Origin of the sequence: Streptomyces sp. NPDC049597 (assembly GCF_040675505.1) — a bacterium.
Lineage (GTDB): Bacteria > Actinomycetota > Actinomycetes > Streptomycetales > Streptomycetaceae > Streptomyces.
Window position 1 is genome coordinate 1 of the sequence record NZ_JBFAOY010000022.1, and the last position, 57,671, is coordinate 57,671.

At 68.6% G+C, this 57,671-nt stretch carries 53 protein-coding genes and 2 pseudogenes (1 of these 55 running past the window's edge); 37 read left to right on the forward strand and 18 right to left on the reverse strand.

Annotated elements, in window-relative coordinates:
• A partial coding sequence (locus tag AB0K02_RS23350; protein ID WP_365994443.1) for an L-serine ammonia-lyase, iron-sulfur-dependent, subunit alpha occupies positions 1-180 on the forward strand: 180 nt, incomplete at its 5' end.
• A gap of 574 nt (positions 181-754) precedes the next feature.
• Here AB0K02_RS23350 and AB0K02_RS23355 read toward each other — a convergent pair.
• The 3 genes from AB0K02_RS23355 to AB0K02_RS23365 form a co-directional block, all read right to left on the reverse strand.
• Positions 755-985 (reverse strand): hypothetical protein, encoded by a 231-nt coding sequence (locus AB0K02_RS23355; protein WP_365994444.1) that lies wholly within the window; start codon positions 983-985, stop codon positions 755-757.
• A gap of 84 nt (positions 986-1,069) precedes the next feature.
• Positions 1,070-3,718 carry a SpoIIE family protein phosphatase gene (locus AB0K02_RS23360; RefSeq protein ID WP_365994558.1) on the reverse strand — a complete coding sequence of 883 codons (2,649 nt, stop codon included), beginning with the start codon at positions 3,716-3,718 and terminating at the stop codon, positions 1,070-1,072.
• A gap of 3,127 nt (positions 3,719-6,845) precedes the next feature.
• Positions 6,846-8,837, reverse strand: coding sequence for a hypothetical protein (locus tag AB0K02_RS23365; protein WP_365994445.1), 1,992 nt, complete (start codon positions 8,835-8,837; stop codon positions 6,846-6,848).
• A 1,201-nt stretch (positions 8,838-10,038) separates the two neighbouring features.
• Here AB0K02_RS23365 and AB0K02_RS23370 point away from each other — a divergent pair.
• The 4 genes from AB0K02_RS23370 (at position 10,039) to AB0K02_RS23385 (ending at position 13,544) form a co-directional block, all read left to right on the forward strand.
• Positions 10,039-11,160, forward strand: a complete 1,122-nt coding sequence (locus tag AB0K02_RS23370) for a hypothetical protein (protein ID WP_365994446.1) — start codon at positions 10,039-10,041, stop codon at positions 11,158-11,160.
• A 339-nt stretch (positions 11,161-11,499) separates the two neighbouring features.
• Positions 11,500-11,781, forward strand: coding sequence for an SH3 domain-containing protein (locus AB0K02_RS23375; protein WP_365994447.1), 282 nt, complete (start codon positions 11,500-11,502; stop codon positions 11,779-11,781).
• Positions 11,782-11,945: 164 nt separating this feature from the next.
• The gene (locus AB0K02_RS23380) at positions 11,946-12,314 is read left to right on the forward strand and encodes a hypothetical protein (RefSeq protein WP_365994448.1); all 369 of its coding nucleotides are present in this window, start codon (positions 11,946-11,948) and stop codon (positions 12,312-12,314) included.
• A gap of 9 nt (positions 12,315-12,323) precedes the next feature.
• Positions 12,324-13,544, forward strand: a complete 1,221-nt coding sequence (locus tag AB0K02_RS23385) for a hypothetical protein (RefSeq protein ID WP_365994449.1) — start codon at positions 12,324-12,326, stop codon at positions 13,542-13,544.
• Between the two features lie 99 nt (positions 13,545-13,643).
• Here AB0K02_RS23385 and AB0K02_RS23390 read toward each other — a convergent pair.
• Positions 13,644-13,823 (reverse strand): annotated as a pseudogene (locus tag AB0K02_RS23390) (DUF6009 family protein); the annotation flags it as partial.
• 228 nt (positions 13,824-14,051) lie between these two features.
• Between AB0K02_RS23390 and AB0K02_RS23395 the strand changes: the two are divergent.
• From AB0K02_RS23395 to AB0K02_RS23425, 7 genes and pseudogenes are all read left to right on the forward strand, one after another.
• Positions 14,052-14,885: a hypothetical protein gene (locus AB0K02_RS23395; RefSeq protein WP_365994450.1), complete on the forward strand. Its 834-nt coding sequence runs from the start codon at positions 14,052-14,054 to the stop codon at positions 14,883-14,885.
• Between the two features lie 40 nt (positions 14,886-14,925).
• A complete protein-coding gene (locus AB0K02_RS23400; protein WP_365994451.1) occupies positions 14,926-15,081 on the forward strand; it encodes a hypothetical protein in 156 nt (51 codons plus the stop codon).
• 240 nt (positions 15,082-15,321) lie between these two features.
• Positions 15,322-15,579: pseudogene (locus AB0K02_RS23405) on the forward strand (site-specific integrase); the annotation flags it as partial.
• Positions 15,580-15,837: 258 nt separating this feature from the next.
• A complete protein-coding gene (locus tag AB0K02_RS23410) occupies positions 15,838-16,236 on the forward strand; it encodes a hypothetical protein (RefSeq protein WP_365994559.1) in 399 nt (132 codons plus the stop codon).
• Between the two features lie 303 nt (positions 16,237-16,539).
• A complete protein-coding gene (locus tag AB0K02_RS23415) occupies positions 16,540-17,979 on the forward strand; it encodes a hypothetical protein (protein WP_365994452.1) in 1,440 nt (479 codons plus the stop codon).
• Complete coding sequence (locus tag AB0K02_RS23420) at positions 17,976-23,462, forward strand: hypothetical protein (RefSeq protein ID WP_365994453.1); 5,487 nt, start codon at positions 17,976-17,978, stop codon at positions 23,460-23,462. The genes AB0K02_RS23415 and AB0K02_RS23420 overlap by 4 nt, the downstream gene beginning before the upstream one ends.
• A 593-nt stretch (positions 23,463-24,055) precedes the next feature.
• Positions 24,056-24,418: a hypothetical protein gene (locus tag AB0K02_RS23425; RefSeq protein ID WP_365994454.1), complete on the forward strand. Its 363-nt coding sequence runs from the start codon at positions 24,056-24,058 to the stop codon at positions 24,416-24,418.
• 204 nt (positions 24,419-24,622) lie between these two features.
• Here AB0K02_RS23425 and AB0K02_RS23430 read toward each other — a convergent pair whose 3' ends face one another.
• The 7 genes from AB0K02_RS23430 to AB0K02_RS23460 form a co-directional block, all read right to left on the reverse strand.
• Positions 24,623-24,826 (reverse strand): cold-shock protein, encoded by a 204-nt coding sequence (locus AB0K02_RS23430; protein ID WP_365994455.1) that lies wholly within the window; start codon positions 24,824-24,826, stop codon positions 24,623-24,625.
• A 214-nt stretch (positions 24,827-25,040) separates the two neighbouring features.
• Positions 25,041-26,162 carry an ATP-grasp peptide maturase system methyltransferase gene (gene tgmC, locus AB0K02_RS23435; RefSeq protein ID WP_365994456.1) on the reverse strand — a complete coding sequence of 374 codons (1,122 nt, stop codon included), beginning with the start codon at positions 26,160-26,162 and terminating at the stop codon, positions 25,041-25,043.
• On the reverse strand, positions 26,159-27,106 hold the full coding sequence (tgmB, locus tag AB0K02_RS23440) for an ATP-grasp ribosomal peptide maturase (RefSeq protein WP_365994457.1): 948 nt from the start codon (positions 27,104-27,106) through the stop codon (positions 26,159-26,161). Before tgmB ends, tgmC begins: the two co-directional genes overlap by 4 nt.
• The gene (gene tgmA, locus AB0K02_RS23445) at positions 27,103-27,414 is read right to left on the reverse strand and encodes a putative ATP-grasp-modified RiPP (RefSeq protein WP_365994458.1); all 312 of its coding nucleotides are present in this window, start codon (positions 27,412-27,414) and stop codon (positions 27,103-27,105) included. The genes tgmB and tgmA overlap by 4 nt, the downstream gene beginning before the upstream one ends.
• Positions 27,415-27,596: 182 nt before the next feature.
• Positions 27,597-28,187: a methyltransferase domain-containing protein gene (locus AB0K02_RS23450; protein ID WP_365994459.1), complete on the reverse strand. Its 591-nt coding sequence runs from the start codon at positions 28,185-28,187 to the stop codon at positions 27,597-27,599.
• Entirely contained in the window at positions 28,184-28,516 is a 333-nt protein-coding gene (locus AB0K02_RS23455) for a hypothetical protein (RefSeq protein WP_365994460.1), read from the reverse strand. Before AB0K02_RS23455 ends, AB0K02_RS23450 begins: the two co-directional genes overlap by 4 nt.
• Positions 28,517-28,741: 225 nt before the next feature.
• Complete coding sequence (locus AB0K02_RS23460; RefSeq protein ID WP_365994461.1) at positions 28,742-29,965, reverse strand: helix-turn-helix transcriptional regulator; 1,224 nt, start codon at positions 29,963-29,965, stop codon at positions 28,742-28,744.
• Positions 29,966-30,473: 508 nt separating this feature from the next.
• Here AB0K02_RS23460 and AB0K02_RS23465 point away from each other — a divergent pair.
• The 5 genes from AB0K02_RS23465 (at position 30,474) to AB0K02_RS23485 (ending at position 34,707) form a co-directional block, all read left to right on the forward strand.
• Positions 30,474-30,656 (forward strand): hypothetical protein, encoded by a 183-nt coding sequence (locus tag AB0K02_RS23465; RefSeq protein WP_365994462.1) that lies wholly within the window; start codon positions 30,474-30,476, stop codon positions 30,654-30,656.
• A 1,396-nt stretch (positions 30,657-32,052) separates the two neighbouring features.
• On the forward strand, positions 32,053-32,622 hold the full coding sequence (locus AB0K02_RS23470) for a hypothetical protein (RefSeq protein ID WP_365994463.1): 570 nt from the start codon (positions 32,053-32,055) through the stop codon (positions 32,620-32,622).
• A gap of 205 nt (positions 32,623-32,827) precedes the next feature.
• Positions 32,828-33,127, forward strand: a complete 300-nt coding sequence (locus AB0K02_RS23475) for a hypothetical protein (protein WP_365994464.1) — start codon at positions 32,828-32,830, stop codon at positions 33,125-33,127.
• A gap of 46 nt (positions 33,128-33,173) precedes the next feature.
• A complete protein-coding gene (locus AB0K02_RS23480) occupies positions 33,174-33,782 on the forward strand; it encodes a DnaB-like helicase C-terminal domain-containing protein (protein ID WP_365994465.1) in 609 nt (202 codons plus the stop codon).
• Between the two features lie 178 nt (positions 33,783-33,960).
• Positions 33,961-34,707, forward strand: coding sequence for a hypothetical protein (locus AB0K02_RS23485; RefSeq protein WP_365994466.1), 747 nt, complete (start codon positions 33,961-33,963; stop codon positions 34,705-34,707).
• Between the two features lie 371 nt (positions 34,708-35,078).
• Here AB0K02_RS23485 and AB0K02_RS23490 read toward each other — a convergent pair whose 3' ends face one another.
• The 5 genes from AB0K02_RS23490 to AB0K02_RS23510 form a co-directional block, all read right to left on the reverse strand.
• Positions 35,079-35,945, reverse strand: coding sequence for a hypothetical protein (locus AB0K02_RS23490; RefSeq protein WP_365994467.1), 867 nt, complete (start codon positions 35,943-35,945; stop codon positions 35,079-35,081).
• A 1,789-nt stretch (positions 35,946-37,734) separates the two neighbouring features.
• Positions 37,735-38,643, reverse strand: coding sequence for an FAD-dependent oxidoreductase (locus AB0K02_RS23495; RefSeq protein WP_365994468.1), 909 nt, complete (start codon positions 38,641-38,643; stop codon positions 37,735-37,737).
• Positions 38,636-39,202: an isochorismatase family cysteine hydrolase gene (locus AB0K02_RS23500; RefSeq protein ID WP_365994469.1), complete on the reverse strand. Its 567-nt coding sequence runs from the start codon at positions 39,200-39,202 to the stop codon at positions 38,636-38,638. Before AB0K02_RS23500 ends, AB0K02_RS23495 begins: the two co-directional genes overlap by 8 nt.
• A 15-nt stretch (positions 39,203-39,217) precedes the next feature.
• Complete coding sequence (locus AB0K02_RS23505) at positions 39,218-40,384, reverse strand: XRE family transcriptional regulator (RefSeq protein WP_365994470.1); 1,167 nt, start codon at positions 40,382-40,384, stop codon at positions 39,218-39,220.
• 218 nt (positions 40,385-40,602) lie between these two features.
• Positions 40,603-40,950 carry a winged helix-turn-helix domain-containing protein gene (locus AB0K02_RS23510; RefSeq protein WP_365994471.1) on the reverse strand — a complete coding sequence of 116 codons (348 nt, stop codon included), beginning with the start codon at positions 40,948-40,950 and terminating at the stop codon, positions 40,603-40,605.
• A gap of 353 nt (positions 40,951-41,303) precedes the next feature.
• Here AB0K02_RS23510 and AB0K02_RS23515 point away from each other — a divergent pair, with 353 nt between their 5' ends.
• From AB0K02_RS23515 to AB0K02_RS23575, 13 genes are all read left to right on the forward strand, one after another.
• Entirely contained in the window at positions 41,304-42,038 is a 735-nt protein-coding gene (locus AB0K02_RS23515) for a hypothetical protein (RefSeq protein ID WP_365994472.1), read from the forward strand.
• Between the two features lie 171 nt (positions 42,039-42,209).
• On the forward strand, positions 42,210-42,629 hold the full coding sequence (locus tag AB0K02_RS23520; RefSeq protein WP_365994473.1) for a hypothetical protein: 420 nt from the start codon (positions 42,210-42,212) through the stop codon (positions 42,627-42,629).
• Positions 42,626-43,114 carry an ATP-binding protein gene (locus AB0K02_RS23525; protein WP_365994474.1) on the forward strand — a complete coding sequence of 163 codons (489 nt, stop codon included), beginning with the start codon at positions 42,626-42,628 and terminating at the stop codon, positions 43,112-43,114. Before AB0K02_RS23520 ends, AB0K02_RS23525 begins: the two co-directional genes overlap by 4 nt.
• A 119-nt stretch (positions 43,115-43,233) precedes the next feature.
• Positions 43,234-43,410, forward strand: coding sequence for a hypothetical protein (locus AB0K02_RS23530; RefSeq protein WP_365994475.1), 177 nt, complete (start codon positions 43,234-43,236; stop codon positions 43,408-43,410).
• 33 nt (positions 43,411-43,443) lie between these two features.
• Entirely contained in the window at positions 43,444-43,749 is a 306-nt protein-coding gene (locus tag AB0K02_RS23535) for a WhiB family transcriptional regulator (RefSeq protein WP_365994476.1), read from the forward strand.
• 518 nt (positions 43,750-44,267) lie between these two features.
• The gene (locus tag AB0K02_RS23540; RefSeq protein ID WP_365994477.1) at positions 44,268-44,699 is read left to right on the forward strand and encodes a hypothetical protein; all 432 of its coding nucleotides are present in this window, start codon (positions 44,268-44,270) and stop codon (positions 44,697-44,699) included.
• Positions 44,700-45,390: 691 nt separating this feature from the next.
• Entirely contained in the window at positions 45,391-46,860 is a 1,470-nt protein-coding gene (locus tag AB0K02_RS23545; RefSeq protein WP_365994478.1) for a DUF2637 domain-containing protein, read from the forward strand.
• A 214-nt stretch (positions 46,861-47,074) separates the two neighbouring features.
• Positions 47,075-47,281: a hypothetical protein gene (locus tag AB0K02_RS23550; RefSeq protein WP_365994479.1), complete on the forward strand. Its 207-nt coding sequence runs from the start codon at positions 47,075-47,077 to the stop codon at positions 47,279-47,281.
• 512 nt (positions 47,282-47,793) lie between these two features.
• Positions 47,794-48,372, forward strand: coding sequence for a hypothetical protein (locus AB0K02_RS23555; RefSeq protein ID WP_365994480.1), 579 nt, complete (start codon positions 47,794-47,796; stop codon positions 48,370-48,372).
• An 82-nt stretch (positions 48,373-48,454) separates the two neighbouring features.
• Positions 48,455-48,838 (forward strand): hypothetical protein, encoded by a 384-nt coding sequence (locus AB0K02_RS23560; protein WP_365994481.1) that lies wholly within the window; start codon positions 48,455-48,457, stop codon positions 48,836-48,838.
• Positions 48,835-49,833 carry a hypothetical protein gene (locus AB0K02_RS23565; RefSeq protein WP_365994482.1) on the forward strand — a complete coding sequence of 333 codons (999 nt, stop codon included), beginning with the start codon at positions 48,835-48,837 and terminating at the stop codon, positions 49,831-49,833. Before AB0K02_RS23560 ends, AB0K02_RS23565 begins: the two co-directional genes overlap by 4 nt.
• Before the next feature lie 203 nt (positions 49,834-50,036).
• Entirely contained in the window at positions 50,037-50,264 is a 228-nt protein-coding gene (locus tag AB0K02_RS23570) for a hypothetical protein (RefSeq protein WP_365994483.1), read from the forward strand.
• A 185-nt stretch (positions 50,265-50,449) separates the two neighbouring features.
• On the forward strand, positions 50,450-50,617 hold the full coding sequence (locus tag AB0K02_RS23575) for a hypothetical protein (protein ID WP_365994484.1): 168 nt from the start codon (positions 50,450-50,452) through the stop codon (positions 50,615-50,617).
• A 189-nt stretch (positions 50,618-50,806) separates the two neighbouring features.
• Here AB0K02_RS23575 and AB0K02_RS23580 read toward each other — a convergent pair whose 3' ends face one another.
• A complete protein-coding gene (locus AB0K02_RS23580; RefSeq protein ID WP_365994485.1) occupies positions 50,807-50,968 on the reverse strand; it encodes a hypothetical protein in 162 nt (53 codons plus the stop codon).
• 496 nt (positions 50,969-51,464) lie between these two features.
• On the opposite strand from AB0K02_RS23580, the gene AB0K02_RS23585 reads away from it, so the two are divergent.
• The gene (locus AB0K02_RS23585) at positions 51,465-51,695 is read left to right on the forward strand and encodes a hypothetical protein (RefSeq protein ID WP_365994486.1); all 231 of its coding nucleotides are present in this window, start codon (positions 51,465-51,467) and stop codon (positions 51,693-51,695) included.
• Between the two features lie 287 nt (positions 51,696-51,982).
• Here AB0K02_RS23585 and AB0K02_RS23590 read toward each other — a convergent pair whose 3' ends face one another.
• Positions 51,983-53,194, reverse strand: coding sequence for an XRE family transcriptional regulator (locus AB0K02_RS23590; RefSeq protein ID WP_365994487.1), 1,212 nt, complete (start codon positions 53,192-53,194; stop codon positions 51,983-51,985).
• A gap of 325 nt (positions 53,195-53,519) precedes the next feature.
• On the opposite strand from AB0K02_RS23590, the gene AB0K02_RS23595 reads away from it, so the two are divergent.
• The 6 genes in view from AB0K02_RS23595 to AB0K02_RS23620 are tightly spaced (at most 46 nt apart) and all read left to right on the forward strand, a layout consistent with a single transcriptional unit that may run on beyond the window.
• On the forward strand, positions 53,520-53,933 hold the full coding sequence (locus AB0K02_RS23595; protein WP_365994488.1) for a 6-carboxytetrahydropterin synthase: 414 nt from the start codon (positions 53,520-53,522) through the stop codon (positions 53,931-53,933).
• The gene (locus tag AB0K02_RS23600; RefSeq protein WP_365994489.1) at positions 53,930-54,679 is read left to right on the forward strand and encodes a 7-carboxy-7-deazaguanine synthase QueE; all 750 of its coding nucleotides are present in this window, start codon (positions 53,930-53,932) and stop codon (positions 54,677-54,679) included. The genes AB0K02_RS23595 and AB0K02_RS23600 overlap by 4 nt, the downstream gene beginning before the upstream one ends.
• Before the next feature lie 46 nt (positions 54,680-54,725).
• Positions 54,726-55,370 (forward strand): GTP cyclohydrolase I, encoded by a 645-nt coding sequence (folE, locus tag AB0K02_RS23605; protein ID WP_365994490.1) that lies wholly within the window; start codon positions 54,726-54,728, stop codon positions 55,368-55,370.
• Positions 55,370-56,188 carry a hypothetical protein gene (locus AB0K02_RS23610; RefSeq protein ID WP_365994491.1) on the forward strand — a complete coding sequence of 273 codons (819 nt, stop codon included), beginning with the start codon at positions 55,370-55,372 and terminating at the stop codon, positions 56,186-56,188. The genes folE and AB0K02_RS23610 overlap by 1 nt, the downstream gene beginning before the upstream one ends.
• Positions 56,185-57,252 (forward strand): hypothetical protein, encoded by a 1,068-nt coding sequence (locus tag AB0K02_RS23615; RefSeq protein WP_365994492.1) that lies wholly within the window; start codon positions 56,185-56,187, stop codon positions 57,250-57,252. The genes AB0K02_RS23610 and AB0K02_RS23615 overlap by 4 nt, the downstream gene beginning before the upstream one ends.
• A gap of 23 nt (positions 57,253-57,275) precedes the next feature.
• Positions 57,276-57,671, forward strand: partial view of an AAA family ATPase gene (locus AB0K02_RS23620; protein WP_365994493.1) — the 5' portion only. It continues 300 nt past the right edge of the window; only the first 396 of its 696 coding nucleotides appear in the window; the start codon lies at positions 57,276-57,278; its stop codon lies off the right edge, out of view.

The window sequence follows — 57,671 nt, forward strand, 5'->3', positions numbered from 1 at the left end:
AACGGCATGGCGGCGGTCAAGGCCGTCACCGCCGCGCGCATGGCCATGCGCGGCGACGGGACCCACAAGGTGTCCCTGGACAAGGTCATCAAGACCATGAAGGACACCGGTGCCGACATGAAGGTGAAGTACAAGGAGACCGCCCGCGGTGGCCTCGCCGTCAACATCATCGAGTGCTGAGGGAAACCAGACCATTGGACGGGTCACCAAGCGACGGCGCGTGCTGCGCATCCGGGACAGTGCGATGAGCAGTTGTCCGAACTGGTCGCGGAGGAAGCGATGGAGATCCGCTGGGCAGCGGGCCCCGGCGATTCTCATGCACGCCGGGTGCCGACTTCGCGTTGGCCGCCGGGTTGCTGGTGAGCGAGGGCGCCAAACAGGTGGGGCACCTCCCCCTCGAGCAGAGTCGAGGATGGGGAGACTTGGAACACGTACAACGTCGTCGACGTGCAACTCGCCCGGGGGTGTACCGGGATTCGACGTCGCGGTGGTGATTCTTTTCAGTCCTTTCGAGGACCTCGGCGGCCGCATCGTGTCTACGCGCAAGCCCTTCCCGAGCTGTCCGCAATCGTGAACTCCGCTCGGTTCAAGCGCCGTTGCCCGAGCGGTTCCGGCCCCGGCTGCCCACACCCCAGGGCGGCCGGGGCCCCTCACAGCTTTCCGCCGTCTTCGCTTCTTCTCGTTCTCAGGTGACCGCGTCGCGCAGTGACTGGATGCATGGCCGCCGTCCTGGCCCAGCTGCCCGGAAACTGAGTCACGACGTGACGTGCTTGCCGACGGTGCCGCTCTCCGCCGCCCGGTGGGCGTCGGCGGTACGGTCGAGCGGAAAGCGGACCAGCGGAAGGCTGTGCTCCTCGCCGGCCGGCAGCGCGCCGTCGCGGACTGCCGTGGCAATGTCCTGGACGGGTGCGGCTCGCGCTCGCGCTCGCGGACCGGCGGTGTAGAGCGCCAGGAAGGTCGAGATCGTGCCGCGCGTCCGCAGCAAGGCCAAGTCCCCTCAACTCTTCAGGACCTGCAGCTGGCGGGCGTACTGAGTACGGATGTGCTTCCAGTGGAGCCAGACGTACGGTCATTCATCCCACTGCTCAAGGAGGGCGTCGAGGTCGGTGTCTGGTTCTGTGGCTCCGTTGTGGAGTGCTTGTTCGGTCCAGATGATTTTGCCGCGGGCGGTGTAGCGGGTGCCCCAGCGTTCGGCGTACTGGGCGACGAGGAACAGGCCGCGTCCGCCCTCGTCGGTGGTGGCGGCCCGGCGCAGGTGTGGGGAGGTGCTGGAGCCGTCGGAGATCTCGCAGATCAGTGTGAGGTCGTGCAGCATCCGGACCGTGATGGGCTGGGTGCCGTAGCGGATGGCGTTGGTGATGAGTTCGCTGAGGATCAGCTCGGTGCTGAAGGCGATCTCCTCAAGTCCCCAGGCCTCCAGCTGGCGGGCGCACTGGATACGGATGGGGGCGACGGCTGCGGGGTCGGACGGGACGTCCCACTGGGCCACGTGCGCGGGGTCCAGCAGACGGGTGCGGGCCACCAGCAGTGCGATGTCGTCGCTGGGGCGTTCGGGGAGCGTGCCGTCGAGAATGTCCTGGCAGGTTTCCTCTGGGGTGAGGTGCGGTCGGCCGGTCAGGGCGGTGCGCAGTAGGCCGAGGCCGGTGTCGAGGTCGTGGTGGCGGTTCTCGATGAGGCCATCGGTGTAGAGGATGATGCGGGAGCCTTCGGGCAGGTGGAGTTCGGCGGTCTCGAACGGGAGGCCGCTGCCCACGCCCAGGGGAGGGCTGACGGGCACGTCGGGGAAATCCACCGTGCCGTCGGGGAGCACGACGGCGGGCGGGGGGTGTCCGGCGCGGGCCAGGGTGCAGTGCCCGTTGACCGGGTCGTAGATCGCGTACAGGCAGGTGGCGCCGGCCACGTCGTGGCTGTTTTCCTCGGTTGTTTGGTCCTGGTCGATTCGGTCGACCAGCTCGTCGAGGTGTCCGAGGAGTTCGTCCGGGGGCAGGTCCAGCGCGGAGAAGTTGTGCACGGCGGTGCGCAGGCGGCCCATGGTGGCGGCGGCGTGCAGTCCGTGGCCGACGACGTCGCCGACGACGAGGGCGACGCGCGCGCCGGGCAGGGGGATGATGTCGAACCAGTCGCCACCGACCCCGGCGTGGGCGGGCAGGTAGCGGTGGGCCACCTCCAGTGCGGACTGCTCGGGCAGGCCGCGTGGCAGCAGGCTGCGCTGCAGGGTGACGGCCATGGTGTGCTCGCGGGTGTAGCGGCGGGCGTTGTCGATGCACACCGCGGCGCGGGCGGCCACCTCCTCGGCGAGGGCCAGATCGTCTCCTTCGAAGGGCTCGGGTGTTTCCGAGCGCCAGAAGCTGGCCACCCCCAGGACGATCCCCCGGGCGGCCAGCGGGACGGTGATCAGAGAGTGGAGCCCGGAGTCGATGATCCGCTGTGCGCGTCCGGGGTCCTGTGCTCGCCATCCAGTTGCGGTGCGCAGGTCTGCCTCGAGAACGGCCCGCCCGATGGACAGGCCTCTGACCTGCGGGGTTGAGGAGACGAAGGTGATCAGTTCGCCCGTGGGATAGAGCGGATGGTCCTCCCGGACGCCGGTGGTGGCGACGCGGCGCAGCTGGTGCTCCGTACCGGCTGGCTCCTCGCCGCGCAGTACCGGCTCCGCCAGATCGACGGTGACGAAGTCGGCGAAGTGCGGTACCGCCGCCTCGGTCAGCTCCTCAGCGGTCCGGGTCACCTCGAGGGTGGTGCCGATGCGCACGCTGGCGTCGTAGAGGACTTTGAGGCGTTGCCGCGCAGCTTTCACTTTCCCGGACAGTGCCTGCAGCTCTGTTGAGTCCCGGAGCGTCACGACACTGCCTGGGGGGCCTCCGTATCGGTCGGTGGGTCGTTGGTTGACCACCAGCAGTCGGCCCCCCGCCCGGTGCACCTCGTCAGTGGCTTCACTGCCTGAGGCCAGGAGCTCGGCAGTGCGGGGCGGGAGGTCGAGCTCGCCGACATGCCGGCTCTCCGCCTCCGAGGGGAGATCGAGCAGCCGCTGGGCTTCATCATTGGCGAGCAGCAGCCGGCTGTCCTCATCGACGATGAGGATCCCTTCCTTCACGGAGTGCAGCACCGCGTCATGGTGCTCGTACATCCGCGTGATCTCGGCGGGGCCAAGGCCGTGGGTCTGGCGCAGCAGCCGACGGCTGAGCAGCATGGTTCCCCCCATGGTGACGGCCACCGCGCCGGCGGTAGCGGCCAGCACGGGCGGCAGCTGCTCTTCGACCCTGTCGCTGACATGCTCAAGCGTGATCCCGGCGCCGACTGCGCCGATCACTGAGCCATCGGCTTCCTTGACGGGGATATAGGCCCGGGTCTGAGGGCCGATGATGCCTACAACCTCCTCCCTCACGCTCCGCCCGGCCAGCAAGGGGGCCATGTCCGTATTGGTGTGCCCGCCGATGGGCAGCACCCCGGTGGTGGCTTGGACGTTTCCGCCCCGGTTGAGAACAACCACGAAATCCACACCGGAGCCTTTGGTGGCCTCCTCGACCCTCGGCTGCAGGATGGCGGTGGCATCCGGGGACTTCATGGCCTCCACAAGCCCCGGGGAACTGACAAAGCCCTGCGAGACAGCGAATGAACGGTTGCTGGCCTCTCGGGTGCTCTCCCGCTGGGCTGCCAGCACAAGCATGATGACTGCACCGATGGCAAGCAGCACCACGACTGCTACCTGCAGCACGAACATCTGGCCGACGACACTGCGGACACTCAGCACCGAGCGCAGGCCCTTTCCCGAACTGCGAGCGGAACCGACTGGGCGCCGGGCAACCAAGAAAGACCTGAATCGACCAATAAGTCCCGACATGCGGATATTTTAGATTGGCTACTGGTCCTGTGCTCGAACCACACCCTTGGCAGGAGACTTGGCGGTTCGGATTTCGGTGGACCGCACGCTCCACCTATGCGATCTCGGCATGTCCGTAGGCGGCGCAGTTGCCGGATGCAGTCAGGCCGCTGAGCGGTGTCCCGGGAACTGCTGGTCGGGGTGATCCTGCCGTGGTTGGGGGATCAGCGACTTCCAGGGCAAGCCCCATCACGCCGTTTTTGCCCGCAACGCTCCGCGTCTCGCGGCTGCACTGCGGGGTCTGGACGCCCTGCTGGGCGTGGCGACTGAGCCTGGTGAGGCGACCTATTTCGGGGCTGCTGAAGAGTACGCGATCAAGGCACCGGACATCGTCGACGGCCTTGGGCCGAATCTCACCGACTTGCTGTGACGTGATGCCGTCAGTGCGCACGAGTGTTCCTCGCTACGAATTCCCTGTTGGGGTCACTCAGGAGGACATGGCAGCTCTCCGCCCTCCGAGTTGGCGCGCTCGGCCAGCAACGTGGTACGCCCGGCCCAGCATCGAACCGAGCCGGCGACAGGTCGGCCGCCTTGCGATCAAGATGACGGATTGTCCAGCGGCGAGAACGTGACGGATCGTTGATCTGCGGATCCTTCCGCCTCTCCGATCTAATGGCAGCAACGACGACTCGCCACTGGTCGTTGCTCGCGTCGGCCGAACCGGGAGCAGCTCAGTCCCCCCACACACAGCTTCGGCGCATGAGCGACGAGGCGGTCGGCGGCGGCAGAGACTCTGGGCGTCATCACGTCTGGGCTCGGGGCAGGCAGTCGACAACCCTGTGCCTCACCTCACGCCGCGGACGACGCCGGCACAAGCCAGCAAGCTGTCCTGATAGCGGCGGGTGCGCTCCAGAACATCGTCGAAGGAGGCGAAGATCCTCCGGCCGTGATGGGGATCGAGTAGTGGTCTCCGTAGATGCCTGCGAGGTGGTCTGCGAGGGCGCGCGCCTCCTTGGGCCAGTCGTCGCGAGGGTCGTGCCGGTCGGTCGACAGCTCCGCCGCCTGGCGCGGAACCGGATAAGAGCCCATCAGGTCGCCAGAGAGGAAACAGCTGGGACGAAGTCGTGCCGCAGCTCCGGCCCTTCGTGGCAGCGGCGACAGTGGCCCGGCTTGTACCAGTCACGGTGAACGTCTCCGATGTGACCGCACACTGCGCAGGGGTGCATGCAGGTGTACGCCGTGCATCCATCGCTGACGCTCTGGGCGACAGTGCCCCCACAGACTTTGCAGAGATCGGTTCGGGTTTCCATGGCCCCTCCCGTGTTATTGGATAACTGTGCTTCCAGGGCGGTGCGCCGGCCATCGGGCCTGGTTCAAGCACATCGGCACGCCACTTTTGGTGGTGGGCGGTGGCCTCCAAAGCCGCATCGTAACCGGCAGCACGCACGGCTGTGGCCAGGGCCCGCTTCAGACTGCGGTGCTGCTCCGTTTCCCCCTGGCGGTGCAGTGCGGTGAGCAGCGGTCGTGCGCGAAGTACCGCCCACCGCGGCCGGACATCTTGGCGTGCATGTCCAGCAATCCGGCGTCGGCTGTGGCACCTTGACGGTCCACCAGGTCTCGCGGAGCCAGAGTACGGACCAGGTTCGCAGGACCCGTGTGGTTGCTCCTCCGTCCCGGGCCTCCACGACGGCGCCATGGTTGCACCGCGGCGGCCTGGCACAGGTGCTGTTCCGTCGTCCAGGGTCCAACCGCCTGCGCTGTTGGACCGGGGCGGCGGCAAACCTGCACCGAGGCGCGACGGGGCAGCGGTCATCGGTGAAGGAGCCCCCATGGTGATGGCTGCGGCGAGACGGGTGGCGTTCACCGCCAGGCAGCCGGTGAACAGGAAGCGCCCCATGGAGCAAGTGAATCCCAGCCTCGCCGGTAACCAGGCAGGCGCACCAGTGGTCCGTCGGCGGGCGGGTCACCACGAAGGGCGTAGCGACAGAGCAAGGACGACGAGGCCGCTCACCGAGCCGATCTTTGTCCTGGTACCGAAGCCGCGGGGTTGGCGGTCAAGCCTGGAGCGGGTTCTACGATGGGCCGGTGACCGAGAGACTGCCCCCGTGGGCATTGACTGGACAGGGCGTACAGGCGGTCGGTGTCGGGCACGCGCAATCTCTCCCTCGTCCCGTTGGCGGTGTGCCGCCCGGGTGGCCGGTCGGTCCAGGCTGCCGGGTGCTGCGGGCCGGCGGCGGCCTGGACGGGAGGTGGTCCCGTGGTGTGGGAGCGCTGGGGCGGAAATGGTCGCGGGTGCACCGGGGGACTGACTGCGGGCACGCAGGTAGCACAGCGCCCGCTGATCTCGGCTGGACTGACTGGAACCGGTAGGCCCTTCAGGCCGCAACCAGTCGCAGCGCCGCCGTTCCGGCCTCAGAGCCGTGACACATGAGTCGCGCACCGAGGGCACCCGGCGAATCACCGCACGAATCAGCGGGTCTCGGCACGGGGGGCTCGGCGGTGTTTCAGGTGTGGGAAGGGACGGGGTCAGTGCGTATTCGGCGTCGAGCTGACCGGCCCGCCCTCTCGTGGCCTGGGGAGCTGGTCGTCTGGTGTTGCGTCCGGTGCCGTGGCCGTTCGTGGGGAGACTTGGACGCTGTGCCTCTCTCGTATCGATGCGAGCCTGGCTGCGGCGATGTCGGTCCGGCGTGTCACCCTGTAAGGGCCCGGCGACGCCCCGTCCTCGAAGCCGATGCCGCCGCCGGGCACACTGCTATGCGGTTCCGCCCCCGGAGGTCCGGCTGTCACCGGCGAGTGAGCGAGTAGCAGGACGGCGGAGCGGAAATTCCGCTTCGGGATGGCCGCCAGCGCTTCGTCCGACGATTCACTGCTGGGCCTGTTCTGGTGGTCCCTCCAGGGCAGTCATGAGATCGCCGCCTGCTTGTACGCCAAGGCCCAAACTGAGGCGGGCTGGTAGCGGCCCGGCCCGAGCGACCATCTGCACAGTCTCCCCTCGGGTGGCATGACCCCCGTCAGCGTGTGTGATGGGTCAGTGCTGCGGGCCCTGACGGCGGTGAGTGTGAAGCGGGGTCGGTTCCGTCTGCTGGCGGGTGGCATGCGATTCAGGCTGGGCCGGGGAGCGAATGAGGGCAGCTTCGGCGTAGATCCGATCGTAGGTGGAGGTCGGGGTCGATGCTGGGGCGAGCTGTTCGAGCTGACGGGCTACCTCGATAAGTGCCCGAATTTCAGCTGCCCGTTCGTGCTGTGCGGCAGAGGCGAGCCGGGCGTCGCTGCTGTCCGGGTTGCTCGCGCGTTGCAGGTTCTCCTGGGTTGCCCAGAGTTGCTCGTCCAGACTGATGATCATGCCGTGGAGGCAGAGGTGCGCGTCGTGGGTCGTGGGGAAGGCGGCCAGGACTGCCGCCCGGTCCGCCGACCGCTGCAGTTCCTCACCCCTGGTGGTCACGTGCCGGGCGGCCGGGGGGTCGGGTGGGAGGTCGGGACGGTGTGCGTGGAGGCGCCCCAGCATGACGTGCAGGGCCTGACGGCGTGCGGTGCGCAGCTGGTGAAGGGTCGCCGCGGCTTCGGCCCGGGCCGGGTGGGTGTCGGGGCGTGCCGCTTCCAGTGCGCTGGTGGTGTATGCCCGTGCGGCTCGGGGATGGGTTTGGCGCCAGGCCGCGCCGTAGGGGTCGTGGCGCAGTGCGTTCAGATCCGGCGGCGGGGCGAGGGCGATGTCGTGTGCTTCGGCGTCTGGGGAGGCGGGGTTCGATGGGTGGTACTGGGCGGCGGTGAGGGCACGGGCTTCGGCTTCTGCGGCGCGGATCATCCGCTCACGGTCCGGATCGAGTTTCACAGGCGCGGTGTGGGGATTGGCCGTCGCTTCCGCCTCGCCGAGCGCGAGGTCGTCCGTGAGAGGTGCCTTCAATGCCCACAGCCGGTTGGCATCCTGACTTCGTAGGGTCAGCTCGTTCAAAAGCGCTTCTGTGGCCTGCCGGGCCTCGTTCAGCGGGGTGGATTGTGCCAGCGGCTGCAGCAGGCGGTAAGCGTCGGCGAGTTCGGTGGTGTCCCGGGTGTCGGCGGCGGCCGCGGAGTTCAGAGCCTGACGTGTGCGCGCCGCCCAGTACTCAGTGAGCTGGAGTGCGTCCATCGGGGCGGGCCCGGCGAAAGGTCCGACGGCGGGCAGCTCGTCGGCTCGCGCCGGACGGCTCCTGGACAGGACTGGTGCGGTCATGCCTGCGCGCTGGTACTCGTCGTGCTCCACTGCCGTGTCGATGATGGTCTGGGTGAGGGGGCTGCCGAACGTCAGGTACCAGTCCGCTGCGGCCATGCTCCACCGCTGACGGGCCGGGTCGTCGTCAGCATCCGCCGTGAAGAGCCCGGGGGCGTCCTGTGTGAGGCGAGAACGCAGCCAAAGTGCCTGGTAAGCGAGCAGAAGGTCACTGGACATGGCGCTGTGGGCCTGGGCGAGCAGGTTGTGCACCGGCATCAATTGGGCCGGCCTGCCGTCCGGATAGAGGTGTAGCCGCATGCGGTGGCCAGGGCGGTCGGCGTGCAGGAAGTCCTGCATTGCCTCGGCAGCGTGGTCGTAGACGAGGTCACGTCTGCCGTTACTGCCGTCCACCCGTCCGACCGAGTAGAGGGGGCGGTCGGCCTGATGATGCGCCCAGAGGGCATTCTCTTGCTGGTACTGCTCCTCGACCGCCTGTAGCAGTCGAACAGGGTCGGGAACCGCCTGCGGGAACCGCGCGTGCAGCAAGCCCAGTGCTGGTCCCTTCAGGAGGATGTCGCCGTCTCGGGGCACGTGGTCCTGGCGGTGCCGCACGCTGGCCAGCAGGTCCAGCAGCAAGGGCAGCAGGGTCCGGTGCCGGCCTTCCCAGTCGGCGAAGCTCCGGTCCCACAGCTCTCGGGAATGGCCCCGTTCGGCGGCGTAGGCGCGGAGCACGTCGTCCAGGTGCCGCAAATCGAATCGCGGCCGCGGGTGGGGAGCGGCGTGGAGGGCCGCTCGTACGGCGAGCATTTTCTCCAGAGCTGCAGGGTGAGTCACCAGATGCTCCTGTTCTCATGTCCGAGAGGCATCTGAGGGATGCAGACGCCTGGAACCAGGGCCGATCCGCACCATGGTCGCTGCGAGCCACGACGATCTCCCAGTTGTTCGCAGGAAGCAGCAGCCGTTGCTGTCTCGTTCCAGGGCTCGGTACGTCAAGTTGCCTTGGCGGTTCAAGGGTTGGGATGATCGAGCGGCTGCCGCGCGTGGTGACGGCCACTCAGCCTGCCCACACAGCGGAGAGGCCGAAGGTCAGCGACCTGTCCGACGGCTCCGTTCCGGTCCGCAGCCGCCGTAGGCCCTGGCGACCGTCCGTCGATGGGGAGGATATGTGCATGTGTGAGCGCGGACCGCAGTGAAGGGCGGATCCGGCTTGCGTCGTCCGAGAGGTGCGGAACTCGCGCCCTCCACGCCGGGGCTGGACGGTTCCCTTCTCTCGGCACTCGCTCCACCGGCAAGGCGGTACGTCGCGCAGGTTCCCGCCGCGGCGTCCGCGACAGGCATCACTCCTCGCCGGTTCCGCATACACTCCGCAGCCGCTTCCGGCCGAACGGGAGCGGAACCGGTTCTCGGGAAGGACGGATTGACCGTGTGGCATGAAGCGCCGATGTACGACCGGCTCGTTGCGGAGCTTGGCGACATTCCGGCGCAGGTGCGCAGCGAGGCCGATCGCACCGTTCGTCAGCTGGCCCGAGTGATCCGCCCGAGCACGTCGGCGGTCGGCGGCCTGCCTCAACCGGGGAGGCCGTTCGCGACTGGACAGCAGTAGCCATCGGTCGTTGCTGTGCTGGCTCTCGTCATGGCCTGGGGCATCCGCAAGCGTGTGCGCCGATGACTGGCTCGTCGGTCACCCGGCCTTCGGGCCGGCGCAGGTTCCTCGTGCGCACGGCTCGCCTCAGCGCTCTGCTGCGGCCAAGCGGTCTGCTTGTCCTCGCAGCGTGACGGTGGGCCCGCGGTGACCGGAGGTACCCGGCTTTCCGGTTCCGCCGTGCGGGGCTCGCAGTTCAGCGGGCGCGGTGATGGTCGTGGTCCTCACCGTCAGCGGTGTCGTAGGTGGTGCTGCCGGGTCGCCGCCGTTGCGGCGCATTCCGGGTTCGAGGACACACCGGACCAGTCTCCCGTCGGAGGCGGCTACTCGAGAGCATTTCCGGTATTACGGTGGGTAGTTGCACCGTGTCATCGCTCAGGGGCGGGGGTCGTCGTGGAAGATCGTGTCCGGCTGCGGGAGGTACACCAGCTGTCGGCGGAAGAGCTGGTGCCTTTGTTCGAGCGGGACTTCCGCAATCTCGTCACTGTCGCGATTGCGGATGCCACACGCCGCCTGTCGCATCCGGTGAGGCGGCTGCTGCGCAGCCTGGAATGGCATCAGGACTGGACGGACGCTCTGCTGTGGGCTGAGGGGGAACTGCAGGTCTCTGCCGAGCGCATGGCGCTGGTCGGCGACGACCGCAGGGAGGGTGTGGAGGGGCAATTGCGGCGGGTGCGGGCGTGTCTGCATGAGTCGCGTCGTCTCGCCGCGGACTTCCGCCGCCAGCAGTACGAGCGATCGGACGATCGGCAGAAGCTGCTCAGTGCGCAGCGCACGGCGCTGACGTGGCTGTCGAAGGCCTTCCCCGAGGACTATGCGGGGCTGGTGGCCCAGGTCTGTGCCGAGCGGGGTCTTGCGGAGGATTGGGAGCGGCCCGCCGCGCGGGATGTCTTCGAATCGATCGAGCGTGCGTGCCATGAGGGCGATGTGACCGTGACGATGACGCCGCCGGTGGCAGCTCTGCTGGAGCGCGGGCCGCAGTCTTTCCGCGGTGTGGTGGCCAAAGATGCCCGGGAACAGAACGAGCGCAACGTCCTTCTGCGGCATCCTCTCGTCCTGCGCCGCTGGAGCAGTGCGCTGGAGGAGCTGGTGGAGATGACGCTCGAGCCGGCGCGTGCGTCCTCCCACACGGCGCTGGGCACACTCGCGGAGGATCTGCGCCTGCTGGGGCACGACAGGGCCATGCGGGTGATCAATAGTCGGCGGTTCTACTGCGCCGTCCAGCAGCGGCAGCACGAATGCGATCGGATCGTACGCCGCCTCATGGAAGCCATCACGGAGCGCGCGGCCGCCGCTCCCGAGAAGGTCGCGCGGCGAGAGGCCGTTGAGCACGCCGACCGGCTCCTGTCCGCCCGCCACCCGCAGGCGTATGCCCGCATCCGTGAGGCGCTGTGCCCGTACGAGGCCTCTCCCGGCGTTCTGGATCCTGTTCGGCTGACGTCGGCGGAGCGCAACAGGCTCAAGTCCCGGCTCCTCCAGGAGGTCACCGGCAAGCCCCGCCGGCTGACCGTTTGATGCCGGCGTAGCTCTTGCCGCAGGCAGGGTCTTGAAGGACGGGACGGGACGGAGAGCCGTCATGTCCGAGTCGACACGCTGTCTGATGGTTGGCGCGCGGCGTTGATTCAGCGCTCGTACCGTGGTGGGAAGGCCGCTTTCGACAGGACGGGCGGCTGGCGGCCTCCGCGTTTGTTCGCACGTTGCGCGGGGGCCGCCCTCGGCTTTGCACGTTCCGCGCGCTGGAACGACGTCGCAGACTGCGGTGTCAGGCGGTGGGACGTCGGGCCGCTGTGCCTGCTGTGGGCGTTCGCGGGCCCGCAGGTTCCTTGCACTGTTGTTGAGTGCAAGGGGGTCCTCATGCGCTTCAGGTCGCGCGTCGTAGCCGTCGTCAGTTCCGTGGTTCTCGCGATGGGGGGAGCATCTCTCGCCGTCGCGCCCGCCGCCTCCGCGGTGTCCATCCCGTCGCAGTGCCAGTTCCAGTGGAACGAGCCGCGGACGGCGACGACGATCAGCGCCGTTCACCTGCGGACCGGTCCCGGCACGTTCTACACCTCCCTCGGCATCCTGGCGAGGGGAACCGGTTTCACCCACTACTCCTGGCCTACCCCAACGGCAGCAGCCGGGCGTGGGGGAAGGTGACGTCGGGCCCCGATACGGGCCGGTGGGGCTACGTGTACTGCAGCTACCTGAATGGCTGAGTCCGCGTGCCGCCTGCGACACTGGCCCGCTGTCGCGTACGCAGGGGTGGCCTTCGCAGTCCACTCCGGCGCCTTGAGCCAGCGCCTGTTTTCCAGGGAGTAGCAGTGCCGAATCCGCAGAATCCGATGTTCACGCAGGTGCAGTTGGTCGGGCCGGCTGAGGCGGTCGACCGGCTGATGGGGGCGCTGAGCGGAGTCAGCGAGGTGATCTTCGACGCCCGGTCGGAGCCCGATGCGCGCGGCGATGTCACTGGTGTGGCGCGTGTGGTCACTCACGCCGGAGTTCAGGACCTGGCGGGAGCGGGCACGGTGGCGGTCACGGTGCAGTCCGTCCTGGAGGTCGAGGGTGGCGCCGCGGCCCGCAGGCGGCAGGTGGAGGAGAGCGTCCGCGCAGCTCTCGGGAGTCTTCCCGGGGTCCGGCAGGCGAGCAGCCGCGTGGTGGCGGCTGTGCCTCTGCCCTCGCCTCGCGAGTAGGCGGCGGTCATGGCGGGAGCGCAGGCACGGCTATCGGGCGAAGGGGTGTCGCTGTGGCTGACCGACTGGAAGACCGAGGTCGGCGGAGCGTGGTCGGCTCGGCGCCTGATGGCGCTGGTCGGCGGCGCGCCAGCGGGGCACCTGGATTTTCTGCTCCACCCTGACGGGCGCGCCCTGTCGGTTCTGATGCTGCTGGTGAATCCTCAGTTCCAGCGCCGGAACCTGGCGTCGGTCATGATGGACGCACTGTACGCGGCGCATCCCACCGCGTGGATCGACCACGGGGGCCGCACCGGGGAGGGAGCCCGGTGGTGGGACCGGTACAGCGAGCCCGCGCCGGAACGCAACATCCATAACCGGCCGCCGTCGGAGTGGGCCACGTATTTCGATGCCGTGCAAGTGGCGGCCGACAAGGCCCAGAACGTCTACACGAACCGGTTTTGCGGCCTGGACGGGCATCGCGAGGCGGAGTACCGCTACGACGAGGATCTGGAGGCGGAGGCCCAGACTTTCGCGGCCTCCTATCGTGCGGCTCGCGTGCAGGGCCCTGACCCGGCCGTGGACGACCTGTACGGCGGGCTGCAGGTGGCCCTGCCGCCCGGGCTGCACCGTCTGGTGCACGACAGCGGCCGCGACGCCGGCCAGCGGGCCCAGAAGCTGCTGGAGCACCTGGGCCACGGGAATCTACCGGCGGACGCCGCCTGGAACAGCACCGAGCGCGCGACTTTCGACGACCTCGCCCACGACGACCTGTTGGAGGGCCCCTCGGCCACGCCGGGGACCCATCTCGCCTTTCATGTGCTGCCGCTGTCCGGAGAGATGCCGGAGCACCATGTCGAAGCAACCTGGGTCAGGTTCTACAATTCGCCCGGGGTGCCGGTGCGGCTGGCAGCGATGTCGTGGCGGGAGGCGCAGCGGCCGTGGGTGACGCACCGAGCCGATTTCACCATCCCGTGGGAGGCGGCGATCGCGCCCACGCGCTGGCAGGAGGCCTGCGCCGAGTACCGGGCCCGGTACAACGAGCTCGGCAAGCTGCGCCCGGACGCAGCAGCTGAGGAGCCGCATCCGTACGCAGGGCGGGAGGCCGAGATCCGCGCCGCTGCCGACAAACTCATGCGGGGGCGCGAGGATCAGGCTGCGCCCCCGCCTGCAAGAAGCGCGCCCGCTGCCTCGCAGGAGCAAACGACGGTGCACCAGTCCCCCGCGCCGCTCTCGCCGCGCCTGCGGTAGCCGGCCATGCAGGGCTGAGCGAGCTCCAGGCAGGCATCGGATGAGCGGTACGGGGGCTTCGTCCGGCCGCGTGGCCGGGAGTTCGGGTCCTCCGGGCGGTCAGTTCGGAGCTGATATCGCTGTGCCGGCCGTGCCGCGCGGGGACCGGTGGCTCCTCTCGCCGACCTTCTTGGGTTCCACGGTTCTCGGGTCGACCACTTCGCCGGGGGCGCCGTGGCGGTGGATGCCGGTGGGGTCGCTGGCGCGATCGTGGGGGTAGAGGAAGAACGCTGGCTCACGGCGGCAGGCCGACGGTACGGCACCACGTCGCCGCCCCTACCACTGCACGCCGCCGCGCGAGGGTCGGACACCGGCGAGCGGCGCTGAGGAGCAGGGCTCGCAGGCAGCCTCGCCGCCCGGAAGTCCCCCCGCCTGGCAGTTCCACATCGGGCACCGGCGCCAAGACGAGGTGCCTAGCGTGCCGGTGGGGTGGAGAGGTGCCACTGCCGGTGAAGTAGCGTCATGGTCATGTCGACACCGCAGAACCCGTACGGGCAGCAGCCGAATCCGTACAGCCAGCCGCAGTACCAGCAGTATCCGCAGTACCCGCAGCCGGGGCATCCGCAGCCCGGCTACGGGCAGCCGCCTCACCCGGCGGCGGGCGGCTGGGGCGGCCCCCCGCCCTACGGCCCGCCACCGGCGCCGCCGAGGAAGAACCGGACCGGCCTGACGCTCACCCTGGCGCTCGGTGCGATCCCGCTGATCCTCCTCCTCGTCTGGTTCGGCAACAGCGGCAACGAGCGCTCGGACGATGCGGGCGGCGGCAGCGAATTCCCGGCGACAGAGTACGAACTGACGGCACCGAAGACGCTCCTCGACGGGAAGTACGAGCTCGCCGACGACCAGTCCGCCCAGCGGCAGCAGCAGCTCGAGTCGTCCGCCGTCGACGAGTCCAACATCCGTGACCCGCAGGCCACCGTGGCCCAGTACACCTCGAAGTCCGAGGGCGGTGTACTGGTGCTCTCCGGCATGCACGGCAGCATCAAGGACCCGGACGCAGCCCGCAGGCAGATCCTCGACGGCGCCGCTACGGCGGACGGCGCCACGCTCTCCGTACCGGCGAAGGACTTCACCCCGGCCGGCTCGGAGGTCACCATCACCTGCCAGGTCGTCACCATGGCACAGACCGGCGGCGGCAGCAGTCCGCTTCCCATTTGCGCGTGGGCCGACGAGAACACCAACGCGTCGGTGTCGGTGATCACGGCCGCCGGGGCGACGCAGTCCCCGGAGGAGGTCGACCTCGCCGCTGCGGCGGAGGCGACGGCTCAGGTCCGCGAGGAGATCCGCCGGCCGATCGGCTGAGACCACCGGCCGGCCTGGCGCCGCCGCTGTCTTCGACCACATGGTGCGGCTTGGGTGGATCAAGCCCGCGCAGTCGGTAGAGGTCCGCTTCGGCACGAGCCAGGCCGGTGCGGTCGACGTCCCGCTCTACACCACGGACTCGGTCGACGCGCTGCCTGTCACACGGACCAAGGTCGACTGGGAGCGGCTGCGTTAGGACAAGGATCTCTGACTGTCTCATGTGCCATCTGAGGCGACACCGGGAGAGCGGGGAGACCGTTAGGTTCCCTGACCTCTTGTTGTCTCAGAGGGAGTTGGGGTGGATCACTTCTTTGTGTCTCACGGCAAGGTGCGTCGGTTCTACGAGGCACCGCCGGGAGTCGATTTCGATGCGGTGGCGTACGTACAGCGGCCCGGGGCGGTGAAGGAGGGCACGCCCTTCTTCCTTGATCTCGGCATGCGTCCGGCTGAGCCGTTGTGCTCGTTCTTCCTGGAGCTGTCGAAGTCGCTCAAGGCGAAGTCGCTGGAGGACTACACGTACGACGCTTTGGACCTGGTCGACTTCCTGGGCCAGCTCCCCGTGCCGACCGACCTGGTGTCGGCCACGGAAGACGATCTGGTGGCTTACCGGGAGGACTGCACCGAGCATCGTGAGGCGCCGGACAAGCCGGCCACATGGCGAAAGCGCCGGTCGCTGATCAACAACTTCTACGACTGGGCCGTCGATGCGAGGCTGCTCGCCCGCCGATCAGCGCGGCACGGCCCCGCTGATCGGCGCCTGCCAACCCGACCGCTGCCGCAACTCCGTGATCACCCGACGACATGCACCGATCTGGATCGCCGAGGAAGACGACCTCACAGCCAGAGCCCAGGACCCCACCCTGGCACCACCCGGCCGCGAGGCCGTCCTGATCCGTCTCGCCGACGTCCAGCGCATCACCCGAACACTTCGACAAGAAGGAGTCACCTCCTGATGCCGGTGTCCGCCAAGACCGCCACCAAGCTCCGCGAGGCCATGGCCCGGCTGCTGGCCGGCGAGCCCCTGCACACCGACGGCGCCCTCACCAAGGAGAACCTCGCCCGAGAAGCCCAGGTCAGCCACGCGACCGTCCACCGCGCCGACGACATCCTCGCTGAGTGGAACGCCAAGGTCGCCCGACCCGTCCTCCGCACCCCCGGCGAGGTCGCCCGGGACGAGACGATCGCCGAGCTCCGCAGGCAGCTTCGTAAGGCGAGAGCCGAGATCACGCAGCTCAACGGCGAACTCGACGCCCTCGCGACGGTGACCGCGAACCTCTACCACGAAAACCTCGCTCTGAAGAAGAAACTCGGCAGCAGCCGACGACTGACCTCCCTCCATCCCCAGGAGTAAACGGGCATCCAGCGTGAGACCGCAGGCTGTACCGATCCCTCCTCGACAGGTCCGACCGCGCCGCGCGCCACGGGCGGGCGTTGGCGCCGGAGACAGTGAGACCGTTGGTGCTTGACGTCTCCGTCCGCCGGGTACGGCCGCGTCAGCGCCGTGCTGTCCTCTACCGCGTCTGCAGAAACCGCGCGAGTCGAGAGGTTTTGAAAGGGGGATATTCCCGGAACTCCCGCCGTCTACCTTTTACTGGTAAAAGAAGCGGCTTGGTGTGGACTGGTGGATGCGGCCCGGGCGGGGGAGGCTGGGGAAATGGGACGCAGGCATCTGGTTTACGTGCTGCCCGGGATCGGTGGCAGCGTGCTGGAGCGGCGGCCTGAGGACGGCCTCAAACAGCCGGAGACTGTGTGGGACGCAGGCTTCTGCGACATCGCCGACCTGCTGTCGCGGCCGTGCCGACTGTCGATGGATGAGCCGCTGCGGGCGGTGGGTCTGATTGGCTCCAAGCGGCTGCTGCCGGGCTGGACTGTTGTCCCTGGCTACGAACGGCTGGTGGCGAACCTCCAGGCCCTGCCCGGTACGGTCATCGACGTTGGGCACCCAGACCGGCGGAACCCAGACGCGAACGTGGTGCTGTTCCCGTACGACTTCCGCCTCAGCGTCAGGCACGCCGCGAAGCTGCTCGCCGCCGACGTCCACAACCGGCTGCAGGATGTCGCCCCGTCCGAGCGGGCGGGGCGGGTCGTGGTGGTCGCTCATTCGATGGGCGGTCTGATCGCACGGTACTGGCTGGGCCCGCTGGAAGGCTGGTCGCTGTGCCGGGCCCTGATCACACTGGGCACGCCTCACCGCGGCGCCCCGAAGGCATTGCAACTGCTGGCCAACGGTGTACGGGTGGCGGGGATCCGGCTGGACGGGGTGAGCGACCTGCTGGGCCAGTGGCCGTCGGTGGCCGAGTTGCTGCCCCGCTACCCGATGGTCTGGGACACCGCCGCCGCGGCTCCCCTCTACCCCCATGATGTTCCCCTGGACAGCCTGCGCTTGCTGGCGAAGCAGGGCTTCGCGCTGCATGAGGAGATCGAACAGGCGTGGCAGGCCATGCCGCGCAGCGGCGCCGAGCCGCAGGTGGTGCCCCGGCTGGGCTGGAGCCACCGCACTGCGGGCTCGGCGGTCTGGGATGGCCACGCGCTGAAGGTCAGCAAGATGCTGCCGGACTGGCTGGAGCTGGCGGGCTGGGAGGAAGATCATGGCGACGGCACCGTACCGGCAATCTCGGCTGTGCCGGTGGAGATGGACGGCCACGACACCTCCGGCTGGCGGGCCCGCGACCGCCACGGTCCCATCGTCTCCGCCGACTGGATTGCCGGCCTGGTCCAGGTCTACGAGGAACGGCAGAGGCTGACCGCGGCCCGCGGCGAGGAACGCGAGGCCGCCCTCGGCCTGGATATGGACGAACTCCACGCTCAGGGCGCCACGATCCCGCTTCGGGTGCGGTTGCGCGGGGGCAGCCTGCCGCAGGAGGCCACCACCGGCGAGGCCGGGCTCGCGGTCTGGGCCACCCTGCGCCCGGTGCGCGGCCCGCGGTCTGCGGTCGCGGAAGTTCGGCTCGAGTGGGACTGTGACGGAGGTAGCTACGTCACGGAACTGCCCGGCCAGGAGCCCGGTCTCTATGACGTGCGGGTGAGTGTTCGGGCCGTGCCCGGCGTCGGTGACCTGTCCGCGTCCGACACCCTCGCGGTGGTGGTTCCATGAGTTCTGCCGGTTCGTGGCCCCGCTGGTCCCTCGACGGGGAACCGGCCGCGCTGGCCAAGTACGTGCTGCCCGACGAGGTGGCAGCCCTGCTCCACCTGCCCGGACCCCCGGCCGACAGCCGGCTTGGGCAGGCCCAGGCGGTGTACGAGGCACTGAGCGGTGCCGGGATCACCTACTCCCACGAGGAGCCCTCCGACGATCCCGACCGCCAGGTCATCCGTCAGCCCGGCGAGGTGCTGTGGTGCCCCAAGCACGCCACCTGTCTGGACCTCGCCCTGATCCTGGCTGGCGCCTGCCTCCACTCCGGCCTGCATCCCCTCGTCCTTATCCTCGACCCGCCCGAGCCTGGAGGCGCCGCCCACGCCCTGCTCGGCGTGTGGATCGACGACCTCGGCTCCGACGACTCCTACGGCATCCAGATCCCGGACGTGGACGTATGGGCCAACCGCCCCGGAGGCTTCGACGAGCTGGTCCAGACCGACCCTACGGGGCCATCGAGGCCGCTGCTGCTACTGGACCCGATCGGCGTCGCGCAGGCCCTGCCCTCCTCACCCATCCTCGGCGCAAGCGCCGCCTTCACCGATGCTGCGCGTGCTGGGGCCCGCTACGCCCGCGAGTGGACCTGGCGTCTGGCTGTCGACATCGGCCGTGCCTGGCGTGCCCGCGACACCCATGCTCCGGCTGACCGCCCTGACGACCAGCCGCTGCGCCCGCCGTATGTGGCGCTGGACCCGCTTGTGCACCGGCCCCTGCAGGTGCTGCAAGCCGAGCACGCGGTGGTGCCCTTCCAGGCCCGGGACGAGCTGACCATCCTCACCGACTGGTGCCGCACCGCCGCCGCCGGACCCTACACCGGCATCGCCGTTATCCATGGCGTCGGTGGCGCGGGCAAGACCCGACTCGCTCTGGAGCTCGCCCACCAACTAGCCACTCGCGACGGCTGGTACACCGGATACTTACGCGAAGGCGCCACCGGGCGGGACTGGTTGGGCACTGTCGTCTCCCCCACCCTCATCGTCCTCGACTACGCCGACGCCCGCACCGCCGACGCCGAACACCTACTGACCATCCTCAAACGCCGCGTCGACCGCGGCGCCGCGCCCGCTATCGTCATCATGACCGCCCGCGCCATCAACGGCCAATGGCTCACCACTCTACGCAGGACATGGAACCGCGACGGCCACCTCGTCCGCGAAGGCGACCCCCTGCACCTCCCGCCCGAGCACCCCGCCGGCGCCGCCATCTTCCGTCGCGCCGCCCGTACCTTCCACCAGGGGCCCGACACCGACCTCGACCTTGAGGCCGCCGACCAGGCTGCACCGGCCGATTGGACCACCCTGGACTTCATCCTGCTGGCCCTCCTCGCCGCCCGCAGCCCCGACCAGCTCCCCACTACACGCGAGGAGCTTTACGAAGAAGTCCTCGCCCACGAACGCACCTACTGGACCCAGACCCACAACCGAATCGCCGGCCTACCCAAAGACGCCGACGCTCCCCTCGACGTCCTCAACCGATCCGTCGCAAGCCTCACCTTGCGCGCGCCCACCACCCGCAGAGAAGTCCATGCCGCGCTACGCGCCGTGGAAGAGCTCCGCGACGACACACAATGGCGCGAGACAGTCCGCACCACACTGACCACCTGCCTGCAACCCGGGCCTGGCGAGCCCCTCGTCCTGCGCCCGGACCCCATCGCTGACCACCTCACTCTCCACGAACTCCACGACGACGGAGCTCTGCTCACCAGCATCCTGGACGGCCTTGAGGGCGACCATCTTCTGTCCGCCCTGCGCCAGCTCAACCGTGCCGCCGCAGCTGCACCCGACAGCACCACAGACATGGTGACGGCGTGGGGCAGCGCCAGAACAGACCGCTGGGAGTCCCTCCTCCTTATCGCTATGGAGCAAGGCGGCACCGCGCTATCCGCGCTCCACCAACTCATCGACAAAGACCCGGCGGTGCCCTGGCTCGGTGCGCTCTCCAGCGCCATCCCGGTCACTTCGATCGGCCTCCCCGAACTCGGCCTGCATGCCGATCTCCGACGGCTCTCGATCCTGCGGGCCGATGACACCTCTCAACCCGCCAACATTGCTGCCCAGCTTCAGCGCGTCGGCCTCCGCCAATACAACGTCGGCGATCGGCGGGCGGCTGTGGCCTCGATCACCGAGGCCATCGGCTACTACCGCACCCTGGCGAAGACAGACCCAGACACCCACCTCCCCAACCTCGCGATATTCCTGAACAACCTCGCCGTTCAGCAGGGGGAGGTCGGCGATCGGCGGGCGGCTGTGGCCTCGATCACCGAGGCCATCGGCTACTACCGCACCCTGGCGAAGACAGACCCAGACACCCACCTCCCCATCCTCGCCTCGTCCCTGTACAACCTCGCTATCCAGCAGCGTGCGGATGAGGATCGGGAAGGGGCTCTTTCCTCGAACGCTGAGGCCGTCGGCTACTACCGCACCCTGGCGAAGACAGACCCCACCCACCTCCCCAACCTCGCCGACAGCCTGTACAACCTCGCCAACCGGCAGGGTGATAACGGAGATCGAGAAGGGGCTGTGGCCTCGATCACCGAGGCCGCCGGCTACTACCGTGCTTTGGCGAAGGCAAACCAGGCCGTCCATCTCCCCAACTTCGCGATGTCCCTGAATAACCTCGCCGCTCGGCAGAGCGAGGTCGGTGATCAGCGGGCTGCTGTCGCCTCGAACGCTGAGGCCGTCGACTACTACCGCACCCTGACGAAGACGGACCCCGCCTACCTCCCCAACCTCGCCGACAGCCTGTACAACCTCGCCGCTCGGCAGAGCAAGGTCGGTGATCGGCGGGCGGCTGTGGCCTCGATCACCGAGGCCGTCGACTTCTACCGCACCCTGGCGAAGACAGACCCGGACACCCACCTCCCCAACCTCGCGATGTACCTGAACAAGCTCGCGATCCTGCAGAGCAACGTCGGTGATCAGCGGGCTGCTGTGGCCTCGATCACCGAGGCCGTCGACCACAACCGCACCCTGACGAAGACAGACCCAGACACCCACCTCCCCAACCTCGCCAACAGCCTCACCAACCTCGCCAGGCAGCAGAGCAAGGTCGGCGACTACGAAGCGGCACTGGCCTCGCAAACCAAGGCCGTCGACTACTACCACGCCCTCGCTCAAGGAGACCGGGCCACCTATCTCCCCAAACTCGCCGACAGCCTGAACATACTCGCCGCTCGGCAGAGCGAGGCTGGCGATCGGCGGGCGGCTGTGGCCTCGATCACCGAGGCCGTCAACTACTACCGCACCCTGGCGAAGACAGACCCAGACACCCACCTCCCCAACCTCGCCGACGGTCTGAACGACCTCGCCATCCAGCAGAGCGAGGTCGGCGATCAGCGGGCGGCTCGGGCCTCGATCACCGAGGCCGTCAACTACTACCGCACCCTGGCGAAGACAGACCCCACCACCCACCTCGCCGACGGTCTGAACAACCTCGCCGCTCGGCAGAGCGAGGCCGGTGATCAGCGGGCGGCTCTGGCCTCGATCACCGAGGCCGTCGAGCACAACCGCACCCTGGCGAAGACAGCCCCAGACACCCACCTTCCCAACCTCGCGATGTCCCTGAAGAACCTCGCTAGGCGGCAGAACGAGGCTGGCGATCAGCGGGCGGCTCTGGCCTCGATCACCGAGGCCGTCAACTACTACCGCACCCTGGCGAAGACAGACCCAGACACCCACCTTCCCGACCTGGCCGACAGCCTGAACGACCTCGCCGCTCGGCAGAGCGAGGTCGGCGATCAGCGGGCGTCACTGGTCTCGCACACCGAGGCCGTCGACTACTGCCGCACCCTGGCGGAAGCGGACCAGGCCACCCATCTCCCCAACCTCGCGATGTACCTCAAAAACTTCGCCATCCAGCAAAGCGAGGTCGGCGATCAGCGGGCGGCTCTGGCCTCGATCACCGAGGCCGTCAACTACTACTTCGCCCTCGCCCAGGCGGACCTGGCCACCTACCTCCCCAAACTCGCCGACAGCCTCAACGACCTCGCCGTCCAGCAGCGCGAGGTCGGCGACCATGAAGCGGCTCTGGCCTCGCAAACCAAGGCCGTCGACTACTGCCGCACCCTGGCGGAAACGGACCGGGCAACCCATCTCCCCAACCTCGCGATGTACCTAAACAACCTCGCCCTCTGGCAGAGCGAGGTCGGCGATCAGCGGGCGGCTCTGGCCTCGATCACCGAGGCCGTCAACTACTACCGCACCCTGGCGAAGGCAAACCCGGCCGTCTATCTTCCCAACCTCGCTGGCAGCCTGTACAACCTCGCCATCCGGCAGAGCGAGGTCGGCGATCAGCGGGCGGCTCTGGCCTCGATCACCGAGGCCGTCGACTACTACCGCACCCTGGCGAAGACAGACCCAGACACCCACCTCCCCAACCTGGCGATATACCTGAACAAGCTCACCGACCTGCAGAACGGCGCCAAAGTCCCCTCTGCCGCCTGGGAGGAGGCCATCATTGACCTGGAACTCAGCCCGCTCGCCCAAGCGGAACTTCGTGCCCACTACGCCGACTATCTTGTTGCACATGCTGACGTCGCTCTTGCCGTAGAACAGCTCGTCTGGGCGGCGCTGGCCTGCGCTGTCGGCGATCCACCATCCCTGAGCCGGGCCCGGCAACAGGTACGGAGTACCGTAACGAGCCTCGGCATCCAAGATCCGCGGCTGCCCAACTGGGCCCGTGACCCCCTGCCCGACGACGTTGTCGAACTTCTCAACCAATGGGCCAAGGTGGCCGGCTGGCCCGCCACCGAAGCATTCCTACGCGCGCACGCCGAGCGGCTCCTGCAACCGGACTTCCGCCATCACCTGGAACTGGCTGCGGCTCTCTTCCCCCAAAACCCGGCCATCGACAACCTCACTGTCTTCCTCGGTCAGGTCGATACCGAAGGCTTTGACACCGTCCTGGACCGTGGAAGGCACTATTACGAAGTATCCCAGCTACTCCGCGAGTGGATCGCAACTCCCAGTTGGGCGGAGTCCAGAGACTTCCTCGAGGAACACGGCAGCAAACTACGCACGCGAGAAGTCCAGGCATTGCTCGCCGGGACAAACGCACCCAGCGCGCGCCTGCACCTCGCCGTTCTCCAACTCACCGAAACTCTCACCTACGACGAGATCTACGAGATCGTCACCGACCGGGACGTCGCAATCGAGCAGGCATTCACCGCCGTCGACCAGGCAGATGTCCCATTCATGCATCGCGTTCTGGACGCCCGCCCGGACGTACTTACCGGCATCACCGGGGCATTCTTCGCCACAGTATCCGCTGCGGCCCACAGCGATTCCGACCAGGCCCGCCAGCACGCCGAGGCCATCGCCGAGCACGGCACGGACATCCAACGCCGCGCCTACGCGATCCGGCTCCGTACCCTTGCCCGCCTCGCCCCCGCACTCAGCAACCTAGGAGAACTTGCCGAGCTAATCCAGCCTGACGAGCACTCTTGATCAACTGCACGACAGGAGCTGGCAAGCAACGCCAACGATTGAGAGCCAACGGAAGACAGGCCGCTGGCAACCACAGAACCCCTTCATGGAACAGTAAAATCTTTGAGACACCTGATCTTGAGTCACGAACAGCTTCCTTTGACGTATCGCAGCGGAGCTGATGAGACAGGCAGCCACTGAGACAGCTGAACTGTTCCTAAGGTCCGCGCGGTCGGCAAAGGCCGCCGGTCTCCGCTCGCCGCGCTGCAGCCCTTTCCCGCCTGCTGACCAGCAGCCCGGGCGCGGGCAGCCGGACTCCCGGCGCATGAGAGCGCCTCTGCCCGGGGCCTGCTTGCCGAGTCCATCGTGCTGAACACCTCCGGCGCAGCACGGCCGACCTGCGACGCGGCGCTGACTTCGACGGGCCGCAGCCCGTATGGCGGCTGGCGGGCTACGCTCGGTGTCAGATTCGTATATCCGCTCACCGGTGCTCGGGAAGGGATGTCGTGAGGTTGACGATGAGGCGGGGGCGTCGGCGTCCGGCTGAACTGATCGGGGCGCATCGCCAGGGCGATGCAGGAGTGAGGGTCGATGCGCGTGCGGCACGTCTGTCCGTGCTCCTCACGGAAGGCCTGCAGACGCAGGTGCTGCTGACTCAGCCTCAGCACCTCAAGATGACGAGGTTGTTCCTGCTCGACGGGAACGGTGAACCGCTGGCCAACCACGGGGGTGCCCCGGACTGTGGCGGCCCTCTGCTGCCGATCCCGGTCGCGGGGGTACCCGACGACCCTGCCGGTCTGATCTCGATCGCTTTGGAGCCCGTACCGGGGACCAGCGTGGGTATGGCAGGGTCTGCTGCCGTGCCCCTCGAGGCTGCGGCCGAGTACCTCGTGCGTCATTATCGGCCTGCGCTCGATCCCTCCGCGGAACCGTGGCAGTGGGATACCCCCTGGCACGAGGCTGCGGCCTTCGAGTGAGAGGACAACGGACCTCGACGGTCCTGGCCAAACTGCCCGAGTTCGAGGCCCTCACCGGACACGTCCGGTCCGTCGGCCAGATGCTCACCGAGCGCCAGGGCGAACGGCTACCTGATGGCTCGACGCCGCCACCGGTGCATGAAGGATGAAGCGGTGCAGTGCCTGTCCGTCCCCGCTCGCGAGGGGACGGACAGGCGCCTTGGCTTACGCCGGGGTGATGTTCTCCGCCTGCGGGCCCTTCTGCCCCTGGGTGACGTCGAAGGTCACCTTCTGGCCCTCCTGCAACTCACGGAAGCCGCTGGAGTTGATATTTGAGTAGTGGGCGAAGACGTCGGGGCCGCCGCCGTCCTGCGCGATGAAGCCGAAGCCCTTTTCGGAGTTGAACCACTTCACGGTTCCGCTGGCCATGCTCAAGCCTCCCGGTCGGGAAAGGAAGCCGCACCGTGCGGCTCCCGGGGTGATCGTCCTGGCCCAACGGCAGTGCACAGCAAAGCGCCCGCGCCGGAGCGCGGGCAGGTACTGCGGAACCACGACATCTGATGAGGACGCTACACGGGGATACCGCCGCTCACCAGAGAGCAACGAGCACTGTTGCCGTCCTCTCTGCCCCTCACGTCCGCGATCACCATGTGATGCTCTGTCCTTCGGGCGTGATGGTGATGGTGAAGCGCTCCAGGTCCGGTTGCCCGTCGCGCTGCCACCTGGTGACGTGATCCTCGATCCGGTGCCACAGGCCGGCCGTGCCGCCTTGGCGGACCAGCCACCGATTGCCCTCGCGGTGCAGCGCCGCCCACGCGCCACTGTCGACGTCCAGGAAGACGTGCTGTGTGCCGCCCTCTGCCCGCTCCATCTGGAAGCGCTGGGTGCGCGGCGCTGCGGTCTGGGCGACGAACCGGGCGGTCCAGTCGTCGAGCGCATCGGGACCGACGGTCGCTTCGCATTCCTCGCCGTCGTCCAGGTCGGGCAGCATCCCGAGCGGCGGCGGCAAGTGCGGCCGGGCGAGCATGAAGGACACCTGCCCGCCGAGGAACTGGCCGGTCGCGGTTCCGTCGTCGTGCACGGTGAGGCGGACCAGTTCCGAGGAGTACATCCAGCCGCAGACGGTCGCGACGATCAGGCCGCCCGGCCGGACCTGTTCGATCCATGCACGCGGAATGTTGAGGACGCCGACCGTCGCCACGAGCCGGTCGTACGGCGCGTTCGGCTCGTAGCCCAGCAGGCCGTCGGCCGTGACGAGGTCAGGGCTCATACCGCACGCGGCGAGTGAGGTGCGCGCACGCTGGGCGACGTCCTGGTCGTACTCAACCGCGGTGACCAGGTCGTCGCCGAGCCGGTGGCACGCCAGCGCGGTCGATGCTCCGGTGCCGGCGCCGATCAGCGCGAGCTTGTTGCCGTCCTCGATGTGCGCCTCCTCCAGGATGCGCACGACGAGGCCGGGAAGGGTGCTGGAGCTGGTGGGCTGCCGGAAGATCCGGCCCTGGATGTCTCCCGGCACGATGGTGCCGGCGATCTGCGTCACCAGCGACTCGTTGGAGTAGCAGGCGGGCAGCCATGCGGGGGCGTCGGGCATGACCGGTTCCCACCCGGTGGGCCCGGGCCCGTCGACTTGGCGGAAGTACCCACCGCGGAGGAACTCGTGCCGGGGCACGTCGAGCACCGCCTGACGCCACTGCGGTGATCGAAGGCTGCCGTTGCCGGTCAGTTCGTCGGCGAGTCGTTCACGGAGAATCTTGTCGTCGCTCATCTGCTGCGCTCCAGGAGATCGGCCATGGCCGCGACCATGGGCAGGCCAGTCGGGGGTTCCAGCCATGCCCATTGGCCAGAGGGGTTGCATTCGAGGAACCACCATGTCCCGGTGCGGTCGATGGCGAAGTCGAAAGCGCCGAAGACCAGCCCGAAGAAGTCCATGTAGCGCCACAGAGCGTCCTCGATGCCGGGGGGCGGTTCGACGACGGAGTAGGACAGCCGCTCGTAGTCGGTGCGCCAGTCGAGGAGATCCGAGTCGATTCGCACGTAGAACACGCGGTGGCCGATGACCGTCACGCGGACGTCCGCGACTTTGTCGATGCGGTGCTGGAACAGGTGGGCGGTGCCCGAGACGCGGTCGTCGATCTGGTCGGCCGTGACCTCGTCGACGGTCACGGTGCAGGACACTCCGTCGATACGGTACAGCGGGGTGGACAGGGGCTTGTAGATCGCCGGGCCGTGCTTCTTGACGAAGGCGCGCGCGGCGTCCGGCTCGGACGTGATGAGTGTTGCCGGGACCTGTAATCCGGACTGGGCGGCGGCTGCTAGACCGGAGGGCTTGAACTCGGCGTCGCCGATGCGGTGCGGGTGGTTGACGTACAGGCAGCCGGGCAGGGAGGCCAGGACGCCGCCGAGCCCGTACCGGGCTTGGGTGAGCGCGAATCTGGCGTCCTGCTCGTCGAGGTGGGGGAAGGAGAATCCGGACGGTCTCCGGTAGTAGAGCGACCGCACGCGGGAGAGGTCGGCGGTGCGCGTCGGGGTGGAGAGCGTTCCGGTGATGCCTTGCGGCGTGAGGGTGGCCGCGACCGACAAGGTGGCGGGGAAGTCCCCGGAGTCGAGCCGCACGACCGGGGTGTTCCGGTCGTGGAGCTCGCGGATCACCAGGTCGGCCGTGGGGTCGTCGATCATGGTGACGACCAGCACCGGGCCGACCTGGCTCACTGGTCGGAGTCGTTCCCGGAGTCCTGGTCTCCGCCACCGCCGCCGCCGGGTCCCGAACCATCGGACGGGTTGCCGGTGTTGGTGGCCGGGTTGGTGCCCGTGCTGGTGCCGTGGCCCGGCATCTCCATCACGCCGCCGGCCGCGTCGCGGTAGACGGCCGTCTGGGTGACCGTGTCGATCTCGGCACTCGCATAGGCGGGGGCCATGGCCGGATACGGCGCCATGCGCTGGGTCCCCCACGGGATGGGCGTTGCGTGCCCCATGGGGATCGCGTCGTTGGTCGGGAGCCTGTCAGCGTGGTTGAACACTGTGCCTCCAGTCATCGAACTCTGATCGGCTCCCGGCACGGCACGGTTGCCATTCCACGCGGCGAGGAGGTTGGGCGCGGTCGCACTGACCGTGCCGTGCCGGGAGGTTGAACCCGCCCCCGAGCCCGAGCCTCCGTCACGGCGGCGGGGTCTGGCGTCGGACAAGGGGGCGGCGGTCTGGTTCAGCCGCCGGGACCGCGCAGCACCAGGGCGGTGCGGGGCCCGATGCTGTACCGCTCGCAGGACGCCCAGCCGTGGCCGAGTGAGGCGAGCTGCTCCTCGGTCAGGGCGCGCCGGAACGGATCCTGCTGGACGTCGTCGCCGTATCGGGTGACGTCGCTGAGGGCGTACAAGACGCCGGTTTCCGGGCTCAGCCAGCGGGCGGCGTCGGTGAGGAAGCGAGCCCAGTCGATGTACGCCAGCGACAGGCGCAGCGTCACCACGTCGACGCTGCCCGGGACGAGGGAGGGCGGGATCGTGTCGGCGTCGACGTCCCAGCGGTGGTATTCAAGGCCCGGGGACATGCCGCCTGCGCAGGCGAGTCTGATGGCCGCCCGGGAGTGGTCGTAGCCGGTGACGTTCATGCCCCAGCGGGCGAGCTGCCGTGTCCATCGGCCGTCCCCGCATCCGATGCCCACAGCTGTCATGCCCGGCTTCGGCCTCACCCGTGTGAGGAACTTCTGAAGCTCGACGTCGCTGATGAGCCGCGGGATACGGTCCCTGTTCCACCACTGGTCCCAGTCCGCCGCCGACAGCTCCCGCACCGTGTTCATGCGGCAGGCTCCGGGCCTTGGCTGATGCTTGAGATACGGCGCAACTTCGCGGGGTCGCAGCGGCGTTCCGCCGTCTCACCGGTGGGCATGTCGAACGGGTTCACCTCGGCGGGGCCGGTGTCGGCCGGCCCGATCGCGGCGATGGCCGGTCCCGGTGAACGTCTGGCCGGCGTGTAGGCGACCACGCGCCGCACCCGGGTGGGGCGGGTGGTGAACAGTGGCTCGCTGAGCCGGTCCGGTAACCGCTTCAGCCGCAGGTCTGGGGTCACGGATACGCGGGGTGTGCCAGAGCTGCTGAACATGCAGGGGATCTCGTTGTCACGGTCCATCCATGAGGTGTCCCGTGTCCTTGTTCTGGCCGTGCCGGGCATCCTGGCTCCTCCGGTTGGCGCAAGCGCGGGGCCGCCACCGGCCACCCTGTTGCATCGGTGGCGGCCCCGTGCTCTCGGGGGTAGGCCGCTCGGGGTCAGGAACCGAACGGCCAGTAACCAGGTAACTACATAGAAAGCCCAGTGACTTTCACAGTTGGTGAAAGTTTCGGCACACGGGCGGAGTTACGGCTGCACGCCCACCCAGTGGGCGTACCCGATCAGCGTGTCCGGCGTCGACCTGGCGGCCCTGACCAGGCCTGCGACCGTCTCCCGGACGCTGGGGTGATACTTCGCCTGCTGCGGCGCCGCCTTCTTCGCCCTCATCAGCGATGCCAGCGCGTCGTCCGTCTTGCCCGTCCAGAGCTGCGCACGGGCGGTGTCAATCCAATGGTGCCCCACCCGGTCCGGCGGAAAGCCCTCGGGGAAGGTGACCTTCTTCGCGAGGGCCAGGGCCTTGCCGTGCTGCCCCAGTTCCAGCTCGACGGCCGATGCGTGGATGGCCACGTTCGTCGGCCCGAACGACATCAGATGATGCCCGTCGGCAAGGCCACCCTCGACCTCGACGTCACCCAGCATCTCCGCGAGCTTCCTCGCCTCCTTCAGCGCCTCGCGTGCCGCCGGTCCGTCACCCTGTCGCGTCGAAAGGATCGCGGCTCGCAGGTTCAAGTTCCCCGCCGCGCACAGAGCGGCGGGGTGGCCGGCTGCGACCTCGGCGGCAATCTCGTCCCGCGCGATGTCGATGATCTTGCGTCCGACCTCGTGGCGACCCGTTGAGAACGTGGACTGCGCTCGCATGTACCGGTACAGCGACATCAGGAACAGGTCTCCCGACCGGCTCGCCGAGTAGTCCATCCTCGTCATCAGCAGCGACGCAAGATCGGTCAAACCGAGCCCGTACGCGACGTCATGGGCCGAGCGGTAGACCTGCACGAGCATGTGGTGCGCCCGGCGAGCATGCTCGCCCGTCAGGGTCTGCGAGAACTGCACGAGCTCGTTGATCAGTGCCGGTGCCCACTGTGCGATCTGACCGAAGGAAGCGCCGCGACGGACCTTCACCAGGCGGTCGATGTCCGCGCGGATCTCGCTCATCGTGCGAACCGGGACCTCTTCCAGCGGCATGTCCCAGTTGTCGAGCGCCGCCCGCAGCTCCGCGAGCGGCCCGTCCAGGTTGTCGTGGAAGTGTTCGACGCTGAACGGCTGACCGTTCAGTGCCGTAACCGGCATGTCCATCGCTCTAGCGCACGCCGCGGTGAGCGCAGCCGAAGCGGGTTTGATCCCGGCCTCCACCTTCGTCAGCAGGCTGTAGGAGACGTTCGCCTTATTCGCGAGCTGCACTTGGGTCATGCCCCGGAGACGCCGGTTCGTCGCAATGCGCGCCCCAGTGCCAGTGTCCGTCGTGCCAGGCATACTTGGCTCCGTCCCTCGTAGTGGCCTACCGGGACGGTACCCCCGCGCAGGGTGCGGGGGGATAGCGATGCACGATGGCCCGGCCCGGCTCATGACGGACCGGGCCATCCGCCTCCCGGAATCCCTTTCCGAGCACGACGGCTCTGTTCAGCGCCGCCGGCAGGATCCGCTCCTGGCCCTCTGAGGAGCCCGCCAAAGGCGCCGCACGCCGGCCGGGCGTGGCAGCGTCTCGGTGGGTTCGCATGAGCTGTCATCGCAGGAGAACCTGCGCCGGCCACGCAGCTGACGGCCTCTGCCTTCGGGGTCGTAGTGGGGGGAGCGCGGCCAGGTCCGGGGCGGCCCGACCAACTACCCTGACCTCCTGGTCATCGAGGGGGCACATGAACATCGACGAACAGACAGAGGCCGCTCGCACCTGGGAGCCGGGAGATCCCGGGCCGCGGCCCTACGACCCGAGCGCCGCCACCGACATGCGTACCGCCGCCCTGCTCGAGCGCACAGCCACCTGGTGCGCCAGAGCCCCGAAGCCTCAGCCGAACTACACGCCGCCTTGGGCGATGACGCCGCCCTGTACAAACCGATGACCCGCACGCTGCTCGGCCGTGAGCGCCTGCGGCTGCAGATCACCGAAGACCCGGGCTTCGCCCTGTGGTTGGAGACCACCGTGGAAGGCCAAGGCATTCTGGCTTGATCGAGCTGGAGTACGGTCACGACCGGCATTCCTCATCTGGGCCCGCAGATGAAAGACGTACTACCGCAGGTCCGTGCTTGGTTGGCGACGCCAGTCCCATCCCGGGTGTTGATCCAGTACGTCGTCTGACTTCTCGACCGCCAGTTCAGCTGGCACTGGTTCCCGAACAAGGAGACACGCTCTAGCCCGGAGTGCTCGATCAACTGCGCGCGCATGAGATGCAGACCGCTGCTGCCCACGGCTTGGGGGAAGAGGCGGTGCAGCGCGTCGCGGGGCAACTGCCGCTACTCACCCACGGTGCCGGCGATGCGATCTTCCCCCGCACCCGACTGGGCCATGAACGCGGCGTGGTTCGCCATGGCCTCGTCCGCCGTGCCGTATCCGTTGTGGGGGCCTGCTGCGCGGCGGCGACGTCCTCTCGAGGAGTGGCTGACAAGGAATGGGAGCCGCGGGTGACGGCGAAGCTGGGGCCAGCCCAGGGGCTGCTGGAGCATGCGGGACTCGCGCAGTGGCCTCGCGGTAGAGGCGGGTTTCGGTGACGGTCACGGCCTGCTCGTCGCCCCCAGGTGTCGGCACGGCCGGTCATTGGTCCGCCTCCGCCACCTCGTACAGGGCCGAGCCCGGCAGGCAGGGGTGCTCGTGATGTGCAAGGCCATTGGTGCCGCGGCGGCAGGGGCGTAGTGCCCCATCGCCATAAACCCCCCAGGCAGCCCGGCCACCGGTCGAGCAGCTGCTTCGAGTACGCATCTGGCGGCAGGCCGATCAGTCCACCAGCGGAACGAGGTCTCCGGGCCCGGCAGGATGTACTTCAAGCCCGCCATCGACGTTCAGCACACAACGACGCCCTGGATACGCGCGCTGGGCCGTGATGAGGTCACGTTCGTCGAAGCGGCCCGTGAAGATGATGACGCCTTGGACGAGCTCCACTCTCTCGGTCGCTGTCGGCCACCGGCTTACCAGAGCTTCTGTAGTCATTGGCGCGGGTGCCGGCGGCAGATCGGGACCGGGCATGCACGCTCACCTCGGACGGTTCAGGGCTGCAGTCAGCCGGAGAAATCGGTGCGATTCATCTCAGCAGCACCCTAGTCGGCGTTTCGGGGCGGCAGAGGCAGGTCCCCCGCTCTCCCGGCAGTACCGCAAGTCTGCCGCCGAAGGTCCTTCGGAGCCGGGCGGGCTGAGCGCGGGGAGCAGGCGCTTCTGACAGCCATAGGCTGCCAGCGCCGGTCCTTTCGGATTAATCGCCCCTCTCGCGCCGCCGGTCTAGGGCATCCTCATGGACGGAAGAAGCTTTGGCGCGCCGCCGGCCAGTCTGCCCGCGAGCTGCCGGGCGTCAGGACGGGAGAGTGGTCGGGCAGCGTGCCGGGAGTGGGAGGCTGGAGATGGTGTCATGGGTTGGATGACGGAAGCGTTCGGCGAGTCACATGAAGGCATCGTGGGAGCGGTCCTCTCCGACGGCAGCGAGCCGCAGCCTGTGTATCTGGACGTCGGCAGCGGATCGGGTTCCGGTTGCCGGACGGGCGAGTGGTGGGCATACGACGGGCAAATGGGCAGGCCGAAGGGGGCTTCCTACCGAGCGGCGTGTGCGTGCGGCTGGCGCGGTGAGAGTTACCCGATCGACTGGAAGCAGGCGGACGACAGCGGTCTTCAAGACATCGACACCTCCCGCCCCCACATTGACTGGGTCGACCACATCCACTGCGTCGAACGTCGGACGGTGCCGCTGCCCGACGAAATCTCCGAGACCCTCGGCCGACTGGAGGAGCAGCTGACCCGGCTTGCCGAGCAGGCACCCGCGACGGCACTGAAGGCCGTGGCCACGCTAGAACGCCTCACCCGAGACGTCGGACGCGAAGCCGCCTCTGCCGCAGAGGCAGACGAGCTGTCACCGAAGACGATCGGGCAGGCGCTCGGAATCAGCCCTGGCCGAGCCCGCTCCCGCCTCGCCGGCTATCTCCTGGCTCGGTGACGTTTCGCTCAGTGCCACTCGCAGGCGATCAAAAACACGCGGCCGTGGCCGGTGTCCCCGTCCAGCGCTGCCACCTCGCCCAATAGCACCTGCGAACCCGGGCGGGGCCTGGACCCCCGTCACGCACGTGCCGCTGACCCCGCGGCTCGTTCCGAGGCCAGCAGATCGGACGTGACACACCCGACCCTTTAGGAAAGGGAACACCGTGAGCTACGACTGCCCAGTGTGCCTGGAGCCACTCGCCCCCGACTCGGAGGGGACGATCGCCGTGGTCGGCGTGACCAAGGACCAGCCCGACAACTGGGTGTGGGGTCCCTATCCCGTCCACGACGCACCCTGCAGCAAACGCCTAGCCCACCCTGAGCTCCTGCACCTGCTCGACCTCGACGGACACGTCAGGACTCAAATCCGCTTGCCCGCCCACGCGCCGACGACGCGCGACTTCCTGGCCCACTCGGACGAGCTCACGAGGTCGCCCTTCGTACGCCGCTACTCCCTGCAGTAGCTGGTCCGACAAAATCTCCGGCTCCGACCGCCTGGACGGAACGGGCATGACGCCATGGCCGGAGATGGATGACGTCATCAACCTGAATGTCGGTCACCTCAGCTGCCTCGGAGCCCGCTCCCGCAGCCGCGAGGCGCAGGCCGGCTACGACATCGCCGTCCACAACGCAGCGCGGGGATTGCGGGTGGCGATGTTCGCCCCCGACCTCACTGCCCGCAATCCCGTGCCGGGGCTGACCATCCACCGCAGCCAACCTCTGACCGCCGCAGGCATCGAGACGAAGCTGACGGACATGGTCGACAGCAGAGTCCGGGCGGACCTGGTTGTCATCGACCGGCTGCAGCTCATGCACACCGACGACGGATCCCGGCGCGTCACCCGCCCCGAACAGGTGGAGCCCGTGTCCTTCGAACTGAAGCACATCGCCATGAGCGAGTACCTCGGCCAGCCGCCCGTTCTACTCATCGCCCGACTTGAACGCCCCCGCCGACAAGGGCACGAACTGCACCTGGACGACCTAGGCATCGCCGCAGAGATGGAGTACCACGCGGACACCGTGGCCCTCCTCGACCGCACCGAGCCGGCCGAAGTCAACGTCCTCGTCGCCAAAGACCGATCCGGCCCAACGCCCCGCCGCCTCAGCGTCAGCTGGTAGCCCTGGACGACACATTCAACCTGGCGCCCGCGCGGACTTGGGGCCCGGTTGGTCCCGGGAGCGCGAGCCAGCGGGCCTGGACAGAATCGACAAGAACACCGGCGCCGAGTCGGAAAGACAGCGGCTTCTAGCTGGCCCGGACGGGAATCGTGTCAGAAGTCTGGTTTAGGTTTGGCCTGTGAACCACAGCAGCTCCACGGCCGGGGCGCCCCGCGAGCCTGACTTGCCGCCCTATCAGGTAGTCCTGGCGGAGACTGACTGGGGTTCGCTCCAGACGGCTTTCGGGAACGGTGAGTGCCTTCCCAAGGTCTTGGCACGGTTGCTGGAGCCTGATCCCAAGGTGCAGGTCACCGCTTTGTCGGAACTGAGTGAGCTGGTCGGCCACCAGAACAGCATCTACGAGGCCACCGCCCCCGTCGCCATGTATATCGCCGGCATCCTCGCCCACCCGGCGGCCATGACCCTCCGGCCGTATCGCAACGTCCCCATCCGCGCGACATTGTTGAACTGGTTGGTGTCCACGGCCTACGACGCCTCCGACGAGATTGTCGACCGCACCGAGCGATACTTCCCTGGCTTCCTCACCCACGACACCACGCTGGCGGCCTTTCGGGACCTGCGCCCGATGCTTTATCGAGCCGTCGCGCCCTTCCTGCAGGACAGTCACGAGGAGGTGCGCGAAGCCGCCGGCCTCGCAGCGCTCATCCTCGCAGAACACCCCGCGCTTGCCCAGCGCCGCGATCACCTCGCCGTGCACGCGCGCCGCATCCTAGACACCAGCAGCAACGACCCTAACCGGCGCGTTGCCTGGAAGGCCCTCGAAGCATGGGGCCACGACGTCACCGACATTGAACCTTTTCAGGAAGAGCCCTGGGACTGCGGCCCACATAGCGATGGCCGCGGCGATCTCGAACCTCCCTTCTGACTGATAGGCGCACGGCCCACCGGCCCAAGGATGTGCGGCCAGCCGAGTATTTCGGAATGAAGAGTGGTCGTGCCACATCCGTTCCAGATCGAGCGGGGAGTCACGGGGAACGAGGGGCCAGGGCCTTGAGGGACCGCTTCGCCCGGGATGGGTGAGTGTTCCTGGGAAGTGGATCAGTCCCACCAGAAGTCCCAGTGATGGCCACCGGTGATCTGTTCGGCGTACGCGCAGGATGCGGATTGCCTGGACGGCCACCCGGTCGGCGGCCGCGCTCGCGGCGGCGAGCAGCCGGGGCGTCACGAGATGGGTCTTTGGCGCCCAGGCCAGCGGCTTCGGGCGCACGCCTGCATCGACGCCGGAGAGTTCGCTGTTCACGGGTGTCCCCACGTGGTGTGTGCCAGTACGAGGTGGCGGGCCTTTTGAAGGCGTTGGACTTGGTCGACGAAAGAGTTCGTGAACAGTCGCCGGGCGGAGGGTTCGCCGTACTGGGTGATGTGGTCGAGGACGAGCTGGTGGTCCTTCGCTGCGCGAGTGCGCCAGTCGAGGACCTGGTCGCGGGACAGGGCTTCCAGGATGAGCGGCGTCTGTTCGTCGTACTGGGTGGCGGCACCGAGGGTGCCCGGAAGGGCGGGCGCGGGCAGGAACGTCTGTGCTCGTTCGGTCAACGGCTCGTCGAGCGCGTTGACCGAGGCTGCGGTCCCTGTCCCTGCGGCGGCCGGTCGAAGCTTGGCACGCTCGGCCTCGAGCTGCTCTCGGCGCTGCCGCTTCGCCCAGGCCTCGGCTGTAGTCGCCTGGTGCAGGCGCCGCTCGGTTTCCGCCCGTCGGTCGGACTCGTCGACGTCAGGGAGCTCCGCATCGACCGCGGCCGCGATCCGGCGGCGTTGCGCGCGCCGGTCGTCGATCAGGTAGTTGCAGGTGGCGCACTCGTCACCGGTGTCCAGCCGCACGTGTTCGTCGCATCGGACGTCGGAGCAGCCCGGGCGCTGTGGCAGCCCGCGGCTGATCAGCCAGCCGACCGGATCGGTGACGGCCATGGGGCCTCCCTGGGCAAGGAGGCGGCGGGACAGGCGGTCGGCGAGCACGTCGTCGGCTGCTGCGCGGCCCGCGTAGCCCGCTACCTTCGCGAGCTCGCCGCGCACCGCGCCGGTGATCAAGTGCCGGACGTAGGGGCGGTCCAGGCGCGCCCACAGCTGCCGCACCGGTGCGAGGGCGATCCTCAGGTCTTCGGGCGGCGGCACTGCTGTGGCTCGCTGCCGGGTACCTGGAGTCGCCCGCCTGGCTGCGGCCGGCGATGCCTTGAGCTCCTCCGGAAGCTTCCCGAGGGGGACGGACTTTTTCGGCTTGTCCCCGCGCAGCGGGCCAGCCTCACCAGTGACCAACGTCAGAGGGCCACGATCAGGAGCATCCCGGGCCTGATCCTCGCGCGGGCCCGCGCGGTCCGGCAGACCACGGAACCCCCCACGGCCTTCGCCGGAAAACCCAGGAGAGAGCGCCACTGGATCCACCCCAGAAGCCACAGAAGCGTGGAGAGCGTGGTGGTGTGCAGCAGCGGCGAGGTCTGCGCCCTTACCGCTCACCCCTGAAGGCCCAGTGGCTGCAAGGGGGTGGCGTGCGGCGGGCCCTTCGAGATCTCCGGATGCAGTAGCAGGGAGGTCTGACGCCACGGCATCGGCAGCCTGGCGTACCCCATGAGCCGAGCGGGCGCAGGCCTCGGCCACCGGCACCACCCTCAGCCGAGCCTTCCCCTGCAGACCAGACGCTGTCTGCTGCCGTACGGATTCCGTGACGCCGTGCCGCTGCAGACGCGACAGAACGTTCGCTGCGGTCGCCGGCGAGCAGCCCAACAGCCGCGCGACCGTCGCCGCGGGACGGCCCCGCCTCGTGTCGACGGCTCCGGGGCAAAGACGAAGCCAGCCCTTCGAGTTCGACGACAGGACCATCAGCAGCAGTCCGAGCCGGTCCGTCGCCGCTCCCCGGCCCCTGCGCCCGGCGAGCAGCCCAGGCGGGGTCGGCGCCCGGTCCTTCGGGGACCAGCCGGGACCGAAGAGGGACTCACACAGGCGTAACAGCACGGCGAGTTCCGTGCGCGACAGGGCGAGGGGGTTTTGTCGGTGGCGGGCCTGCTGTGCCCGGTACATGGGCATGATCCAGCACTCCAGGCCGGTCGTGTGGCCGGCCGAGTTGGTCGTGACCCGTGATCCGAGGACGCCAGCTCGGCGTAGCTCGGGCAGCACGGAGTGCGCGACCGTCGACTGGGACACTCCCAGCCAGCGGCCGAGCTCGGCTGCCCAGATCGATGTCGAATAGCCCGCGGAGGCCCTGGCCTTGGCCGTGAGTACGACGGTTGCAAGCCGGGCGGCGTCCGACACCTGAGGAGCACTGACGAGGGCCTGGAGAGCTGCGAGCAACCGTCCGCGCATCGTCTGTGTCAGCCGCAGCGGATTGTCGATCGGCAGCGGTATCACCGGACCGGCCTCGCTCGAGGCATGACGCCTCGCCCGGCGGGGTGATGGCGCGCAGGCCTGCACCGAGGACGCGGCCGCAGCGGTGCTCACCCGAGCTCCTGCTGAAGGTCGGTAGGGAGCCGATTTGTGAGGCCGGTCGGCACCTTGCGTCCGGCGCGAGAAGGGACCAGCCTGGGCCGCGTTTCCGGCCGGCCACAAGCGGCGGTGAAAGCGTCCTGCGATCGGTATCGGCGCCGCTGGGGCGGCTGGATCTGAGGTATGCGGGCAGGCCAACGCTGGCGACCCGGGGCCGCGTCATGCATGATGGGGCCGTCTTCCTCGCTTGGGTGAAGGCACAACGAGGCGCCAACACGGTGCTTCGTGGTTCTGGGCGAACCAGATGTGAACCGTTCGATCGGCGGCGAACCGGTCGGACGATCCCTTCGGAGGGCTGGCGAAGTTCTCCGGTGTCAGAGGGGCGGCGGCCCGGGTGACGGCGAATCACCTGGGCCGGACAGCCCGAGCGGCACTCTCGATCTAGTGCCGTCTCCTGTGGCTAGGTCATAGGTCTCCCTCTCCCCTTTCAGGTTTGCAGCGCGGTGGCGTAGTAGTGGGCGAGCACGGCTTCGGCACCCGACCCCTGGCTGGTGGAGATGCGCTGGTATCGGGCGGATCTCAGGTCGCCGGCAATCTGGATACGGGGGTGCTGCTGTTCGGGCGGGCAGTAGCCGTCTTCTCCGCGTGCAAGGCCTTCGAGGGCCGCTGGTTTGTTGCCCAGGTTGCTGAGCACGGTGGTGGCCACGTAGGACGTTCGGTCTCCTGCGCGTTGCTCGACTTCGACCAGCCAGCCGTCTCCGTACGTCGGGCGGGCGATCGCCACGTGGGCGACGGGCACGATGCGAACGCGCTCGTCCCGCTTGACCTCCTCGACCTTGTAGTCATCGGCGGGAGGGCACAGGACATGGAGTGTCGTCGACGCCTCTGGATGGGCGCGGAGCCAGGTTCCCAAGGGCCGATCGCCGCCGAGGACGTACGTCCTTCCTGCGAGATCCTGTGGGACGGCCCGCCACAGCGGTGGCGCGATGAACGCGCTGCGGGTGGTGACCCAGTCGACGTCGGATGGCGTGAGTGCGGCGACGCCTGTCGCCACCACGACCGCCTGCGCGGTCATCAGGTCGCCCTTTTCAAGAGTGAGCTCGGCACGGTCGTCGAGGCCACGCACGCTCACGGCGGTTGCGTGTACGAGGGTGCACCGCCCCGCTTTGGTGAGGCGTTCGAGGTCGGCTGTCAGCGCTGCGGCCAGTTGCGGTCCGTTCGACCAGTTGCCGGCGACGTTGTCCAGGGCGCCGATGGTGTGGAGTTTGCCGCCGACGCGGCCGGCCTCCACGACGATGGTGCGCAGGTTGAGGCTGGCGGCCATGACCGCGGCGGCGACTCCGCTGGGTCCGGCCCCGACCACCACCACGTCCGCGTCGTACCGGGGCTCACCCATGCGCGGCCTCCTGGTTCCCGCTGAGTCGGGACAGGACCGCGTCGCTGGTGACGACATGATCAGGACCGATGTTCCGTGCCGCGAGCAGCAGTGCGGCATCGTGGTACTCGGGTCCCCCGGTGGAGGCGCAGGCGTCGGTGACGATCCAGGGGCGGTAGCCGCGCTGGTAGGCATCCACGGCGGAGTCGTAGACGCACGCGTCGGTGTCGATGCCACACAGCACCAGGTCGCTCCAGCCCGCGTCGCGGATCAGGTCAATGCCCTCGGCGGTGAAGAGCGACGACTGGCCTTTGTCGATGACGGCGGCTGCGCGGCCGATGTACGGGACGAGCTCAGGCACGAGTGCCTGCTCCTCGGGCGTGCGGAGCCTGGTCCAGCCGGTGATCGTCTCATAGGGCGAGCCTGGCTCATTGTGGAACCGGGTCAACACCACGGGAGCTCCAAGCGCATGCCAGCCCTTCACGAGCCGCACGACTGCAGGCAGGACGCTTCGGCTGTGCTGGTTGACAAAGCCCTGCTGCACGTCGATGACCAGCAGCGCTGTTGAACGAGGGTCCACGCGGTTCGCCTTCCTCTAGGGGTTGGTGTCTCGAAGGGCATCCTGGGCAGCGCGCAACCGGTCAGGAAGTTCGCTGGTTGCGAGGATCGCCTCGCGCATCATGCGGTGCTGTACCGATTCGGTCGGGCGAGCCGTGGTGAGCCGGAAGAAGGCGCTGCGCAGGTATCGCCAGCTGTATTCGCTCGGCAGTACCGGATCGAGCCCGTCCTCGACCATGTGCAGGACGTAGGCCGAGAGCGCCCACAGTGCCTGGACGTCCAACTCGAGGGCGATGATCTGCTGCATGGTCAGCGCCCGCTCGTCCGCCTGCGGGTGATAGGCGACGCCCGACCAGCCCGCCACGCCTCGGGACACCCCTCCGCCGAACAGCACGGCTTCGGGATGGGCCCATCCGTCTCGGAACTTCGCATCCTCCACGCCGAGGCCGAGCGGCACGACGTTCGCGGGGTCCTGCCGGTCGACGAGCACCGACGGAGTGGTGAGCAGCTGGAGAGCCGTGTCGAGCCCCGCGTCCGTCCAGGAGTTCTCCCGGAGCTCGTAGGCAGACAGCATGTACTGCGGCACCGGGGACGGCCCTGTGGCTGGTCCCTGACTGTGCTGAGCCAGGAGCAGAGAGAGCCGATCACCGACCCAGGCCGGCTCGCGCTGGTACGTCCGGTAGCGCCATACAGCAAGCTCAGTGAGCGAGTTGACGTGCCTGTGCTCCTCGAGGTGGGCAACGGCGACGCCGCATGCGTAGACGTGCAGGGTCGATGCGTGAGCTGAGCGGTGACCCGCGGGGAGCACGCGGCGATCGAGGCCGCCTGGGCCGGTTGCCCGGGGGGCACCAACTGCGAACAAGGGGGCAATCCGCTCGCCGAGGTACACGGGCAGGAACTTGTGCGAGACGACCGTGCACGAGGCAGGTACCGCAGGGATGTCCCCCGCAGCGGGAGCTGGTTCGCCGCGCAGGGCCGCCAGGCGCACGCGGAAGGCCTCCTGCTCCTCCGGAGAGCACTGACTTAACGTCAGGTCCAGGACCTGAGCCATCGCTGGACGGCACACCCTGTTGGGGTACTGCTTCCACTTCGACACCGTTCGGGGATCGATGCCCAAACGACCGGCGAAATCCCGCACGGATTCACGCATCACCGAGCGCAGGAGCGTCGCTTCCTCGCCTGTCCAGTTCTCCACGGCGATCACTACACACCCCCTAGGTAGTCATTCGACAGGCCGAAGTCGCGCAAGTACCACGCTGGTTCCACACCAGTTCCACGGTCGGGCCTCTCACGAAAGGCTCGTGCCCAGGAAGCTGTTCATGTTGATCGAAATCCGAGCGAGCTGCCCACGGGAGTAGGCCCATGCGACTGTACGAGCGCCGGGTTCGGAGTGCGGCGAGGTCGTCTCGCGAGGGAGGCGCGTCAGCTGTCGGAGCTGGCGCTGTTCCGATCGCGCTCAAGACGCTCCAGGCGAGCAGTCAGGTCGGCGACCTGGTCCTCGAGTCGCTTGATGGCCTGGCTCGTGGGGTCGGCGACGGCGTCGAGAGCCGACTCGCGGATGTAGCTGCCGCGGCCTTGGTGGGAGTAGATGATCCCGTCGGCCCGAAGTTCCGCGAGGGCTCTCTGCACCGTGCCGGGTGCGACGTCGTATGTCTCGGCCAGCACTCGGGTACTGGGCAGCTTCTCGCCCACCTGCAGCCGGCCGAGCCGGATCCGGTCTCGGACCTCTTGCACAATGCGCTGGTAGGGCTGCAGGGACTCGTCCGTCATGGGCCACATCGTAGAGCCACCTCATCCGGATAGATACGTTGCTCAACTCGGTTGACACAGCTCCAACTGTATCAGCTAACCTATGAATGTCGATGAGGTTCTCGTCGGCAGGCGCCTCCGAGGTCCCTTGCGGGACTGCGAGGCCTGACCAAGAAAAACAGCGGTTGCCACCGTCTCGACGGCGGCCTGGGGTTGAGCTTTGGCTCCTCCGGTCGAGGCAGCTGTACCGAATATCGCGCACCACCCGAACGACCTCTGCACAGCGCTGCTGCGCTGTCTGTCTGCCGGGCCGGCACCAGCGGTCACCCGGCAGGCAGAGAAGGCAGCACCGCACCTCAACCATGGGAGGCGACATGTCCAGGAACGGAACCCGCACCAAATGCACGAACGGCCGGCCAGCGCTACTGCTCAGCACGGTGGCCGCGGAAGACTTCAACGTCCGTCCAACCGAGATCAAGTCGATCGTCTGCCCCGACTGTGGCACTTGGAGACGCATCCTCGGCGACACGAGGCTCAAGATCCGTGAGCACCCCGGCCTCGGCAAGGTCGCTGGCGGGGAGAAGCCCGCGAGCTGCCCTGGTAGCTATCAGCTCGTCATCCTCGACATCGACGTGCGGGCGTGGCAGGCACGGCAGGATCGGCTGCTGCGGGACGCGATGCCCGCGGAGAACCGGCGAGCGGGCCGGCAGTTCTACAAGCCGATGCCGGACCCGGCTGCCCCGGTCCATCGCATCAAGGGCCGGGTCACGCTCGACAAGGCGCGGCAGATCTACCTCGCTCACCGCGCGGCCTGTGCGGCCTGTACCGGTCGGTCGCACTGCGACAGCGGAATGCAGCTCGCAGACCTCTACGTCCAGCGCCTCCAGGAGGAGCCGCAGCGCAAGGAGCACCGCAAGGGTGCGGCGCGGTACGAGCGGAAGGTGGAGCGCGCCAGGGCCCGGTCCTTCCCGCGGCGGCGAGCGGCCGAGTGGAACAGCGTCCAGGCGTCGGTCGCGGCGGCAGACATGCAGCGCGGCGTGATTCCCGACGGCTCTGTCCCGGCGGATGGCCCTGACGTGCCGCTTGAGCCCCTGCGCGTCCGGCGCTGAGGAAGAGCTGAACGAACACCCACGGCCGCGGCCCTGCTCCCCGCATCGGGGAAGGGCCGCGGCCGTGGCTGCTCGTACGGCGGCCGGCTCCTTTCTGGGAGCCGCACACAAGGCGACAGCCCCGGGGTCTGCATCCCCGGGGCTGTTCTGCAGGACCTTCTGGGAGGCCCGATGAGCATCGTACGCACCCCAACTGCCTTACCCATCAACGCAGGTGTCATCGACGACATCGAATCCGGGGACGACGCCCGCGGTCCCGAACCCGAGGAACACCACGGCGCCGCCGCTGACCTGATGCTGCGGATGTCGCGGCAAGCGGACAACCGCATCCCGCCCGAGCGCCGGGCCCGTCGAACCCTCGGGCAGATGGTGCCCGGCGGCGCCATGCCCGCGCTGCTGTCCTTCGCCGCACGCTCCGAGGCGCCGAACATGGACAAGACGCGCGCCCGTCCGACGGGGACCGACGCTCAGCTGCCCTGCACGGTGTGCAGGGGGAAGGGCGGCAGGGTGGTCGACACGAGCAGCGGCGGGGTCACCCGACAGTCCTGGCACCAGTGCACGTCCTGCCGTGGATCGGGGGTCGCGCGATGAGCTCCATCGCCACCGGCACGGCGACGAAGTGCCCTCTGGGCGAGCCGCTGCCTGAACTACCCGCCTCGAAGCCCGGGTTCTTCGTGCGCCCCCGCGCCGAGGGATTCGTCGCCCACATCGCGGCGTCGCCCGAGGCCCTGCGGGCCGTGCGCAGCCTGACGGGAACGGTCCTGGAAGCGGTGGGCGTTGGCTCTGATGCCGCGTACACCGCGCAGCAGGTCCTCTCCGAGCTGGTCGGGAACGCCGTCGCAGCCGTCGGCCCTCACGCGCCCCTGGTGGTCGAGGTGTTCGGCACGATGAGCGGTGTCGCGGTGCGGGTCCACGACCCGCTGCCCGGTATCCCGACGCGCCGGGGCGTACCGCTGGACAGCGATGAGGCGGAGTCCGGCAGGGGGCTCGGCTTGCTGGACCTGTACGCGCCGGGCTGGTCGATCCGCAAGTCACCGATCGGCAAGCAGATCGCGTGCCATATCCCCACTCGCTGACGGGCAACGGGGGCGGAAGGTCAACACGCAGGACGTACGACGGACCCTGCACTGCCGCAGCCGGAGATCACCGCCCCCCGCTCCCGCGACTCGTACACCACAGGCGAGGAGCGAACGCCGTGCCCGATGACCTCTACCAGCGCTACATGCGCGCCTACCAGGACGCAGACAAGCACACCCGCGGGTGCGCAGCCTGCCAGTCCGCAAAGCCCTGTCCCACCGGCAAGCCGCTGCACCGCCGATTCGCCAGCCTCCAGGACGCCTGGAACGAGCGACTTCGGCAGCAGCGCCGTTGAACCCTTCCCGCCAAAGACCTTGGAGACAACACGATGAAGAGCGTCACCTTCGGCCGCAGGGCCGACGTACCAGCCCCAGCCACCTACAACTGGCGCGACCTCTCGGCCTGTACGGAAGAGGAACCGGACCTGTTCTTCCCGATCGGCACCACCGGCCCGGCCGTGTTCCAGGTTGAGCAGGCCAAGGCGGTGTGCCGTCGGTGCCCCGTCACGGCGATCTGCCTCGACTGGGCGCTGCAGCACGGTGAGGACGAGGGCGTGTGGGGCGGCACCAGCGAGGACGAGCGCCGAGCAATGAAGCGTCGCGCCGCCCGCAAGCGACCCCGACGCAGCTCCTGACCAGCCCTGGCGCAACGCCCGGCACGGTCCGTCACCGTCGCCCGAGGGCGGAGGTGGCGGAGAGCGTCGGGATACGGCCCCGCTCTGCACCGAAGGAGCCGCCCGCCGGCCTGCCGTGGGCGGCACGGAGGCGAGCTTGGCCCTCCCCTTGCCCAGCCGCTCGCACGACAGGCAGTGGGCAGGTCCGGGCAACGGTCCGGCCGCTCCCCGTCCCCCGTCCAGGAGAACCACTTCACCGGCCACAGGAGGCGCCGGCGCGCGCCCGGGCCTCATCAGGAGCGCCCTGCCGGGTGACGCCCCACCCCCGACAGCGAGCGCAACCACAGCCCACCCCCGCCAGAGCGGTCCCGGCCGGACCTCCTCTCTCAACTCGCTCGCGAGGCAGGTCGGCCCTGTGCAGCCACGGTTCCCGAGGTCAGGGGGCCCTACCAGTCTGCCCCCCGGCAAAGTGCTGCGGCTTCGTCCGCACCACCTGTTCATCCATCCGCTTCCAGTAACCCATCTAGGGAGACCAACTCATGACTGTGCTCGCCTACTTCGGCTTCGCCGAGCCTGCCAAGGACACCATCGCCGCGCAGCGGCGGACCCGCCGCCGAGTGACGGTCGCCACCGGCACCGTCACCGCCCTCAGCCTGATGGGGCTCACACTCGCCGCGCCGGCCTCCGCCGACCCGACGTACATCGCCTACGAGGGACCCCTCGTCGACATCCACCCGAACCCGGGTACCGGCGGCCTCTACTTCCGCGACGCCGGAGGACACATCAAGGGCCTCATGGGCGAGAAGGACGAGGGGTCCGTGTTCGGCTGCCACCCCAACGACCCCACGCTGGCGTGGGTGGTCCAGACCTCGCGCGGCGATGGCCACGGCGGGTGGGGCACGTACGAGGGCTTCGTCCGCTTTGCCTACGCCTCGACGGAGGGCAACGTTCCGATCCCATGCGGCGGATGACCCATTGACCCGAACCGCCAGGTGCCGTGCCCGACCCTGAGGGAAGCGGGGTCGGGCACGGCCTCGCCGCCCGGACCGGCAGGCCACCGGCAGGGAAGCGCACCGCCCGGATGACCGGCGGGGCCGGTGAGGACACACCGGCCCGCATGCCACACAACTATTTTCCCGACGGGTCGACCGCATCCGCACAGCCAGCACGGGCGCCCAGGTCGCCCGGCGCCGCCGCGAGCAGCTCGAGCGCGCCGGCGGTGGCCGCTGATGGCGTGGGACTGGGATGCCTCCCTCGGCTCGGGCATCACCTCGAACCAAGAGCCCCAAGGAGGAAGCGGCCCGGCAACCACCCGCCCGGCGCCTACTGCGCCCGGAAGGAAGTTCGCCACGTAGGCCGCACTCGCGCCTGCCGGGGAGCCGTCCACCTTCGTTGCGGACGGCGCCCGGCCTCACTCACCCCAGGTGCCCGGTCCCGCGCCCGAGGCGACTGTCAGGGGGCCTCCAGCGGCACCACGCATCACCGCCATTGGGAGCCCTGCCCCAACCGCGCCACCCACCCCGGTCCCGTCATCGCCGCCCCTGTCGACGGCGTCGAGGAACACACCAGCTGACCGGCCGCTCGACGTCGCCCAGGACCTCGGCCTCCCTGGACGGCGTCGCCCGACCGGCAAGAAGAGCCAAAGCCCAGGGAGAAAGAGAAGTGACCACCGCGAATTCCATGAAGGCCCCCAGTCGAGGCAGCGTCATCGCCTTCCGCTTTCTCACGGCCGCCATTATCATCGGCGCAGCTATCGTAGGAGCCATCGGATTCGCCGGTTCGTACGACTCCCTCAAAGAGCTCGCGGAAGACAAGGGGTTCGGCGGCTTTTCCTACTTCCTGCCGGTGGGCGTAGATGCCGGAATTGTGGTTCTTCTCGGCCTGGATCTCTGGCTCACGAGAATGCGTATTCCTATGCCGCTGATGCGGCAGGCGGCTTGGGTTCTCACCGTGGCGACAATCTACTTCAACGCGAACGCTGGAATCCCGGAGCCAACCGTAACAAATCCGTACCCGTCACTTTGGGACGATCCGGTCGCTGTCGGAATGCACTCGGTGCTTCCCCTTTTGTTTGTGGCGACCGTGGAAGCTGCCCGCCACGCTGTGCGCCGCCTGGCGCATCTGGCGGAGGACAATTCCATGGACAAGGTACGTACATCGCGGTGGTTTCTCGATCCGCTGCGGACGTTCGGTCTTTGGCGACGCATGCGTCTGTGGGAGATCACCTCCTATGCGAAGGCTCTTCTGCGAGAGCGGGAGCGCCTGGTGTACCTCTACCGCCTGCGGGCCCGGTATGGGTCCAAGCGCAAGGCCCCCGTCGAGGTGGCTCTGCCCCTGAGGCTCGCCGACTACGGTGAGCCACTTCCGGCGCCCCCGCTGACCAAGCGGGAGGAGGCCGAGCAGGCCGAGGCCGAGGCTCGCGAAAGGGCTCGCGAGGCCGAGCGCGAGGCTCGCGCGAGGCAGGACCGAGCGGCCCGGCAGGCGGAGGAGCAGAAGCGTCGCGAGGCGGAGCGCGAGGACCGCGAGGCTCGAGAGAAGGCCGAGCGCGAGGCTCGCGAGGCGGAGCGCGAGGCGGCTCGCGACGAGCACGAGCGGGAAATGGCGAGGCTCGCGGCGGAGTCCGAGGCCCGGCTTCGCGAGGCTCGCGAAGCCGCCCGGATCAAGGCCGAGGAACGCGAACGCGAGGCTCGTATCGAGGCTGAGCGCCACGCGCGTGAAGAGGCTCGCAGGAAGGAAGAAGAGCAGGTCAAGGCAGATGAGGTTCAACGTCGCGAGGCTGCGCGGGCTGCCTCGCGAAGCTGGCATGAGCAGCCTCGCGAAACTCGCGAGGGCCTCGTCGATCCGAGTCCTGCGCCGTCCTCGCGAGCCTCGCAAGCGGCGCCCTCGCAGAGCGGGGGCTCGCTGAGCCGCGAGGAGCAGAAGGCTCAGCGCGAGGATGCCGAGCTGCACGCCGCGAGCCTCATCCTCGCGGACAGCCGACCGACCGCGAAGGATTTCGGAAGCCTCTACGGCCAGGGCGAGACCTGGGGCGGCGACCGCCTCCGCAAGGCCTCGAAACGACTTGGAAGCGATGCGGAGTTCCGGGACCGAGCCGAGAAATTGAGGCTCGAGCGCATGCTCACCAGCACCTAGTCGTCACACCACGTAGTCATCGGGCGAGTCCCGCGAGCCTTGCGTGATCCCGGATCCCCCGGGCGTGCCGGACCCCTCGTGCCGTTCCTGCCGCACGGCCGCCCGTGGCTCCTCCCGGCCCGCCTCGCCGAAGCCGCACGTGCCCGGCCACGACGGCCGGGCACGTGCGCGAACCATGCCGCCCCATCCAGGAAGAGAAGAAGGGAGCACCACCATGCCTGCGCACGCCTCCCGGCCCGGCGTTGCTGCGCATCCCGGCACGCCGTGCCGGAGCGTCTTCGAGGGGGCCTCGCCCCGTTGCTTCATCCGCGCTCGCCGGCATCTGCGTCTTGTCCCGGATCTGAGCGCGTACGACCCGGCCGAGGACCGCATCCGCGAGCAGCTGCTCGCTATGGGGGTCGCGATGGGAGGCCGCTCGTGACCGCCACAGACGACACCGGAACCGCGGCCGAGCCGAAGGTAGATGGCGAGGGAGATGCGGTAGACACGCAGGTCAGCGGTAAGAAAGGGGCAGCACCCGCCCCCCAGGGGAGGAGCGGCGAGGCCGTGGCAGTTCCCCGGGAGGGGAGGGTGATCACCCCCACCAGGGTCATCCCTGCGGACTCTCCGCTCTCGGTCATCCCGGATCAGACGGCACCCCCGCCCACCCCGATGGAGACAAGGGCCCCCGCTGGTCCACGTCCGCAAAAGGCTCGGCTCCTGAGCAACACCCGCCTGGTGGATCTCGTGGGCCACCAACCCCCGACCACCTCGACAACAGGGGGCTCCCACAGGCCGGTCAAGTCCAACTCCGCTCCCGAGGAGGACGCCGCGGCACCCCCGCAGTCCGCGCGGGTCGGCGATGCACCGGCCGGCCCCCGGGAGGACCGCCGAGATGGGCGGAGCAAGACGCGGGTGAAGGCCCTCGTTCCTGAGGCCGTAGAGGAAGTGGAGGTGGAAATTGCGGAGCCTCATGAGCCGAAGGAGAAGAAGGGACGGCCGAGGCGGCAGCGGAAACCGAGGTCATTGAGTTCCGATGTTCCTGGCAGCAAGAACCTCCCCGGCTTCTTGGACACCCCATGGCGCAGGTTCCTGCTGTTCTGGGGGACGGCCACCGCGGCAGGAGGCTATGCGGGCGTTCGCGTCTGGTTCTCCCGATGGGCCAACGATCCAATCCACCACGTTGACGGCGTGCTCGCCTACGCCATCACCCTCGTGGCATTCACCATCGGTTTTCGGATCTTCCGTGCCGCCCAGCTCAACCCGTTCGCCCTCTTCGGTCTGCTCGTCCTGACCGCGTGGCTCGGCTCAACCTTCGGTCCGGATTTACTTCCCTTCACTTATCCGCACACGGCTAAGGCCGGGCTTTCCCCATACGACACCAAACTCCTCGCCAATGCGATCGGTCTGATCGGTCCGATGGCGTGGTGGATGTGGCTGCTCCGGCGCAAGTTCTGGCTGTTGCGGTGGCTTGCATGCGCACTGCTGAGCAGCTCCATTCTCGCGTGCGCGATGTTCAGGACAGCATCCTGACCTCGTCCTCAGTCCCTCAACTCACTTAGAGAAAGGCACGTTCGTGCATATCCTCGGGTCCGCTACCGCATCAGGGATCGCGATGCTGATTTTTGTCGTCTTGATTCTCGCGATTCGAGGCACTGACCTTCAGTTCATCAATTCCGACAAGAAATACGTTGCCGCGACCGCGTTCCTGTTCGGGATGATGGCCATGGCCGCCGGAAAGTCCTGGGCGGACCTGGTCAAGGGTGTACACGACCTGCCCGCGTCGGTTGTCGTCAACGGCCCCATGGGTGACCCGGGCACGGGCATCGCCACCCTGGTGTTCCTCCTGCTGGCGTTCGGCCCCGGCTGGAGGAAGCTGTGGATTCCAGCGATCTTCGGGATCGCGGCTGGTGTGTCGGCGGGGAACGCAGGCGGCTATATCGGTGTCGTCACCGAGATGGTCCGCACCAGCGTGCTGAGCATGGCGGATGCCTCATGACGTCGACTCAGCTCGCCTCTGCGTGGGAGGCCGTTCGCACTCCATTCGGTGGGCTCGGGACGCTCCTGAAGACCCTGCTGCGCGGAACACTCATCATCGGCTACATGGCCGTCCGGCTCGTTCTGGTCGGTGTCGTCACCGCTTGGCAGTCCCTGACCCGGCCGCCCACCACTGCCAGGCCCGCGCAGAGCGGCGATGGCGGCCCGGCCGCGAATGCGGCCGGCGTGAAGGAGCAGGACTCCGCTGACGCCCGGCAGGACCTGTTCGTGTCCGCGGTGATGGCGTTCGTCGTCGGTGCGGGCGTGATCGTCAGCTCGCTGGGTGGCGCCATCGCCTTCCTGGTCCCGCGCCTTGCCCCGTACGGCACGCTGATCGCCTACGGATTGCTGGCCGCGTGGCTGATCTCGGCCGGAATCGTGGGGTCGCGGGTGCCCCTCCCCTGGGGAACCCCCACACCCCAAAACGATCATGAAAAATCTTCGAGGGAGAGGGCACAGGAAGCCGAGCCCGCCGAGGACTCGGCCGACGTCCAGGCCCGCGCCGAGCGCGAACTGTGCATCGTCATCCTCCAGGCCGTGCAGGACGCCCACGAGAGGAAGCGCAAGGGCATCCACATGGCCGATCTCCTCGACCAACTGCGCGAGGAGTACACCGGCTTCGACGAGTGGGACATCACCCGACTGCGCAAGTGGTGCGACGGTGTCGGACTCCCCACCAACCGCAGCGTCAAGGTCAACGGGTCCAACCCCACCTGGGGCATTCGCCACGACGAGCTGACCATCACCCTCGGGATGCGCATCCCCGAGGCCATCGCAGCCCTTCGCAAGGCCCCCCTCCCGCGCCCCGCAGAAGGGATGCAGAAGGGGTCCGAGGAGAGGGCTTTCACCACCTCCGCTGCCGGCCCGGACACCGCCGCGGATGAGGCCGTTCCCACCACCCTGATTGCCCGGCACCTCCGGGCCGTCTCCGACCCCTCCCCTGGGGAGGCCGCCTGAACGCCCCGATTCGCAGGTAGACGCCATCTCCCTTGGCATCTACCTGCGAATCTCCCTCTCCATCTCCCTGCATCTACCGGTCGTCTACTCGCGGCGTCTCCCGGCCATCTCCCCCGGCACCGGCCGGAATCAGCCGCTCGCCCCCACCCCGTGGGCTTAACCTGCTTGGTCAACGCCAATGCGCCTACGAGGGGGACAGGGCCGTGCCCTGGGTCTATCACTGCGACAGCTGCAAGGTTCGCTCCGAGGAATACGACAGCGAGCGGGAAGCTAAAGATCACCGGGCCCGTCACCGCGCTCGCCAGCACGCGGTCGGCGACATCCCCGACGACCGAATCGAAGGCGACGGGCCTGTCACGACGGACACCCCCATCTGGGCGTACGTCATCGGCCTCGTCATCGCCCTGATCCTTCTCCGCATCCTGACCTGACCTTTCCCCAGACGCCCGTCCGGACCACCTCCGAGACGCCGCATTCGGGTGCCACAGCTATCCCTCGGTCGCGGGCGCAGTTGGGCATCGGTGCCCGATCACCGTGAACAACCTTTGTCCGCCCGAAGAGCGGGAGCGTGCTCTCCGGCCCGGGCCCTCTTGATCCCCGCGCGCACGGCGCGCAGATGGAGCGGGGTCCGCCTCCCACTGCTCGCCCGGAAACCGCCAGGGCGGCCGCACAGCCGGACCGCCTTCAGTCCAATGCCGAGCGCATCAACCCCATGCTCTGGCCCTACATCCTCGGCGGCTGCCTCCTCATCGACGCCCTCCACAAGCCCGGCATCATCACCTGATCTCACCGTCGGCCCACCAGCCCTCGGAACGACGGGAGCGGCCACCCCCATGAGGGTGGCCGCTCCCGTCGTTCCGGCACTCCCGTACAACGAACCGCCCAGCGCCCGAAGAGAGCTCCCTGCCCCTCCCATGCCCTCCACCGATCCGACTGCCATCGTCGCCGCCTACGGCTACCGCCCCATCGACCCCTACCCCGGCTCGACCCGCCTGCCCTGGCGCGTCCAGTGCACCATCTGCGGCCGCATCCGCCGCCCCCGCCTGTCCGCCGTCATCCGCAACGCCCCCGGCGCACGCTGCTCCCACAGCAGCCGGGGAGCCCGCATCCCCGACGCCATCACCGTCGCGGACATGCGCCTGTACGTCGGCGAGCCCATCGACCCCAACCCGGGCGTCTCATACCCCTGGCGGACCCGCTGCCAGAGCTGCGGCCGGATCGTCCACCCCCGCCTACTTCAGGCTCGTCACAAACCCAACCCCAAGGCCCCCTGCCACCACCGGGCCCCACACGCCTCCACCACGCCCGACGACGAGAGTGGGCAGAACAGGTCGACGACCGAATCATCACGCTCCCTATCACCACTCGCAGTGGCGCGCCGGCCGCGGTCGAGCGATCGAGAGCAGACCAGGGGATCAACCGCCGTCGCAGCATGCGGCAGCACGCACAAGACCACGACACCCCGGATGCGTTGCTGACCGGCTTCTGGCCGCATGTCCGCAGCCTTACCGCCACGCTGGCTGAGCACCGGAACTCACTGGTCGGCAGGTCGTCGACATCACCGGCCTGCTCCTCCCCACGACCGCTTCCGTCGACATTCCCACCACCAAGCGAAGTCAGGAGCTCACCCAATGAACCACCAGGATCTCACCGAAGCAGAGATCGAGGGCCGGATGGCCTACGCCGCGCAAACTGAAGAGCAGGGCAGGTACCGCAAGGCGACCCACCTCTACGCCCAGCTCGGCAAGGACATCCAGGCCCGGCACGGACGCTTCGACTGCCGCGCGGTCCATGCCTTCGAGGGAGCGGCCCGCGCGATCCGCAAAGGCACCACGGACGAGGGGCACGATGACGAACCTTGATCAGGTCGCCACCCTGGCGACGTTCGGCGCGGTGTGGGCGGTGCTCGCAGTCGGCCACACCTCAGCGCGCGCAGCAGGTGGGGCGCAAGCCGTGTCCGGCCCCGGCAGTTCTCCTGGCACGGACTGCCTGTTCCCTGGATCGCCGTGAAGCCCGGCAGGCCGCTCGGGGCGTTACCCGCTCTCTCTTCCTGCTGTGACGATGAGGAGGCTCTCTAACGGGCACCACGTTGCGGACGGGAGTCCGGCGCCCTTCGGCTCGATCCTCGTGCGCTGAGGCACCGTGCCAGTTAGGCCGCAGCCAGGTGGAGCAGCGCGGGAACGCCTTCGGCCGCCTGGTGGTCCTGGAACTGCGGAATGAGGTCGTGGACCAGTCGGATGCACCGCGGGGCACCGATGCGGAGCGCAAGCTGCAGAGACTCGGTGGCGGCCGCGGCCGCCAGTTCCGGCTCGTGCAGGTCGAGATGACTCTTGGCCTGGTATGCCAGGAAGACACCCCTCGTCTTGGCACGGGACGACGGCAGGAGCTTCTGGCCCTCGCGGATGAGCGAGTGAGCGCGCGCCGTGTCGCCGAGGTCGAGGAGGCACTGGCCGGAGTCGACCGCCAGATCGGCTTCGGACAGCCATGCGCACCAAGCCGGTTTGGGCACACCGGAGGCGGTGCCGAGGAGATGCTCGGCCGCCTTCAGGGCACGCAGAGTGGCGCGTTGTTCGCCTTGAGCGGCGAGTGCGCGGGCGAGGCGCAGGTGGAGGAGAGATCGAGCGGCCGGGTGCTCCGTACGCGAGATTGCTCGCTCGAGGATCCCTTCAGCCGTAGCTGGGTCCTTGCGCCAGGAGGCTTGGTAGGCGAGGTCGCCGAGGAGCGCCGCGCCCATGTCGCGGTCGCCGCTGGCGTGGGCGCTGTGCAGGCCTGCGATCCAGTACCGGGCGGCTTCGGCGTGGAGGCCGGAGTCGAATCGGTGCCAGGCGACGGTCTGCGACAAGTTCCCGGCGAGTGTGTGGAGCCGCTTGGTGACCGTGCCGGAATGCCGGCCGGTTTCGATCAGGTCGGTCACGGTCGTCAGGTGGGCGTCGATCAGGGCGGCGGTGTGCTGGCGCTGTTCCGTGGCCAGTTTGGCGAGTTTGGCGGTGCTTTCTTCCAGCAGCGCCACGAGCTCGTCGCCGACCGGCTTGCCCGCCCGGGAGGGGTCGCTGGTGTGCGTGAGGCTCTCGGTGCCGGCCCAGGTTCCGGAGAGGGAGATCAGGGCCGTACCAGAGATCGCGCTCAGTACGTGGCGGCGGGAGCGGTTCATGGTGGCGTTCAATGCCTCTCGGAGGGCGGGCACGGTGCTCGTGGGGCCGAGCGGGACGACTCCGCCGTCGGCGCTGGGCAGCCAGTGGGGCCACTCGCGTTCCTCGACCGCCTGGACGGGGACGCCGAGGGCTTCGGCAAGGTAGCGCTGGTTGTCGGCGTCGGGGACGACGCCGCCCACTTCCCACTTGCGGATTCGGGCCTTGTCCACGCCGGATCGCAGCCCATGCTGGCGTGCCGACTCGCGGATCCGTGCAGACAGATCGACCCGAGTGAGGTTCATGGCCACCCGGGCGTCAGTCAGCGGGTGGCGGGTGGGTTCGTGCACCCGGAAATCCAATCAGACGGGCTCGCCTCCCGCCTAGGCCGCAGGCCCCGGGACTCCCGCGGGACTCCCGCCAACTGATGTTGCCCGGCGCACAGTTGGCCGACACTCGATCTTCCGAGCGGCATACCGGCCGCCCTTCATCCACGCCAGGGCGCGTTCAGGTGCAAGTGCCGCACCAGGCCCCCCTCCCCACGTTCTCAGGAGAGTCATGACCCGTCAGCCTGCCCTCCCGCTTGTCGCGGGCACCTTCACGATCGGTAAAAGGTTCGACTTCGAGGCCGGCCACCAGCTGCCCAGCCTTCCGCCGGAGCACAAGTGCTCACGGCAGCACGGCCACAGCTACGAGGTCGAGGTGGTTCTCACCGCAGCCACCCTTGAAGCCCCCGGCTTCGTCACCGACTTCGGCGATCTCAAACCCTTCAAGGCCTTCCTCGATGACGAGCTCGATCACCACAACCTGCACGAGATCCTTCCCGTGGAGCCGACCTCCGAGCTCCTCGCCCAGTACCTGGCCGCATGGTTCATCCGGCACATCGAACCGGACATCCCCGGGCGGCTGGCCGCGGTCCAGGTACGCGAGACCGGCAGCAGCTGGGCCCGCTTCGACGTGGAGCAGCGATGAAGACGCCCGACGCGGAGAGCCGCCAGCTCACAAACGCCGCGGCGGCCGACGTCTCGCTGATCACCGCCGAGTGCTTCGGGGACACGCAGCCGACGTTCCAGGGCGAAGGCCCCAGCTGCGGCGTACCGGCTCTGTTCATCCGCTTGTCGCGGTGCAACCTGACATGCGGTTGGTGCGACACCAAATACACGTGGGACTGGCACGAGTTCGATCCCCGCAAGGAGTCCACGCGCCAGCCGGTGGCAAATCTGGTGGCGTGGGCGCTCGCCTCTGCTGTTGAGCTGGTCGTCGTCACCGGCGGTGAGCCGCTGCTCCAGCAGCCGGCGCTGATCCCGCTGGTGCGCGGGCTGCTGGACGGCGGCAAGCGGGTCGAGTTCGAGACCAACGGAACCGTGGCCCCCGACCGTGCGCTGCTGGTCGACGGCGTCCGCTTCAACGTGTCCCCGAAGCTCAGCAACTCGGGTGTCGCGAAGGACAGGCGGATCCGGCCGTCCGCGCTGGACGCCTTCGCGGCGAGCGGACGCGCGGTGTTCAAGTTCGTCACGCGAACCGTGGCAGAGCTGGACGAGATTGAAGCCCTGGCCGATCAGTACGGCCTCGCGCCGGTGTACGTGATGCCGGAAGGCACTACGCCTGAGCGTCTGGTGGCAACCACCCGTCTGCTCGCAGACGCTGTCGCGTCCCGCGGGTGGATTCTCACCCAGCGTCTGCACGTCCTCGCGTTCGCAGAGACGCGCGGCCGCTGACGCTCCTGCCCCATCCCCTACTCCCCCTCATGGAGAGGCGAAGTCCATGACGCATGCCGTCTACAGGCCGGCACCCGGCCACAGCGTGACCGTGCCACCCCCGGCCGATCCCATCAGCTCACCTCCGATCGACACCGAACGCGTTGCCGAGCTGATCGGCCAGCTCCTGTCCGCCCTCGGCGAGGACCCTGACCGCGCCGGCCTGGCAGGCACGCCGAACCGCGTTGCCTCCTGGTACGCCGAGTTCCTGTCCCCCGACGCGTCGGCGGTCGCCACGTGCTTCACCGAGAGCCATCTCGGCGAGCAGATGGTCGTCGTGGGCGGCATGAGCGTCTGGTCGCTCTGCGAGCACCACATGCTGCCCATGCACCTCGAGATCCTCGCCGGCTATGTACCGGCTGGCGAGGTCGTCGGCTTGAGCAAGTTCGGCCGCATCGCCCAGAGGTATGCGGGTCGGCTCCAGGTGCAGGAGCGCTTCACCCGGCAGGTCGCTGACGAGATCTCCGGTGTGATCGGCGGCAAGGACGTCGCCGTCGCCGTCCGCGGCACCCACCTGTGCATGAGCATGCGAGGCGTACGGATGGAGGACGCCCGCACCACCACGCTGCACACAGGCGGCCGGTTCCGGAGCGATCCCGTGCTCTCCCAGCAGTTCCTCACCCTCGCGACCGGCCAGTGGAGGGCTGCGTGATGGCCAAGAGCATCGACGTGTCCGTGATCGCCCCGCCCGCCTACCTGAATGACTTCGTCGCACAGGAGCCCGCCCGCGTGCACCATGTGGCCGCCCAGCGGGTGCTGACCGACCCTGTCTACTGCACGTTCTTCCGCCGCGAAGCTGAACGCGGCGCGGACATCATCGTCGACAACGGGGTCTTCGACCTCGGTCACGCGCTGCCATCGGCCGACCTGGTCACGGCAGCCCGCGCGGTCGACGCCCGCGAGATCATCCTCCCGGACGTCATGCGCGACGGACCGGCCACGATCAAGGCCAGCGAGGAGGCCGCTCGCGAGATCCTCGGCCTGAGCGACGGCTTCCGCCTGTGCGCCGTGGTGCACGCCGCGGACGACGAGGAGTGGCTGCGCTGCTACGACCACTTCGCCTCCAGCGACTACGTCGGCGCGATCGCCCTGCCCGCCTCCCGGCGCCCCGCCCCCGAGGAGCAGCTGTGCCGCACCCGCTGGACGGCCACGCGCTACCTGGAAGACCGTGGCATGGTCGAGGAGCGGATCGTCTACCGGCTGCTCGGACTGGGCCGGACCGGGCACCTGGAACTGGTCGAGCAGCGCGAGCACGAATGGATCGCCTCAGTGGACGGCGCTGCCCCGGTCATCCTCGGTGCAATGGGCATCGCCATGCTGCCCGGCGGACCGTACGAGAAGCCCACCACACCCCGCATCGAGGACCTCGGCCCCATCCCCGAGGAGCGGTTCGAACTGATCCGGCGCAACATCGCCGTCGTCCGCGACGCGGCCGGCAGCACCGTGCGGATCTGGGAGGCACGCTCGTGAGCCTGCTTCCCGACCCGCTCGTGACCGCGAGTTCCGGCACAGTGCTGCGGGCGGCACCGATCGCGGTGGACGGGCACACGATGGGTGAGGACAGTCTGCTGCGCTACCTGCAGATCAAAGTCCACCACCTCATCCAGACCCAGCCCTGGGACAGCATCCGCGTCATCGGCGGATACGACCGCCAGGCGGTCATCTCCACGCACGAGAAGACCGGCAAGCTGTTCAACTGGCAGCGCCCCACCGCCGAGGCCCACGGTCGCGACCTGGTCGTCAAGGCGTTCCCCGGCACGGACTACGTCCACCACTACGCGCTGATCATCGCCACCTACCTGGCCATGACCGGCCGGGCGGCCCACACCGTCACCTACCAGCTGCCCGACCCGGCCCTGTGCCACGCGGCCGTCGACCTGCTCGAGCTGGACCTCGACGGCGACCTCGTGATCGTCGGCTGGGGCCTGGCCCACCTGGCCCCGGCCGACGGCGTGTGGACCCGCGGTCCCGGCTACGCCTGGCAGCGCACCGTGCTGCACGGCCGCCAGGTGGTCTACCTCGGTTTCCACCACAGCATCTGGGGCGACGTCGCCGGCCGGGTCGTCGCCCGGCTCGCCGCACTCGGTGCCCGCGACGTCGTCTACGTCGGCAAAGTCGGCGCTCTGGACCCCGAGATCGAGCCCAACACCGTTCTCGCCACCGGCAACGAGAGCCTCGTCGGCGGCGCCCTGGTCACGTGGGACGACTTCTTCGCAGACTTCGCCGCCGCCCAGCCCGGCGTGCACACAGGTGTCCACGTGACCTCGCCGTCGATCCTGCTCGAGGACCGGGACTGGCTGACCAAGCACGCCGAGCACGCCTTCGTCGATCCGGAGATCGGCCCCATGGGCGCCGCCGCTCGACACGCGGGGATCGGTTTCGGCTACCTCCACGTCATTTCCAACAATCTCGCCCGCCACTACCCCGCGGACTTGTCCAATGAGCGTCACCGGGATGTCGTCCGGCGACGCACCGCTCTGGTCGACCGGATCCGCGACATCATCGCGGGCCGCCTGGCCGCCCGCCCCGTCTGAACACCCCAGGGAGGAACACGACCATGACGGTCGAAGAACACGACATCACCCCCGCGCGCGGACGGTTAATCACCGTCACCGGCATCGACGGGGCCGGCAAGTCCACCCTCGCCGCACGCCTGCACCAGGCCCTGAACGACGCGGGTCACCCGGCGATCCTGGTCGGCAAGCACAGCACCGACGTCCCCATGGACGACGAGCTGTCCGCCTACGTCGACCGCCTCAACGAGCTCGTCTACCGCCGCGACGCCCGCGTCGCACAGGCCTGCGGCGACCACTACTGGCTGCTGGCGCTGGCCGCCTGGTACACCCTCCAGGACCGGCTCGTGATCCAGCCCGCCCTGGCCGCCGGCACCCACGTCATCCTCGACAACGCGCACCACAAGATCCTCGCCCGCTACGCGGTCAACCCGGACGTC

Coding starts and splice junctions, on each gene's coding strand:
- AB0K02_RS23360 (WP_365994558.1), bottom strand. CDS start 3,718: ATGTTCGTGCTGCAGGTAGCAGTCGTGGTGCTGCTTGCCATCGGTGCA.
- AB0K02_RS23375 (WP_365994447.1), top strand. CDS start 11,500: ATGCGCTTCAGGTCGCGCGTCGTAGCCGTCGTCAGTTCCGTGGTTCTC.
- AB0K02_RS23385 (WP_365994449.1), top strand. CDS start 12,324: ATGGCGGGAGCGCAGGCACGGCTATCGGGCGAAGGGGTGTCGCTGTGG.
- AB0K02_RS23395 (WP_365994450.1), top strand. CDS start 14,052: ATGTCGACACCGCAGAACCCGTACGGGCAGCAGCCGAATCCGTACAGC.
- AB0K02_RS23400 (WP_365994451.1), top strand. CDS start 14,926: ATGGTGCGGCTTGGGTGGATCAAGCCCGCGCAGTCGGTAGAGGTCCGC.
- AB0K02_RS23410 (WP_365994559.1), top strand. CDS start 15,838: ATGCCGGTGTCCGCCAAGACCGCCACCAAGCTCCGCGAGGCCATGGCC.
- AB0K02_RS23415 (WP_365994452.1), top strand. CDS start 16,540: ATGGGACGCAGGCATCTGGTTTACGTGCTGCCCGGGATCGGTGGCAGC.
- AB0K02_RS23420 (WP_365994453.1), top strand. CDS start 17,976: ATGAGTTCTGCCGGTTCGTGGCCCCGCTGGTCCCTCGACGGGGAACCG.
- AB0K02_RS23430 (WP_365994455.1), bottom strand. CDS start 24,826: ATGGCCAGCGGAACCGTGAAGTGGTTCAACTCCGAAAAGGGCTTCGGC.
- tgmC (WP_365994456.1), bottom strand. CDS start 26,162: ATGAGCGACGACAAGATTCTCCGTGAACGACTCGCCGACGAACTGACC.
- AB0K02_RS23450 (WP_365994459.1), bottom strand. CDS start 28,187: ATGAACACGGTGCGGGAGCTGTCGGCGGCGGACTGGGACCAGTGGTGG.
- AB0K02_RS23455 (WP_365994460.1), bottom strand. CDS start 28,516: ATGGACCGTGACAACGAGATCCCCTGCATGTTCAGCAGCTCTGGCACA.
- AB0K02_RS23460 (WP_365994461.1), bottom strand. CDS start 29,965: ATGCCTGGCACGACGGACACTGGCACTGGGGCGCGCATTGCGACGAAC.
- AB0K02_RS23470 (WP_365994463.1), top strand. CDS start 32,053: ATGACGGAAGCGTTCGGCGAGTCACATGAAGGCATCGTGGGAGCGGTC.
- AB0K02_RS23480 (WP_365994465.1), top strand. CDS start 33,174: ATGACGCCATGGCCGGAGATGGATGACGTCATCAACCTGAATGTCGGT.
- AB0K02_RS23495 (WP_365994468.1), bottom strand. CDS start 38,643: ATGGGTGAGCCCCGGTACGACGCGGACGTGGTGGTGGTCGGGGCCGGA.
- AB0K02_RS23510 (WP_365994471.1), bottom strand. CDS start 40,950: ATGACGGACGAGTCCCTGCAGCCCTACCAGCGCATTGTGCAAGAGGTC.
- AB0K02_RS23515 (WP_365994472.1), top strand. CDS start 41,304: ATGTCCAGGAACGGAACCCGCACCAAATGCACGAACGGCCGGCCAGCG.
- AB0K02_RS23520 (WP_365994473.1), top strand. CDS start 42,210: ATGAGCATCGTACGCACCCCAACTGCCTTACCCATCAACGCAGGTGTC.
- AB0K02_RS23525 (WP_365994474.1), top strand. CDS start 42,626: ATGAGCTCCATCGCCACCGGCACGGCGACGAAGTGCCCTCTGGGCGAG.
- AB0K02_RS23535 (WP_365994476.1), top strand. CDS start 43,444: ATGAAGAGCGTCACCTTCGGCCGCAGGGCCGACGTACCAGCCCCAGCC.
- AB0K02_RS23540 (WP_365994477.1), top strand. CDS start 44,268: ATGACTGTGCTCGCCTACTTCGGCTTCGCCGAGCCTGCCAAGGACACC.
- AB0K02_RS23550 (WP_365994479.1), top strand. CDS start 47,075: ATGCCTGCGCACGCCTCCCGGCCCGGCGTTGCTGCGCATCCCGGCACG.
- AB0K02_RS23560 (WP_365994481.1), top strand. CDS start 48,455: ATGCTGATTTTTGTCGTCTTGATTCTCGCGATTCGAGGCACTGACCTT.
- AB0K02_RS23565 (WP_365994482.1), top strand. CDS start 48,835: ATGACGTCGACTCAGCTCGCCTCTGCGTGGGAGGCCGTTCGCACTCCA.
- AB0K02_RS23575 (WP_365994484.1), top strand. CDS start 50,450: ATGGAGCGGGGTCCGCCTCCCACTGCTCGCCCGGAAACCGCCAGGGCG.
- AB0K02_RS23580 (WP_365994485.1), bottom strand. CDS start 50,968: ATGTCCGCGACGGTGATGGCGTCGGGGATGCGGGCTCCCCGGCTGCTG.
- AB0K02_RS23585 (WP_365994486.1), top strand. CDS start 51,465: ATGAACCACCAGGATCTCACCGAAGCAGAGATCGAGGGCCGGATGGCC.
- AB0K02_RS23595 (WP_365994488.1), top strand. CDS start 53,520: ATGACCCGTCAGCCTGCCCTCCCGCTTGTCGCGGGCACCTTCACGATC.
- AB0K02_RS23600 (WP_365994489.1), top strand. CDS start 53,930: ATGAAGACGCCCGACGCGGAGAGCCGCCAGCTCACAAACGCCGCGGCG.
- folE (WP_365994490.1), top strand. CDS start 54,726: ATGACGCATGCCGTCTACAGGCCGGCACCCGGCCACAGCGTGACCGTG.
- AB0K02_RS23610 (WP_365994491.1), top strand. CDS start 55,370: ATGGCCAAGAGCATCGACGTGTCCGTGATCGCCCCGCCCGCCTACCTG.